Origin of the sequence: Pseudoalteromonas sp. ND6B, assembly GCF_000764215.1 — a bacterium.
Taxonomy (GTDB): Bacteria; Pseudomonadota; Gammaproteobacteria; order Enterobacterales; family Alteromonadaceae; genus Pseudoalteromonas; species Pseudoalteromonas tetraodonis.
In genome coordinates, this window is the sequence record NZ_JQFL01000001.1 from 1 (window position 1) to 57671 (window position 57671).

The window sequence follows — 57671 nt, forward strand, 5'->3', positions numbered from 1 at the left end:
TGAATCGCCCCGAGTTCATCGGAGACCAGTTTGTTTAAGTCAGGCCACTTTACCTGACTCGTTTAAATTATCATAGTAGTCTGTTTCATATTGAGCTGGTGAAATATACCCAATTGAAGATAATAAGCGTTGATTATTAAACCAATTGACCCACTCTAACGTTGCGTATTCAACAGCATCAACATTCTTCCACGGGCCATTTCTGCGAATAATCTCTGTTTTAAATAATCCATTTATTGTTTCAGCCAATGCATTGTCATAAGAGTCACCCACACTGCCTACAGACGCTTGAATTCCAGCTTCAGCAAGTCGCTCAGTGTATCGTATAGACAAATATTGGCTGCCTCTGTCGCTGTGGTGAATTAACCCTTCGGGGTTGCCACGATGCCAAATAGCTTGCTCTAACGCATCAAGAATAAGCTCTGTGTGCATTGTCGTTGATACACGCCAACCTACAATGTATCGTGAAAAAACATCTATCACGAAAGCGACATAAACAAACCCACTCCATGTGGCAACATAGGTGATGTCAGCTACCCAAAGTTGATTTGGCTGCTCAGCAGTAAATTGACGATTAACTAAATCAAGTGGCTTATCTTGTTGCTCGTCAGGTATCGTTGTCTTATGTGCTTTACCCCGACGAACACCTTGAATTCCCATAACTCGCATCAATCGTTCGACTGTACAGCGGGCGACTTGATGGTCGTCAAGCTGTAGCTGCTTCCATATTTTTCTTGCACCATAAACTGACATATTATCCTCCCACACTTCGCGAATGAGTATTATCAGCTCAGCATCACGCTTTTTGCGGTTAGACAGTCGCTCAGGCTCTCTTTGTATCTGTTTATGAGAATAATACGTTGATGGTGCAATCGGCAATTCCTTGCAAATTGACTCGACACCGTAATGCTCTCTGCAAGCATCAATAAAATCCACTATTACTTCTGTTTGCGGTCGAGCTCCGCTTGGGCGAAAAAAGCGGCAGCTTGCCTCAGGATATCATTCGTTCGCTTGAGCTCTTTATTCTCGCGCTCTAAGACGGCAAGGCGTTCTTCAGTTGATTGCGTATTAGAAGAGGGTTTAGACGGTTGAGCTTGAGATTTCTTGACCCATGCTCTAAGTGTTTCTGGGGTACATCCCAGTTTATCTGAAATCGATACTAGCGCAGCCCAAAGAGAAGGGTATTCATGCTGTTGTGTGGTAACAAGCCTAATTGCACGTTCACGAAATTCTGATGTATAGCGATTTGATTTTTTCATAGTTCCAGTTTCTCAAGTTATTGAGTCTCTGGCAAACACGGGGCGATTCAATTTGTGGAACCTGATAAAAATGGAGTAATTAAGAAGCCAATTCCACAAATTATTTTAAAGAATAGTTCATTGCTCAAGTACATAGATCCATCAAAAGAATATATATTTTTCGGGCGCTGGAAGCCTCGTGAAAGAAAACGTAGTGGTCGCAATGATAACTCAAAGACGCAATGGGTATTTGAGAATATAGAGATGTACATAGATAACAATGATCACTTCATCGAGTGCTAGTTTATTACAAACTGTTTAAGACAGATTCGCATCGTTCGGCATTCTCAGCTCTAGTCGAGTTTTGGTGTTTACAGTGCAATAATTAAGGTTAGGTGTGTAGTGGTAGCGTGACCAACTACTTAACGCAGAGTTATCTAATAAATACTCTAACGTGTTTCTGTCCAAAAATGAGTTTACCTGACCGTCTGCTTCTCGCTCATAACTGCCTGTCAGATGAACTCTTAACTTATTAGTTGGAACTGTCAGATCAGATATGAGCTACTTATGGCTTTATAATAAAGCTTATAAATTAAACGAGCGGTTACACCACGCCTTGTTCAATCATTGCATCGGCTACACGTCTAAAACCAGCGATGTTAGCGCCAAGTAATAGATTACCGGGCTGATCAAATTCTTTTGCGGTATCGCTTGCTGTTGTGAAAATATCTTTCATTATTTGCTTGAGCTTTTCATCAACTTCTTCAAACGTCCAGCTTTGCATACTGGCATTTTGCGCCATTTCTAGTTGGCTGGTTGCCACGCCACCGGCATTTGCCGCTTTACCCGGGCCATAAGCTATTTTTGCTTCAATGAAGCAATCAATCGCTTCTTTGGTTGAGGGCATATTGGCTCCTTCACATACTAATTTACAGCCATTATCAAGTAGCGCTTTTGCATCCGCTTCGGTCAATTCATTTTGCGTGGCGCAAGGGAATGCCGCATCCGCACTGTAGCGCCATACCGTATGACCATCCTCAGGGTAATCATCGCGAGGCGTATACTTGGCTTGAGGATGAGTGTCTAAGTAGTCACTTAAACACCCTCTTGATTGCTCTTTGAGCTGTTTTATCAGCTTTAAATCAATACCATTCTCATCGTATAAAGTGCCTTTAGAGTCACTACAGGTAATTGGCGTTGCATTAAGTTGATATAACTTTTCCATGGCATAAATAGCCACATTACCAGAGCCTGAAATTAAACAGCGCTTACCCGATAAGCTATCGTTACGCTCTTCAAGCATATTATTAGCAAAATAGGCAGCGCCATAGCCTGTAGCCTCTTTACGGGCAAGCGATCCACCCCAAAGTAAACTCTTACCCGTTAGCACCCCTTCATAACGCCCTGTTAAGCGTTTGTATTGACCAAACATATAGCCAATCTCTCTGGCACCTACGCCAATATCGCCGGCAGGTACATCGGTGGTGGGGCCAATATGGCGGTATAGCTCGTTCATAAAGGATTGGCAAAAACGCATAATTTCGCCATCAGAGCGTCCTTTAGGATCAAAGTTCGCACCGCCTTTTCCCCCACCAATAGGTAAGCCCGTTAATGCATTTTTAAAAATTTGTTCAAAGCCTAAAAACTTTATAATGCTGGCATTTACACTCGGGTGAAAACGTAAGCCGCCTTTGTAAGGCCCTAACGCCGAATTAAATTCAATACGGTAGCCTTTATTCACTTGAATATTGCCCTCATCGTCAACCCAAGGCACACGAAACATTAGTTGACGTTCTGGCTCTACCATTCTTTGAATAATTGCTTGTTGTTGGTAATGACTTGTTTGCGCAAATACAGGTTCAAGTGAGTCAAGCACTTCTTCCACTGCTTGATAAAACTCACATTGCGCAGGGCTCGTTTGTTTTAACTGCGCAATGGTTGTGTGTATATAATTCATATTTATTCTTCCATGTAGGTATTTTTTAATTTGAAATAGGAAAAATGATCAATGCTATTGTTAGTGAAGAAATTAATTATCCGATCATTATTTTCACACTTTAACATCATAGATAAACTGGATGCACGTGTTTGATGTTGAATTAAATTGTTGTTTCTTTTGTATAAAAAATCATTAAAAAAGAATTTATATGCTAAAAACACCCATTTGAATGAATAACACGTTAAAAGTATTAAAAAAATAGTAAAACAAAATACGACTCTACATTTTTACGAGAGCGACAAAATAAACTGCTTTATGAGACTGAAGTTGTAGAAGGATAGACTGATAATTGAGTAAATGTGGAGAGGTCAAAATGGAGGTTGTATTCAACCTCCATAAAATGCATTAAGCTTTTTCGCCATCTGGGCGAAAAGTACGCTGTACACCGGTTAAAAATAAACGCAATATTTGATCGTTACACACACGGTAATGCTTGTTTTCAACTTTACGTGAAAATGCGCTTAGCTCATGTTTACTTAAATCAAAATCAACCAACGCCAAGGTCGCGATCACGTCTTCTGCTTTCATATTTAAAGCAATACGTAGCTTCATAAAAATAATATTGTTGTTCAATTTACTTTCAGGCTCTGGCTGCTCACCTTCACGCTTGCCGCGCTTGGTATTTATAAAACCATTTAAAAATACCGCAAATTCAGTGTCACTTATTGGGGTATACCCAGGCTCGCCCTCTTTAGTTAACCATGCAATCACCTGCTCAGTGCTTACGCTCTGCGCTGCTGCGGCGAAAACATCAACCATAGCTGAATCAGTTAAATCAAAGGTGTAGCGAATACGGCGTAAAATATCGTTATTTGTCAAAGTAAATCCCAAGGTAAATAAGCGCTCAGCAAACAAAAGCTGTTTAGTAGCGGCGAAGTTTATCAGAGTTACACTAAGCACCCTATTAAATACTGTGTTTAATTACCCAATACCTTTGCCGGATCTACGCGTGTTGCTTGCCATGCTGGATATAGCGTCGCCAATATCGCAAGCACAAAGGTGGCTATAACGGTCAACACAATATCTTGCCAAACTAATTTACTGGGCAAAAATTCGATAAAGTACACACCTTCTAGCGGGTTTTCACCCAGTAACAAGCTCAGCCAAGTAAATAGCTCACTAATATTAACTGCTAAAATCACGCCAACAATTGAGCCTAAAAGTACACCCACAAATGCTTGGGTTAAGCCTTGCATGACAAAAGTAGCCAATATGGTACTGTCTTTGGCACCCATGGTTTTTAAAATAGCAATATTGCCTTCTTTTTCACGCACTTCCATTACCAGTGAAGACACAATATTGAAACTCGCCACCGCGATAATTAAAAACACCACAATATAAACAATCGTGCGCACCATTTGAATATCTTGATACAAGCTACCTTGCGTTCTAAGCCAACTCGAAATATACACATAATCGGTAATAGTCTGGCCAACACGAAGCGCTATTTGATGCGCCGAAAACACATCATCAACACGCAAGCGTAACCCTGTTACTTGGCTTTGATCATAGCCTAAGGTTTGTTGTGCTTTGTTAAGATGAATAAAAGCAGCGCTGCTGTCGATTGGTCCGCCCATTTCTATAATGCCCGCAAGCGTGAGGGTAACACGTTTTGGGGCGAGTAATGACTGGCCTTTTTCACTAATTTGCGGGATTAACAAGGTCACATTATCACCTAATGCGATATTAAGTTGCTTAACAATTTGCTTGCCTAAAATAACATCATCACCTGTTAACTGGCTGACTAATTTACCTTGTGTAAATTGGTTAATGGCTGACACATCACCTTCCAACGAAGGCTCAACACCTCGGATCTCAACCGCTTTTAATTGGCTTTTAAATTGCGCCATACCATTAACGGCAATAAATGGGGCTGCGCCTGTTACGTGTGGTTGCTGTTTTAACTTTTCGACTTTAGTGGGCCAATCGGCAATTGGCCTACTTGGGGCAACATATTCAACTTGCGGCACCACACTCAATAAGCGATGCACTAATTGCTGCTCAAACCCATTAATCACCGATAACGCCACAATTAACACTGCAACACCAAGTAAAATACCGATAGTGGATGCTTTGGCTATAAAACTTACAAAGGCATTTTTTTCATCTTTATGGCCTGAGTATGCTCTAAAGCGTTTACTAATAAAGGCACTAAGCAACATGGCTAGACTCTTTTATTGATAGTTTACCGTCATCTAAATAAGCTATTTTACCCAGCTTATCAGCCAGTTCTAAATCATGAGTCACCACCACAAAGCTGGTGTTTAAACTTTTATTTAGCTCATTAATTAAATCGTAAATTTTAATCGCATTTTGCTTATCTAAATTACCCGTTGGCTCATCGGCAAGCACCAGCGCAGGCTCTGTCACTAAAGCGCGAGCAATGGCAACACGCTGACGCTCACCACCAGAAAGAGCCGAAGGCTTATGGCTACTTCTGTGTGCAAGGCCTACCTTATCTAGCATGTTAAGCGCTTTCTTATTGGCTTCTTTTGCGCTTAACCCTTTAATAAGTAATGGCATGGCAACGTTTTCAACCGCACTAAATTCCATTAATAAATGGTGGAACTGATAAATAAACCCTAAGTTTTTATTTCTAAAAGCCGCTTGCTGCGAGCGAGATAACTTAGCAACGTCTTGGTTTTTTATTTTTGCACTACCCGCACTGGCCGTGTCTAAGGTGCCTAAAATATGTAACAAGGTGCTTTTACCTGAACCTGAGCTGCCAACAATTGCCAGCATTTCACCTTGCGTTAGGGCTAAATCAACCCCTTTTAATACCTCAACCTGATTTTGCCCGTCTTGGTACACTTTACTTATTTTTTCACAACTAATTACTAAATCATTCATAACGTAATACCTCTGCTGGGTTTACTTTAGCGGCTTGGCGCGCTGGATATAAAGTCGCTAAAAAGCTCATTGCTAAGCTTAAAACAGCAATAACACTTAAACTAACCACATCAAATTTGACGGGGAGTGAAATTCCCGATAGTAAATTTAAACCAACCAAAGCCAGCAGTTCATTTATATATAAGCTTAATAAAATACCTAAAAAAGCACCCACGGCCGTGCCAATTACTCCGTTATAGAGCCCTTGTACCATAAATACGGTTTGCACTTGGCTTGGTGTGAGTCCTAATGTTTGCAAAATTGCTACTTCGCTTTGTTTTTCACTGACCATCATGGTCAGTGCCGATACAATATTAAATACCGCCACCAGCACAATTAAGCCAAGGAGCATAGACATGATGCGTTTTTCCATCGCAACGGCGGCAAATAAAGTGCCTTGACTGCTTCGCCAGTCGGTGAGTTTAAAGTCATTGAGTATGTGTTGGCTGTCTTGCATAAATTGGTCAAGTGCAAACGGCTCATGCAGTGACACGCTTAAATTAGGTACCGTATTATTGCTAAGTTTTAAAACCCGTTGTAGTGATACGCCACTGGTAAATGCCAGTCCCATGTCTATTTCGGAGCCAGTTTCATAGATAGCAGCAATTTTAAATAAACGTTGGCTTGGCATGCGCCCAAGTGGGGTGTACGTAGATGCGTTAGGCATAATTACACGTAACTTATCACCTAAGCCAACGCCAAGTTTGCGGCTTAAATAACGACTTATTGCAATATTATAATTATTATTTAGTACGCTTTGCCAATTGCCTTGCACTATTTTGTCGGTGATTGTATACAGCGAGCCGTTATTGTCGTAAAGCCCTTGTAATAACACCCCGTGAAGATCTTTATTGGTTTGCAATATGGCTTCACCGTGGCGGTACAAACTAACATGATCAACATACGGTGATTGCTCAAGCGCAGATTTTAACGAATTCATTTGCGCTTTGGAGTGATCTTTGGCTTGTACTTCAACGTGTGGAATAAGCCCCAACATATTAGATTTTAAACTACTCTCAAAGCCGTTCATTACACTACTGACCGTAAAAAGCGCCATTAAACCAATCGCTATACCTGCAATAGAAAAAAACGAAATGAACGAAATAAACGCATTGCCTTTAGAGGAGCGGCTATATCTGAGTCCGATAAATAGGCTAACAGGTTGAAACATATTAATTAAAACATTAATGCCAAAAGTGTGGCGTTATAGTAGCACGAACTCAGCGCAATTGAATATCACCATAAATGTAAGAAATAATTTATAAATCTGATACTTGGCTATATTTTAAACAAGCCAGTAAATCCTGCTAAACTTTCAGCCCTGTTACTAAGTAATCAAGTAATACCCGCACATTAGTAGCCACAAATTGCCGTGGCGGATATAGACCCCACACGCCTTCTTGTTGTGGTTGGTATGCAGTTAATATAGGCACTAACTGACCGGATTTAATTTCATTTTCAATATAGTAATCAGGCAACTGAACAATACCTAAACCCTTTATAGCGCCGTCAACGAGTGCCCAGCCGCTATTACAATGCAATCGCCCTGCGACCTTAATATGTTTATCACGATTATTTTCATTTACTCGCCAATAACTACTATTGCCAATTAAACATTGATGATTATTAAGCTCCCCCAAAGTGTGAGGCTCACCAAAACGCGCTAAATATGCAGGTGAAGCACACATAATAAATCGTCGCGAGCTCAAGCGCCGCGCTTTTAAGCTTGAATCTTTTAAATGGCCTAGTCGAATGGCTAAATCAAAGCCCCCCTCTAATAAGTTTTCTTGCTCGTTAGAGAGCGTTGCGATTACTTCTACCTCAGGGTGATCATGCATAAATGAATGCACAATGGGCATAATAAAACTTTCACCATACATAACCGGTGCTGTTAATTTAATTTTACCTTTAGGTGAGGTTTGTACCGATGCTAGGCCTTGAGTGGCCTCGTCCATTGCGTGCTGTAAATGTTTAACTTGGTGTAAAAACTGCTCGCCCTCTTTGGTTAACACAACCTTTCGAGTGGTACGTGTTAATAATTGCGTATTTAACCGTTGTTCTAGCTTTGTAACATGGCGGCTAATATGAGCAACCGATAAACCTAACGTCTGTGCAGCTTGGGTAAAACTTCCCTCTTCGCCAACAGCAATAAACTCATCAATACCTTCCCAACGCATAATTATTACCATACTGTAAAAGTGTTTTATTAAATTAAAGATTATCATTATCTGAGAAACAAATACAATAACCTCATCACCCAAACAGTATGGGTCTACAATTCATATTCGAACCACTACAAAGGATATACACATGTCTGAATTTATAAAATCAAAAGCAGCGATTGCCTGGGGCCCTAATCAGCCTTTAAGCGTTGAAGAAGTTGATGTGATGATGCCTAAAAAAGGCGAAGTAATGGTAAAAATCACTGCCACTGGTGTATGCCATACAGACGCTTTTACTTTATCAGGTGAAGATCCTGAAGGTATTTTCCCCGCTATTTTAGGTCATGAAGGCGCTGGGGTGGTTTACGCTGTGGGCGAAGGCGTTACGAGTGTAGAAGTTGGCGATCACGTTATTCCTTTATACACCGCAGAATGTGGTGAATGTAAAATGTGTACTTCAGGTAAAACAAACTTGTGTTCAGCAGTTCGCGAAACGCAAGGTAAAGGCTTAATGCCAGATGGCACCACTCGCTTTTTCAAAGATGGCGAGCCTATTTACCACTATATGGGTACATCTACATTTTCTGAATACACAGTATTGCCAGAAATCTCATTGGCTAAAGTAAATAAAGAAGCGTCGTTAGAAGAAATTTGTTTATTAGGCTGTGGTGTTACTACCGGTATGGGCGCTGTAACAAATACGGCTAAAGTAAAAGCCGGCGATACGGTGGCTATTTTTGGTTTAGGCGGTATTGGTTTATCTGCCATTATTGGCGCTAAAATGGCTGGTGCTAGCCGTATTATTGGTATTGATATTAATACCTCTAAATTTGACTTGGCGACCAAACTAGGTGCTACCGACTTAATTAATCCAAAAGACTTTGACAAGCCAATTCAAGAAGTCATTGTTGAAATGACCGATGGTGGTGTTGATTACTCATTTGAATGTATTGGTAATGTTGATGTAATGCGCTCTGCGCTTGAGTGTTGTCATAAGGGTTGGGGAGAGTCGGTGATTATTGGTGTAGCCGGTGCTGGCCAAGAAATTTCAACTCGTCCGTTCCAACTTGTTACTGGCCGTGTATGGCGTGGTAGCGCATTTGGTGGTGTTAAAGGCCGCTCACAACTTCCTGAAATTGTAGAGCGTTACATGGCGGGTGAATTTGCGCTAAACGACTTTATCACTCATACCATGAGTCTAGAAGAAATTAACGATGCCTTTGATTTAATGCATGAAGGTAAAAGTATTCGTACTGTAATTCATTACTAATACGCTCATTTCACTTAATTACCATCACAAGCCGTTGCTATTAAGTAACGGCTTTTAAGGATTGTTATGTTAGAAAATATTTCAACAGCGAAAGTGGCTGGCGGATGGCATAAGCAATACAGCCATAGCGCTTCAAGCACTCGTTGCACTATGCGTTTTGCAGTTTTTTTACCGCCAGGCGCCAGTCAAACCAATAAGGTGCCGGTACTGTACTGGTTATCAGGTTTAACCTGTACCGATGAAAACTTTATGCAAAAAGCAGGCGCATTTAAAAAAGCAGCGGAGCTGGGTATCGCCATTGTAGCGCCAGATACGAGCCCACGTGGTGATAACGTGCCAAACGAAGACAGCTATGATTTTGCACAAGGTGCTGGGTTTTACCTTAATGCCACAAAAGCGCCCTACAACACCCATTTTAATATGTATGATTACGTTGTTAATGAGTTACCGGCACTAATTGAGCAACACTTTCCTGTTACAGATAAAAAAGCAATTAGTGGTCATTCAATGGGCGGGCACGGCGCATTGATGATTGCACTTAAAAACCCACAATCGTTCACCAGCGCTTCGGCATTTAGTCCTATTGTTAATCCTATGGCGTGTCCGTGGGGTGTAAAAGCATTTACAGGCTACTTAGGCGACGACAAAACAACGTGGGCACACTACGATACTTGCGAATTAATGCAACAAGCCGAGCAAGCTAACTATTTACCTATGCTGGTAAGCCAAGGTGATGCTGATAACTTTTTAGAAGAGCAGCTTAAGCCGCAAAATTTGGTCGATATCGCTAATAAAAAAGCGTATCCGCTGCAGCTCGAAATGCACGCTGGCTACGATCATAGTTACTTTTTTATTAGTAGCTTTATAGACCAACACTTATTATTTCATCATCAGTTTTTATCGGCTTAGATTCATTACTGTGTAGAGTAGATTTATCTACTTCTACACATTCTTTTAAGACCTTAGTAACCTGCCTACATTTTTTAATCACACCGTCATCTCCTTTTATAAATTCAATTATGGCTTTATCAGTTTCGTAACCAAGTTTGCTAAAACTAAAACCATCTTTATCCTTTACATAACTATTAGTGCTATTGATGTTTGAATTGGATCTCGCCTTTTCATCCAAAAATATACCCATTACTGTGCAACCACTTAATACATTTAAAAAGATAATAATTAATAAAATGCGCATGTAAACTCTCGTTGCAAATAAGCCAAATTATATACGACTTAAAAAAGGAGTGTTGTAAAAATATGTAAGCCCCACAATTTTACATAATAGAGTTTGCTTGTGTAGTACGCAGCTGAAATTCATTGCTGGGTAAAAACGTACTTTATTGTGTAAATATTGCTAACGCCACTCATCCCCCTCGATAAAACAAAGGTAACACAATGATTTTATTTAAATTAATACCTTGGTTCAATTTTTGCTCTTATTTAAAATTTATCCGTGGAAATAGCAATGGAAATTGATCTACAGTGGAGAGACATTATTGATAACTTGATTCATCTTGGCATGGCGTATTTACTTGCCCTGCCAATGGCATATGATAGAGAGCATAGCCATAATGGTGCAGGTCTCAGAACGTTTCCTTTAGTTGCCGTCGCATCATGTGGTTATGCACTGATTGCTATGTCAGTTTTGGAGGGCGCAGAGGCGCAATCTAAAATGTTACAAGGTATTATTACAGGTATTGGTTTTATTGGTGGCGGCGCTATTTTAAAAAATAACCAGTCTACATCTGGAACAGCAACAGCTGCGAGTATTTGGAATATGGGTTTAATTGGTATCGCTATTGCGTACAGCCGCTATGAAATAGCTATTTTGTTGGCAGTAATAAACTTCATAACGCTTAGGTATGTTAAAAAATTTAAATAATGAAAATTATAATTAATTGCTTAGCGCTGACGCGATCACCCTGTTAAATTCAATCTTCAAACTCGCCTTTTGATATAATATAACATATAATCAAGTTCATTTTTTTCATTCTTGTTAATTGTATTTTATGTCATTATCTTTATCGCAAAGTCGCTTGCATCATATTGATCTATTACGCGGCATTATCATCATATTTATGGTGATAGATCACGGCATGTATTATTGTCTAAATTATTCAGTAACTGATCCCATGACCATACCCGGAACAGATGCGCTTACTTTTTTCACACGCTTTATATCGCATTTCTGTGCGCCATTATTTGTATTTTTAGCAGGCCTCTCTGCCGCTATTACAGAGCATAAATACGCGTGTACTCGTCAGTTTGCTAACGCTTTAATAGTTCGAGGCTTAGTGCTTATTTTATTTGAGTTTACAATTGTGTCATGGTCATGGAGTTTTAATCCTCTTTTCCCGATGTTATATGCTCAAGTAATTTGGGCGATTGGCTGGGGCTTTGTGGTGCTTGGCTTGCTTCGCTTAATAGGTATATACCCTGTATTTATAGCTGGGTTATTACTGGTATTTGGTCATAACTTATTAGATGGTATTACCTTTGAAAGTAACACCATCGCGCATACACTGTGGTCTATCGTTCATCAAAAAAATGTATTAGCACTGCCGTTTGATTTTTCTATTAGAACGACCTACCCCGTTGCGCCTATTGTTGGACTCATGTGTTTGGCTTATTGTGCAGGTGTATATTATAAATCTCAGCATTATAGTAAAAAAGTGATGAATTATGCTTTTATTATGGGTATGAGCTGCCTAGCACTTTATTCAATACTACGCGGCTTTAATTTATACGGTGATATGTCACAGTTTTCTACACATACAGCTCCACTGCTGACTATTATGTCGTTTTTAAATCCGACTAAATATCCGTTGTCGTTACAATTTATGTTACTTACTGTAGGGCTTGGTTTAATTGCGCTAAAACTGTTGAGCCACTTAAAGGCTAGTTTTTCGCAAAATTTTCTGCAAGTACTAGGTAAAACCAGCATGTTTTCCTACCTCACTCACTTGTATTTGCTGCATGCTATCAGTTGGCTTTTAATACCTGCTCTTGGATTTAACTTTAGTGATATGACCTATGGTGAAACCCTTGTTGGCTTACCATCAGGGTATGGTATGAGTTATATTGCGACCATGGCGATGATTGCTGTAGTGGTTGTGCTTACCGCCCTACTCGCTAAGCGCTACTTAAACTGGAAATATCGTAATAAAAACAGCCTGATTGCTAAATATATTTAGTTATTACGCTGTTGTTTTTAGTCATTAAAAAAGGCGCTTAAAAAGCGCCTTGCTAACAAGTATGTGTGCTTAGAACATATCTTGATAGGAATTTGTTGTATTGAATATAATTGCTTTTTCAAAGCCTGGCAGCTGAATGCTGTGCTCATCAATAACAATGTCATTTTCATCAATCAGCCCATCACCAAAACGATAAACTAGCGCGTATTGACCTAAATCTGCTTGTTGTTGATAGTGCTGTTGTGCTTCTTTTACCGCTGCATGTTTGCTGGTATAGAGCCCCATCATTTCATCGCCATGACGCTTAGCAAGCATCTGCATCGTTACTTTTGCTGAAAGCACTGTGGCTGTTGCATTATTACCACCAAACCCTTTAGAATTTATAAATGCAATATCCATATCACCACAATCATAGTGACTGTTACGAATATCTAAATGATCTGCATAAACATCATCAGCCACTTTATCTATAGTGGTAATACCCGGCATAATATTATGACTAAATACACCTAAGGCAATGGCAAGCTGATCGCCACTGGCAGGTGCTATAGTATGGCCAACATACGCTTTAGGGGCGGTTACTTTCCAATTATCTATTGCAAATGTTTGCGCTACTTTATGATAAATTAACGACTCAGTTACGCGGTTTTGTGGTGTGCTTGAACCATGGGCTAAAATAAAGCTACGTTGCTGTAATGCCTCTTTACCTAGTAAGCTACTGGCAAGTGCAGCCGATTTTGCCATGGTAATGTAGTTACCAGGCCCAGGTGAAGTAATTGATTTTTTTACTCCATCGGCGTTAACAAATACATCAGGCACACAGCCCATAATGTCTGCACCTAGTTCAAGTGCCAGCGCATCATCCATTAATATAGCCACTTGTGCGCCTTCACCTAAAGTAAAGCCACAGTTTTCGCCAAATGGGCGGCTGCTTCTACGATAATCAGGTTCATCGTCATTACTTAAATCATCTAAGCGGCGCAAACCTTCAATATTAGCCAGCGCACTCATATTGCCAAAGCCTTCAACCACTTCAGGGGTAATTGCACATTCTACACTTGCCACAATTGCAACACGTGTGCGCCCTGCTTGTATATCATTTACTGCTGCGCGCAAGTTGTATAAAAAAGTAGCACACGCACCCGATGTAGAAAAAGTAGTCCCTACATTGCCCGTAACATAGGCATTGATAAAATCGGTCGACATTGTATTTAAACCCAGTGCTAGCTGCTTAGTGCTGACGCGATCACCCTGCTGGCGCGCTTTGACTAACCCACCTAAGCCTTTATCGTCCATTTGGCCAATAACCGATGCTGAATAGGTACCAATTTTATCAGGCTCAACACTATTCATAATGTATTGCCAATCAAGTCCGGTTGATTTTATTGCATCGGTGGCAGCAAAAATAGTGGCTTGTAAACCACGAGGTTGGTAGCGGCTATTGTACATAATTGACGGATCAAACCCTGTGGGTAGTTGCCCAGCAGATTTAATTGGGTTATCACGAGTAGAATCATGTTTAATATCAAATTGAGCCGCAATAGTTACTTTCACTTTTTTATTTTCAAGCTCTTCTACGTGCCAACTTTCAGGAACTGGCGAAGGTAAATCACGACGGCGTGTTTCAAACACAATCGCGTTTTCATCCGATGCGGTTAACGTCATTTTTTGCTGCCACGGCGTGGCATCTACATCAAAATGTTGTTTTTCAATTTTGCGAATTAATGTACCTGCAATAATTTGCTCACCAAAACGTGCTTCTATGTCGCTTTGCTCAACATTATTGCCTTGCATGTCTTGTAGTTGTCCATTCACAACACTCACTAAATTCATTAATGTGGCGAGGCCTAAAAATGTTTCTTGGCGAGCTTGAGACTCTAAGCTATCTAACACGATACGACGATAACCTTGATGAAAAGAAGTACGGCCAGCGGCATTAATGCCTCCCATGCCGACAATGACGGGTAATGCGGTCATAATTTACCTTTAAAAAAACGTGTTATAAGAATATTGAGTTAGTTTAAATGGATTACGCACACACCTTTGTGCTTTAATAGCCAAATATCAAGCACAAAAGGCCAAAAACAACTGGTCGGAGCATTTAAATGAGCAATAATCCAACAAATTCACCATTAAATATAGCCATTGCTGTTTACTCGCACCTACTGGTAACTAGTTTAACCCTGCCAATTGAAATGCTCCGAGCAGGTGAAGCGTTTGCCAAGGGGCACACTAGTAAGCAACACTTTAGAGCGCTGAATATTCATTTAATTGCTAAAAATATGGCTCCTATTGCAACCAGAACAGGTTTAGCCATCGTGCCTGATTGCAGCAGTGATAACGCCCCCTATTGCGATTTAATCATTGTTCCGGGTATTTGGCGTAATCCGCGGCCGGTTGTTAAAACGAATCAACCAATAGTTAATTGGCTCAATGAGAGTTTTACGATGGGAAGCCATATTATTGGTGTTGGTACCGGCAATTGTTTGCTCGCAGAAGCCGGTTTACTTGATGGTCACCCTGCAACCACTCACTGGCATTATGCCAAGCAATTTTCTCAAGATTATCCAAACGTTAGCTTAAAACCTGATTTTTTTATTACCCAATCAGAGCGCATGTATACGGTAGCCAGTTTAAATGCCTTAGCTGACGTTATTGTTCATATTATTAGCCAATACTATGGTAAAGAAGCGGCGCAGCATGTTGAGCGGAACTTTTCACATGAAATACGTAAACCCTACGAAGATCAACGCTATTTAGAAGGCGCCGTTAACCGACATGCTGATGAACTTATTGCACAAATACAATTTTGGTTAAAAACTAATTTATCTAGTGAGTTAGATTTACAAGAAGTCGCGGCACAATTTAGCTTAAGCTACCGCACGTTTACACGCAGGTTTCGACTTGCTACAAATCAAAGCCCTATAGAGTACTGGCAGCAGCTACGTGTTGAAGGTGCAAAAGAATTACTGGCCTCATCGAACTTATCAATTCAGGAAGTCGCGTTAGAAGTTGGTTATAACGATCAAGGGCATTTAACCCGTGTGTTTAAAAAGGTATTGAGCCAAACCCCGAGCGAATACAGAAAAGTAGTCAGACGAAAGTTATTTGGTTAATGTTTCTTTGCCCTTGTTTGATATTTTAGTCAGGCCGTTGACAACGCAGTTTCGACCGTTGTTTTTAGCTAAATATAAATAATTATCGGCTAATCTTAAAATTTCACTCAGGTGAGTATGCTCATGTGCATCAATACCGACCAAGCCAATACTGATAGTGATGTTTAACGTGCTCTGCATATAAGTAAATTGATGATTTTGTATGTCAGTTCTTAGCTTATCCATTGTGATTATAGCGACCTCTATGTCGTCATTTACCACCAATGTAAATTCTTCACCGCCAAAACGATAAACATGTTCATCGCCTAAATGTTTTTTAAATAACTGTGTTAATTGTACCAGCACTGCATCACCGGCATCGTGCCCATATTTATCGTTTACTTTTTTAAAAAAATCCAGATCAGCTAAGGCAAAACAATAGGGGTTAGAAAAGTCGATATGGTTATGAAAATGGCTTTTAAAAGCACGCCGGTTATAAGCCTGCGTTAAGCTGTCGCGTAATGCTAAATTAATAATTTCCTCTTGATTAGAAGCTCTCATCGATTCAAAAACATGTGAAACACCCCACACAATAATATACGTCAGAGAAAGATTAATGATGAGCTTAAAATTTATTTCAACTAACCGTTTGTCGATAACATAAAACAGCAGTAACAACGTAATCAAAAAGCTAAAGCTGCTTATAAAGCCATGCTTTTTCCAAACAATAAGTAAACCAATACAGGAAGAGTACACACCCAATGCGATATGCCAGTCTCTAAGTTAATTGCGGTGATAGCAAGCAACACAACTGCAAAGTAAGTATAAATAACAGCATAGCGATGCCATAATTTAGAGCGATTTGTTCTCGTTTGGTGATACGTATAAATACAAAAAAAAGCTAATGCAAGTTCAATAAAGCCCAAAACATAATTTTTACTCATAAACACATTAACGTAAGTGACAACTAAAGCAACTAATGTAATTATTAAGCTTATATTTTTGAATACGGTTAATCTGACTGATTCTGTTTTATCAAATGAATGCTGATGCATTAATATCCCTTTAAATAATTACCTCCCATAAACTTCAAGCATATCAGCCTAGGATTAAAAAATAGATAATAACTACAACATATATGTAAGCCTACTTACTATAACAGCTAAAATTAGCCTAAATTTAAATATGCGTGAACAAAGATTGATAGGCCTTGATTAGATCTTTTTATATATATAAATTATAGTATTACTCATTAGGTGTAGTGGTATTAACATAGGGAGATAGCCGATGGATGAATTAACCAATTTGCTTGTCGAACAACACAACAATGCATCCATTAAGGCTAAACTAGCTAACTTACTCACTTTGGTTCGTAAACATTTAGATATGGATGTTGCTTTTATATCTGAATTTATTAACGATGAGCGTGTTTTTAAAGTGGTCGATAACCCCTCTGAAAACCAAATTGTTAAAGTGGGTAATGCCGATCCGATTAATGAAACGTATTGCCAACAAATCACCGACAACAAGCTTAGCCCTATTATTACTAATACCAAAGCAAACCCAATAACCAAAGCGATGCCGGTTACAAAAAAATTAGGTATAGGGGCATATATAGGTGTACCTATCAACCTGTCGAACGGGAAATTATATGGTACGTTTTGTTGTTATAAATCACACCATGATGAGAGCTTAAATGAGCGCGATTTATCTTTTTTAAATATTATTTCAGAAATAGCGACCGGATTAATTGAAAAGAGTTTAGATAAAAGCGTATCGTACAACCACACAAAATCAACTATTGAGCAAATTATTAGCGATAATGATATTAGTATCTATTTTCAGCCTATTTATAGTCAACTAAATAATAAAGTTGTAGGTTTTGAATCGCTTGCACGTTTTTTTACCACCCCTTATAAAACCCCTGATATCTGGTTTAAAGAAGCGAGTAAGGTGGGTTTAAATGAAGCATTAGAAATGCTGGCCATTAAAAATGCAGTAGCCAATATGGCAAAGTTTAATAATACAACTTACATTGCCATTAATTGCTCGCCTTCGCACATTCTTAGCGGCGCACTTGAACGAACATTACAACAGATTGACTGCACTAGGGTGGTATTAGAAATTACTGAACATTCGCCAATTTCTAATTACGAAAAAATGCGAGCTGCACTTAGGCCTCTCAGAAACAAAGGTCTGCGCTTGGCCATTGACGATGTAGGCGCTGGCTTTTCCTCATTTCAGCACATACTAGAGCTTGAGGCCGATATTATAAAATTAGATATTAGCCTGACTCAAAATATAAACACAGACGATCGTAAATTTTTACTGGCAAAAGCACTGTGTGGATTTGCAAAAGCAATCGACTGCACCATTGTTGCCGAAGGGATCGAAACCGCAGAAGAACTAAACTCGTTAAGAATACTCAATGTAGACAGTGTACAAGGTTATTTTATTGGCCGCCCCGCACCAATTGAAGATGCGCTTAGCTTCCAAAACAAAGCACTACCCGCATAAAAACGCCACTAATTAGTGGCGCTCGGTATCAATACTGTCTTTTCGATAATAGCGTTTATGATAACTTTTCACTTTAGCATGCACGCCTTTACTTAAGCTTTTAAACTTAGCTTCTAGCACGTCAACGCCGTATAAAATACCCACCACAAGCACCGAGAGCTTAATAGCAGCCCCGAGGTTTTCGGTTGCTATCATCACGCCAATGGAGGCCAGTACCCAAATGGTGGCAGCAGAGGTAACCCCGACTACCGCACCGTCTTTTGCGAGCATTACGCCTGCGCCTAAAAAGCCGATGCCGGTAATTATTTGCCCGACTACGCGAGAATGATCAATCACATCCCCTTGTAAATTAAACGCAGTCGATAAAAACAAGTAAGTACCTAAGGTGATCAGTGCAGAAGTACGGATCCCTACAGGTTTGCCACGCAATTGCCGTTCTATACCAATAATAGCCCCACAAAAAGCCGCCGTACCAATAGCTGCCCACGAGTATGGGGCTACATCGATAAAATCTAAAAATGTCACTTAAAATCCTAATCTATTATTTTTTACCAATAGCAACTGCCGTTCTAAGCCTTTGACTACCAAAAGCCGACATTTTACTAAAATCGCTGCGTGCAATTGGCACATATTGACAGTCAATCGCTAATTGATTGTCGTTACCTGGTTCGCAAAACGGGTCATGTACGTACACACAGTGCGCATCTAAATGAGTAACACATACCCAATGCGGTGATTTTTTTCCATCAAACCGATAAGTGCTTATTAACAGTAACACACTAAAACCTTGGTTTAACCACGTTTCTATATCAGTTAGTTCAACATCTTTATAGGTAACAGGAATATTAGCCGAGGCTATGCCTTCAACAAATTGCTGATGTACTGTCGCCAGCACCGTTTTTTTATTATCACTGCGTACCCCATCTAAAAATAATGGCTCTGAGGTATTAACAATGACCTCACTTTTAAATCCCCGTTTATTTGCAGCCAGTGCCAAACCAAACGGATGACAACCGCCATGTCCCGAGGTCATAAAAATGGTGGTGCCTTCACGCCATAAAGCTAATTCGTGTGACTGACTCAGCTCTGTGCTGTTATCAAGCGAGCCCATTGCCATTAATAATGCCGCAGGCCCACAGGTAAACTCGGTAGTTTGCTGATACCATGGCGTTAAACGCTCAACTTGCAACTCGCTGGTTTGACGGATGTTTTTTTGCATGCGCAAGGCATCACTGTGATCATCGTAATAATCACTGTACTGACCAAAAACACGATACCCTACACTTTTATAAAGCCCTATGGCGCTGTCGTTATTTACTGCCACTTCTAAACGCAAATAAATACGCCCACGCTCACTAGTGGCTTTTTCAAGAGCTTTAAGCAGCGTTTTAGCGATTCCTTTGCCCTGCATCGTCGGTAATACGGCTAACGAATACAAACGCGCTAACCGCGTGCCTTTATGGCACCACACCAAACCGTAACCACATAATTGCGCATTGTGCTCGGCAACTAATAAAATCCCATGTTTAGCACTAAGCCAACGCTTTAAACTTCGCGCACTAAGCTTATCGTTACTAAAGCAGGCATTTTCAAGCGCCACTAAGGCGTTTAAATCACTCGCGCTTCCAGGGCGAATACTAATATCCGCCCCTGCAAAAATCGTTATATCAGACAATGCGTTAAGCATTAGCCGCGACCTCGTGCTTCAAGACGCTGTTTAAACTCATCCATAATGATCATGTATAACTCATCACCTAAGTAACCATCTTCTACTTTGTGATCAATACTTGGGTTATCGTTTACTTCCAACACATACGCACGGCCTTGATGCTCTTTTACATCCACACCGTATAAACCCTTACCCACGGTTTTACATGCTTTTAAAGCAGCATCCAGTACAGCTTTAGGTAATTCAAACGTCGGTAATGTTTCAAAGCCACCCGAGAAAAACCGTTTCGCGTCATGGTTATATATTTGCCAATGGTTACGCGCCATTAAATAACGACACGCATAAATAGCACGACCATTAAGTACCCCTACACGCCAATCGTATTCTGTGTACATGTACTCTTGCGCCAGAACTAGCGCACTTAAAGCAAATAATTCACTAAGCTTAGCTTCTAATTCATCACGATTAGCAACTTTATACACGCCTTTTGAAAACGACCCTTCTGGCATTTTTAATACCAGCGGATAAGTAAACGACGCTTCTAGTTGCTCAATTGTGTCTTTTGATTGATCTGCGACCACCACGGTTTTTAAGCTCGGTACTTTTTGATAATTGAATGCATCATGTAAGTACACTTTATTACAGCATCGTAAAATAGACTCCGCATCATCAATCACCACTAAACCTAGGCTTTGCGCTTTACTTGCAAGGCGGTACGTTGGGTGATCAATCGCTGTTGTTTGGCGAATAAACAACGCATCAAATTGGGCAATATTGTCTATTTCCTCAAAGCTAAGTGCTTTTGCGTTAATACCATGTTTCGCTGCTGCTTTTATAAAACGTGTAATTGCATCTTTATCGCTTGGCGGTACTTTTTCGTTATGATCAACCAAAATAGCCATATCCCAACGAAAACGACGTTCAACCTTGCCAATTCGCCACTGTGTTTGCGTAAACTCATTTAGTTTTTCTACAAAATCAGTGTGTTGCTGCTCGCTCAAGGACGCTAATGATCCTTGTTGTAATAGGCCTTGCTCATCAACAAATAAAATAGGCGCTGGGTATTGTTTAAATACCGATTTAGCGGCTTTAGCTTGTTGATCATTTCCCGCGTGACCAAAATAAACAGCACCATCAATATGGCCAATATTTTGTAATGACGCTTGATTGCTTCGAAGCGCGTTAATTGTTTTTACACTCGGTAATACTTGGTGCTTGCGCGCCTCAGCAAGTAACGAACAGTAATAGCCTTTACTTAAATACTGGCTAGCATCACATAGATTTATTATGCGGGTTTTTGGTTCGTTGCGTTTTGGGTAGTCACGCAAATAGGTGTTAAAGGTAATGACATTTTCAAATGAAAGAGCAAGCGTTTGCTCATTGTTATCAACCACAATTAAGGTTTTAAACACGACTTTTCCTAGTTAAGTCAAAATATACAAAGCAGCCTTGCTAATCAGTTAGCTCAGCGAATAAAACAGCAAATAGAAACACCTATCGCACTAAGTGCAGCATTTAGCAAATCACTTAATACGATAGGTGCTTTAACGAATATCTACTATAAACGTTAGCGCTTAAATTGCTTAAGCGACAGGTGATTTATATGCCCTTTTTTAGATGCGCACAAACGAGATATTTTTAGCGTAAAGATAAAAATTTTTGATGAACTTTTTAATTGCTAATTTGTGTTTTAAAATAGCCAAAATTTAATACTAAAAGTGATCATCATGTCTCTTCCCGCTTGTCCTAAATGCCAATGTGAATACGTTTACGAAGACCAGCAGCTGCTTATTTGTCCAGAATGTGCCTATGAGTGGAACCCGAATGTTACTAATGACGAAGACGCTATTTTAGTGAAAGACGCAAACGGCACTTTACTTGCTGATGGCGACAAAGTAACCGTAGCTAAAGATTTAAAAATTAAAGGTAGCTCACAAGTGATTAAAATTGGCACCAAGGCCTTAGTAAGACGTGTACTTGATAAAAAAGATCATGAGCTTGACTGTAAAGTAGATGGCATAGGTGAAATGATGGTGACGGCTAAATTTGTTAAAAAAGCCTAAACCCATTGAGATAAACAATTAAATACAGCAATAACCTGCGTAATCTTGGCGCTTTATTGCATTAACAAACTGACATACACTTTAACTAATTGATTTTCAGCGCCTTTTAAAAATTGAAAATCTAAATTCAGTTCTCAAAGTGGTGTGTTAGTTGTCTAGTATTACTACTTCTGCTTTGCGAAAGTGTGTTTTTGCGCTTTGCAAAACATCGGCAGTAAACTTTGAGTTTGGCACTGGTATATCAATAACATTGCCACTTTTACAAAATAAAGTAACGGTATTTGACGCTAGCTGTATTTTAATTATCGCCCCTTTAGGAATAAGCTGCATTCTACTTTTATTATTATTGAACCAGTGAGGTTTTTTGCAAAGTAGAACGTTTTCTCCAATATCAGAAAAAACACGCTCAGGCCTAAACGTTAAGTACTTTATAATTAAAGCCGTGAGTAAAACACCCGTAATTGTGACGGTAAAAATCCCTATCTCCATAATATTCCTTTAAATTTATGCCCTTTATTTAACTGCTTATCCGTTAATGATTATCAGACTCAAGCAAATCTTATAAGTTCACGCTATAAATGCCTTAGTTGTGATTGAGTGAAACCGGCTAACATCGAGTTATAAACACTCCTTAACTAGTTTATTATATTAGCTTATTAGATAACACAGTTAATGTTTCATCGTAAGCGCGTTGATTAAAGTTACTTGAGTGTGGGTTCATAAAACCATGTAAGTAATTAACATGCTTTACATTAACATTAGCCTTTGTTGCCAGCTCAACGTGCAGTGATTTAACATCAAAGTGCGGTTCATAATGCGCAAGTATAAGTTCAATCTCAAACTGTGGTTGTAAGTCTGTATGGTGCCTAATTTGCGAGCTGTAAAAACAAATGCCCTTAGTTATCGTTTTAATCGCCGGATGTGAAGACATTGACCAAATTGCCGATGCGCCAACACTAAAACCAATCAATATGATGTTACCAGCGAGTGGTTTAATCGCTTTTTGTAAAATAGCGACATACTCATCAAGGCCAATATGTGACTAAAATACTCATAGGCCTGCTGTTCACTGTTAAATGCCATATCCACCCCGCCATAGGGATCGACAATAGACTGAGCGTTTAGTTCTTCAGCTAATGCTTTTAAAGCCGCTGTTTTACCAAATATATCACTAACCAAAACTAAGTTCATAAACGGCTCATCTTTAATTTTATTCTTTAAGTTTCAGGCAATTATTTAACAAAGAGGCCTACGAGATGCTGCGTCTCAGCGTAAGAGACAAATAAATACTACATTCAAAGCACTTTAACCACATCGTAACTATGTTTTACATCACCGAGTGTTAAACTAACTTCATCATCGACTTGTTTACCTAATAACTGTTGGCCTAATGGTGCACCAGAGGTAAGTACTTGAATAGTTGTGCCTTTAATATCAACGGTTAATCCACCAGCTGCTGGGCCTAAATAAAACCATTTTTGTGTGCCTACATCATCTTCTAAACACACCAATGAACTGACTGCTATTGTGCCTGTAACGACGTCGTTGTAGATGGCTTCAAATAGTTGTATTTCTTTATAACACTCATTCACCCGATCAGCGTGACCTTGCGCTAAATACGCAGCTTCAAGCCCGAGCGTATCATATTGAGTTTCTGCAATGCTTTCTTCGTGAGTCGCGGTATCGTGGGCTGTTTTAGCTGCAATTTTCGCAGTATTGAGCTGCTCTTCTAAGGCAAAACGCAGGTGCTCTGTAACATGGGCTTTATTCATTTGGAAATTCACTAAATACGGTAAAAATAATTTTGCCATTTTAGCATTGTTGCTACACCTAACACTATCTCTTTGCTGTGTAACAACAATGCTGATTTAAGCCTATGGCATATCCATTAATGCCTGCGTTTGCTGATCCACTTGCTTATCGTAGTTTTTAGCACTTAACCCAAGTAGCTCGGGTAATGTTGCAGCAATACAAATGGACGATAACGTGCCTACGACTATTCCTGCAAACAGAGCAATTGCAAATCCCTGCAGCGGCGCCCCTGCTAACAGCCAAACACTGGCCACCGTTGCGAGCGTAGTCCCGGAGGTAATAAGCGTACGAGTTAAGGTGCTTTTAATAGCACTGTTGATAATACTGCTTGGTTTGAGTGTGATGTTTGTTGGTATGCGCAACAGCTCGCGCACCCTATCTCCAACTATTATTGAGTCATTTAGTGAGTAGCCAATAATCGCCAACAAACTGGCTAAAACAGTTAGGTTAAACTCTATTTGTAACCATGAGAATAAGCCAACCACCAGCACTAAGTCATGAAATAAAGCCACCACAGAGCCTAATGCCAAACGCCATTCAAAACGAACAGCTAAATAAATCATTACCGCGACCATCGCAGCAAATAATGCTAAGCAGCCTTGTTCAAATAGTTCATCACCCACTTGAGAGCCAATATAAGCCGATGATAAAACCTCAGCATTTATAGTTGGGTTTTGGCTAATAGCCGTTTTCCAGTCATCGTTATTGCTTGTATTATTGGGGCCTTGTGTTAGTTGAAAATGATTATTGCCCTGTGCTGTTAGCTCAAATTCACCCTGATGATTTTTTGCAATAAATTGCTCAAGCTGTTTTAGTTCAACACCTTGGCTGGTGGTAAACTCTGTTAAGTATCCACCCGTAAAATCAAGGCCAAAGTTTAGCCCTTTTTGTGCAATGGTGAATACCGACAACAACACAAATATGGCGCTGATCAGCATGCCTGTATAACGTATACGAGACCCTGCCTCACATTTTAAAAAAGAATTAAGCATGCGCGTTTACTCCTGCTTTTTTACCCAGCTTTAAATATAAGCTTTGGCTTAAATATTTCGATACATACACACCAGTAAATACCGATGTGATAAGTCCCAGCGCCAGCGTTATAGCAAAGCCTTTTACAGGGCCATAACCTATGCCATATAAAATAATCGCGGTGATCATCGTGGTAATATTGGCATCTAAAATCGTATTCGCAGCTTGTTTATAGCCCTCTTGTATCGCTTGATATGGAGGACGTCCTTTGCGGCGCTCTTCTTTAATGCGTTCAAATATAATCACGTTAGTATCAACTGCCATTCCTATGGTTAGCACCAAACCTGCAATACCAGGAAGTGTTAAAACCACCCCAGGTAATAATGACATTAACCCCACTAAAGACGTTAAATTTAAAACTAACGCAACATTTGCAATAAGCCCTAAACGACGATACCACAGCGCCATAAAGGCAAGCGTTAACCCCATGCCTAACATTAACGCCGCCAACCCATTGTTAATGTTGTCTTGGCCAAGGCTTGGACCAATAGTTTGTTCATGTACTATGGTCACTGGCGCAGTAAGCGATCCTGCACGGAGTAATAGCGCTAAATCGGCAGCCGCTTGCTGGCTTTGCATATTGGTTATACTAAAGCGTGAGCTTAAATGCTGGGCTATATTCGCCACATTAATGACTTCGCTTTTTTTAACCACTTCACCTTTAGCATTTTGTGAATACTCTGAATAGAGCGTTGCCATCGGCTTGCCTATATTCGCCTTAGAAAACGCCGACATAGCATCGCCACCTTGGCTATCTAGGCTCAGTTGTACTAAAGGTTTACCCCAGTCATCACGGCCAATATTGGCATTATTAATGTGCTCACCAGTAAAAATAGGCACAGGGTCGAGCTTAATAGTCCCACCCGATTGCAAATTAAATGTTTGTCCGCCAATCTCTTTAAGTTGATAAAACCCAAGTGACGCGGTAGCACCAATAATACGTTTTGCCTCGGCTGGATCTTGGACGCCGGGTAGCTCAATGCGAATGCGCTGCTTACCTTGGCGCTGTGTAACCGCCTCGGTAATTCCTAACTCTTCAATGCGTGAGCGAAGCGTAGTGAGTGTTTGGCTCATGACTTGTTTATCAAATGCGCTGCGCCCTTGCTCAGAATAACTCACTTTAACGACCTGTAAGTTGCCATGAGTTGATGTGGTTATAGTTAGATTTTCAAAGCGGCTTTTAAGGTCGCTAATAACTGAGGTTAGCTTTTCAGCTGCATTTTCTAATGCACTTATTTCAAAGCCTTGGTTAGTTTGCTTTGCTTTAACACCATAGGCTTTTTGTTTAACAATAATGGCTTTCGTTTGCTGGTAAGCACTGAGTAATTGCTCATCAATGGCTTTATCTAAATCAACATCAAGTACAAACAATACTCCGCCGTTTAAATCAAGACCCAGCTTTATGGGCGATAGACCAAACTCTTGTAACCAAATAGGGCTGGTTGCATGTTCTACAATTTTAACTTGTGTGTTTGGGTAATTCGATTTTATAGCCGCTTGAGCTTGGGCACTTTGCGTAGGTGTATTTAAAAGCACATTAATTGTTGCTTGGTTTTCTACCCCTTGGCTGACCTCAAACCCTTGGCTATTTAAAAAGCGCACTATGTTTTCAGTACTTGGTATTGCTTGTGTTTTAACCTCAGGTGCGGCACTAATATGCAACCACGATTTATTCGGGTATAAATTAGGTAAAGCGCTTATTGCCAGTAAAACCAATACAACCAACATGGCTACATAGCTTAATTTAAATTTAGCCATAAATGGCTTTTTTTGTTTTTTAAAACTTAACATAGTTGTTCCTTATTACTAGGCATAGCTCAGTAACGTACCTATTAGGCACAATTAAAATTAAGGTCAAAACGCGATGCGTTAAAACCAATTAACGATAATTAAGGAACTTTAAGCGTGGTAGGTGGTTACAGCGGTGTATAACAGATTCGCATCTTTCCAGCCGCTCAAGCGCGACTTTTTACTTTTAAAAACCCAAGTATACCAAGGCTGATTTATGGTGACTGCTTGCGGTCGCAAAAAAATATGCCTACACCCATTTAGCGCAAAAAACTCATGCACTACATCGTATTCAGGATCGCCCTGCGCACTGTGTAAAAATAAAAATGAGTTATTGGCTGTTAGCCTAGGTTGATGCGCAGCAAACTCAGAATGCTTTGAGTTTTTATGCTGTAAATTACCTAGCGATTTTAAAGGTGTGGGAGCGATAGTTAAATTTTCGACATTAACAACATGGCTATAACTGCTTTGGTTACTGTTTAATTCGTGCTTTACGCCCATAGCATGGCTTTGCACACTAAAGAGTGCAGCAAAAAACAAGCATGTAGCTAAAAAAACGCGAAATTTTAACATCTGTCATTTAAAACTAAAATAAAGGATAGCTAGTATATAAGGGCAGCTAATTAAAATACAATAGCCAACATTAAGCTAATTCATTTATATAAAAACAATACTGAGATCCTCGATGCGCTCCAGACAAAGTTCAGTAAAACGCCCCGACGCTATGAATTTAAAACAAAGCATTCAAACTCTTTGGCCTTATATCACTAAATTTAAAGGGCGTGTGCTTATTGCCATATTATCGCTTGTGGGTGCTAAAGGCGCGACACTGCTTATGCCATGGGCTTTAAAAGAAATAATTGATGCGGTTGATAAATCAATTAACCCGCTACTGCTCGTCCCAACCTTATTACTCGTTATGTACGGCGCACTGCGATTTGCCAGCGTGTTTTTAGGTGAAGTACGCGATGCTGTATTTTCTCGAGTCACCGAGCATGCCATGCGTGATATTGGCCTTAAAGTATTTAAACATTTGCACTCGTTAGATTTAGCCTTTCATTTAAACAGGCAAACTGGCGGTATAAGTCGAGACATAGAGCGCGGCACCAGTGGTTTGAGCTTTTTAATGCGCTTTTTAATGTTTAATATTGTGCCCACGTTGTTTGAAATAATGACCGTGGCGATTATTTTTGGCACCTTATTTTCTATTTGGTTTGCGCTGATCACCCTACTTGCTGTGGCTATTTATATCTTTTTTACGGTGACGGTTACCCAATGGCGAAACCGCTTTATTCGCGAGTCAAATGCTGCCGACAACCAAAGTAACACCCGCGCCATCGACAGCTTATTAAATTACGAAACCGTTAAATACTTTAATAACGAAGAGTATGAAGCTAAAACTTACGATACGTTTTTAGCAACCTGGGAACAAGCACGATTAAAAAACAGACTCTCGTTACTGGCGCTAAATTCAGGGCAAGCACTCATAATTGCCTGTGCAATAACCGCATTAATGTGGCTTGGCGCAAGCGAAGTTGTCACGGGCGAGTTAACGATTGGTGAACTGGTGATGATCAATGCGTATATGATTCAACTCTTTTTACCGCTCAACTTTTTAGGGTTTGTGTATCGCGAAATACGCCGTGCCCTCACCGACCTTGAAAACATGCTCGGCCTGCTTAATACACAACCTAAAGTGGCGGATGCTTATGAGGCTAAAGAATTGGTCATTAAACAAGGTGAAATTAACTTTGATAAAGTAAGCTTTCACTACGACAGTAAAAGGCCTATTTTAAAAAGCATTAGCTTTAATGTTGCTGCCGGCTCAAAAGTCGCGATTGTGGGTGCAAGTGGTGCAGGAAAAAGCTCATTAGCCCGATTACTGTATCGCTTTTATGAGCTGTCATCAGGCACTATTAGCATAGATAAACAAGCAATTAATACAGTTACTCTTGCAAGCTTGCGTAAAGCCATTGCGATAGTCCCCCAAGATACTGTGCTGTTTAATAGCACCATCCGTGAGAATATTGCCTATGGCAGACCCTCAGCAACTGAAGATGAAATAAATAAAGCAATTAACATGGCGCACTTAACCGACTTTATAAATAGCTTAGACAAAGGCGATAAAACCCTCGTCGGTGAGCGCGGGTTAAAAGTCTCAGGGGGTGAAAAACAACGGATTGCCATTGCCCGTGCTATTTTAAAGCAATCACCCATCTTAATCTTTGATGAAGCAACCTCTGCGCTCGACTCTCATGCAGAGCAAGCTATTTTAAAAGCAATGCGTGAAGTGGCAAATGATCACACCAGTATTGTTATTGCACACCGACTTTCGACCATAACCGATGCAGACTCAATTATTGTTTTAAAAGCTGGTGAAATTATTGAACAAGGCAAACACCAAGAACTACTAAATCAAAACGGTGAATATGCCCGTATGTGGGCATTACAGCAAAAGCAGTCAAAGGCGCAATAAACTAAGCCGCTCAAGAACGATTGAAGTAGTTGAGTGTTTTTTGCTATTTTCGATAGTATTTTATTCATCTTATCGACCGGTAAGGTTATTCACCTCAAAAGGTTTGTTTGAAGTGAAGTTATCAATACAATCAAATAGCTATTTTTATAACAAAAATATAACGAATTAAATAACGTGAATTCATAGGGGAAAGTAATGAAAAAAAGTTTAATTGCAGCGGCACTCGCCGCTACATTTATTACCGGCTGTTCAGAGCCACAAACTACAAAAACTGAGCAAGTCGCAGCCGTCGCTGAAAAACCACAAGCAACTGAGCAAGCTGAATTAGGCACTTTTGGGGTTGATTTAACTGCCCGCAATGAAGCTGTAAAACCAGGCGATGACTTTTTTATGTATGCCAGCGGTTCATGGTACGACAACTACGAAATGCCAGCAGATAAAACACGCTATGGTGCGTTTTCTGCGTTAGCTGAACGCAGTGAAGAGCGTGTAAAAGAAATTATTGAAGATATTGCAGCACGTGACAATTTAAATGCAGAAGAGCAACTAGTTGCTGATTTTTATAATTCGTACATGGATACCGACACGCTTAATAAGCTTGGTGTGACTCCCATTAAGCCATTGCTTAACGATATTAACGCTGTCGACTCAACTGATGACTTAGCAAAAATCTTTGGTAATTCATGGCTCACTGGTGTTAGCGCCCCAATTGGTGGTGGTATGTGGTTTAACCGCTTAGATCCTAATAAATACGAAATGTCGTTAGGTGCTGGTGGTTTAGGCTTACCTGATCGTTCATATTACCTTGAAGATGCAGAGCGTTTTGTAAAAACTCGTGAAGCCTATGTTGCACATATTGCCGACATGCTTAAATTTGCTGGTGTTGAAAATACCACTGAACGTGCACAAGCAATTTTAGCGCTAGAGACAAAAATTGCAGAAGGTCATTGGCCACGTGAAAAACGCCGTAATCGTGACATAACGTTAAACCAAATAAAACGCGACGAGTTAAGTACCCAGTACCCTGGATTTAATTGGGATTTATACTTTGCGCAAACAGGTTACAAAGTACCGCAGCTAAACGTGTCGCAGCCTGAACCTGTAAAGGCCATGATTGATTTAATCAACAACGAAGATATAAGCGTATGGAAAGACTACCTAACATACCATGCAATTAATGGTAACGCTGGGCTGTTGTCAGAAGACATATTTAACACCAGCTTTGCTTTCTTTGGTAAAGAGTTAAATGGTCAACAAGAGCCTCGTCCGCGCTGGAAACGTGCGATCAGCCAAATGTCAGGCACTAGTTCACTAGGCTTTGCGATTGGTAAAATTTATGTAGATCGTTACTTCCCTGAGTCATCGAAGCAGCAAATGTCTGAGCTGGTTGAAAACTTACGCACAGCCCTTGGCGAGCGTATTGATAACCTAGATTGGATGGGCGCAGAAACAAAAGTAAATGCGCGTGCAAAATTAGCGGCGTTTGTGCCAAAAATTGGTTACCCAGACGAATGGCAATCTTACGAAGGCTTAAGTATTAGCAAAAATGATTTAATGGCTAATGTAAAAAATATGCGTGAGTTTTTCCAAGCCGATAGCGTTGAAAAAGAGCTTAAGAAAACCGACCGCAATCGCTGGGGTATGACACCACAACGTGTAAATGCTTATTACAATAGCTCATTTAATGAAATTGTATTTCCTGCCGCTATTTTACAACCGCCGTTTTTCGATCCAAATGCAGATCCTGCGGTAAACTACGGTGGTATTGGTGCCGTGATTGGCCACGAAATGGGCCATGGCTTTGATGACCAAGGGTCAAAATCAGATGCTAATGGCATACAACGTAACTGGTGGACTGACGAAGACCGTGCTGCTTTTGATGCTAAAGCCGACAAACTGGCGGCTCAGTACAGCAAATATGAGCCAATTCCGGGTAACTTTGTAAATGGCCGCAACAGCTTAGGTGAAAATATTGGTGATGTAGGTGGTTTAGCCATGGCTTATCATGCTTACAAACTAAGCCTAAATGGTAAAGAAGCCCCTGTGATTGATGGTGTAACCGGTGATCAACGTTTCTTCTTAGCGTGGGCACAAGTATGGAAAGAAAAACGTACTGAGCAAAGCATGTTAAACCAATTACGTGGCGGTACGCATGCGCCAGGCCGCTTTAGAGCACAAGCTCCTCGTAACCACGACGCTTGGTACAAAGCATTTGATGTAAAACCAGGTGATGAGTTGTACTTACCAGAAGACGAACGTGTTCGTATTTGGTAATCCCCTGACAACCCTTCATTGATTGTAAGGTATTAAACAACCCGCTTCGGCGGGTTGTTTTATTTTCCATTCATAATAACTGTTCCCCCCGTTACTTAGTAATCAATCTCAATACTTACTAGCCCTGCCCCGCATTTACCTTTAGAATATGGGCTTGCAAATTTTTTCAATTATTTATACATATTAAGGCGAAACGCAGATGGGAAGAGCTTACCAAAACAAAAAAGATTCAATGGCTAAAACTGCGGGTGCTAAAACTAAAGTTTATTCAAAATACGGTAAAGAAATTTATATTTGTGCTAAAAACGGCGGTGTTGATCCAGACGGTAACCTAGCACTGCGTCGTTTAATTGAACGCGCTAAAAAAGATCAAGTACCGGCTCACGTAATTGAACGCGCCATTGATAAAGCCAAAGGCGGCGGCGGTGAAGACTATGCAGCTACGCGCTACGAAGGTTACGGCCCAGGTAATTGCATGATTATTGTTGACTGTTTAACCGACAACAACAAACGTACCTTTGCTGATGTACGTGTATGTTTTACTAAAGCAAACGCTAAAATTGGCGCACAAAACTCGGTATCACACTTATTTGATCACCTTGCTATTTTTGTATTTGACGGTGACGACGATGAAACTGTTCTTGAAGCGCTAATGATGGCTGACGTTGATGTAACCGATGTAGAAGTAGAAAACGGTAAAGTGACCGTATTTGCTCCACACACTGAATACAACAATACGCGTACCGCACTTGAAGAAATGGGTGTGACAGAATTTGACGAAGACTTAATTGCCTTTGTACCCCAAGTAGAAGCCCCTATTGAAGGCGAAGATGTAGAAGTGATGGAACGCTTTTTAGCCATGCTTGAAAATTGTGACGACGTACAAAACGTGTACCACAACGCACAATTTTAAGCGTTAAAGCTTAATCGTGTTTAAAGGCCAACTTAGTTGGCCTTTTTGTTGATTTTAAAATGGATTATTAATTTTGAATACCCTTTCACAACTTCGCAGCGGCCAATTACATGGTGCAAAACACCTACAATTAGTTGAAGCGCTAAGCCACTTTCCAGAGGAAATTTTTACCCTCGCGGATACCCTCGAAGTCTTGGATTTATCTAATAATAACTTATCTGATTTACCTGATGAATTTGCCTGCTTAACAAAATTAAAACGACTGTTTTTATCGTTTAATCAGTTTAAACATATACCTAAAATACTTGCTAAGTGCCCTGCTTTGATCATGGTTGCATTTAAAGGTAATTACATCACTGAATTTGCAGATCACTGCCTACCTAAAGCGATTGAATGGCTTATTCTTACAGATAATAAAATAGCTAAGCTGCCTGCAACATTTGGACAATACACTGCGCTTAAGAAGCTGGCATTGGCAGGTAATCAGCTCAGTGAGCTACCAATAAGCATGGCAAACTGCCATAACCTGGAACTAATTAGGCTCTCTGCAAATCAGTTAACTCAAATTGATGATTGGCTATTTGAACTACCAAAGCTGACTTGGCTTGCATTTGCAGGTAATTGCTTTAATAAATCACAGTGCCTTACCCAATCAAATTTAGCCAATAAACCACTGAGTGACTACTCGCTCAGTAAAGTAATAGGCCAAGGCGCATCAGGGATTATCCATCTTGCTTATTCAACGAATAAAGAGCCGGTTGCTGTTAAGTTATTTAAAGGGACTATTACAAGCGATGGTTACCCGCTGGATGAAGTTAGTTGCTGCTTGCAAGCGCTTGAGCATCCAAACTTAATTAAAGTACTGGCTTACATTGAACAACAGCAACAGCTTGGTTTAGTGATGGAGTTAATTGATACAAGCTTTACGAATCTTGGCTTACCGCCCAGCCTTGATACCTGTACTAGAGATACATTTGAAAGCGATTGCCACTACTCTACCCACGCAATTTATGCCATAGCGCAGCAAATGGTTAGCACTATGGCCCACTTGCACCAGCACAATATAAGCCATGGTGATATATATGCGCACAATACCATGGTTGACCCGCACGCGCGTGTGCTGTTTGGGGATTTTGGCGCGGCCACTGATCTTACTATGCTCAGTGACTATCAACGTCAACAAATGCAGTTAATAGAAGTGCGTGCTTTAGGGTGTTTAATCGAGGATTTACTCACAACCTGCCAAGAGCAAAGCGCTGAAGTCATGCACTTAAAACATATTGCACAGCAATGCATGAGCAAAAATATCGCACAGCGGCCAACACTTAGCGCATTAGCTGACTTTTTATAGTGGTTATGCGGCCATTAATATTATGGCCGCAAGCTAGAATGAACACTATTTTTGTTTTTTAAACGGGTAAATTTGTTGCTTTAGCATACCTACAGGCATGTAATCACCCACAACCCCATATTCTTTAGGCCACTCTGCTTGCCCTTTTACTACAGTCCCAAACAAGTAATCTAAAAACGAAAAATGAGCTGCGTAATTTCTATCAATTGCGGCTTTATCGGATGCGTGATGCCAATGATGAAACTGCGGTGTAACTATAAAATACTTTAACCACCCAAATTTTACATTTACGTTAGCGTGATTAAATACCGCTTGAAAGCCTACAATAATAACGTACAAACTAATAATTTGCTGTGAAAAACCCAGCACAAATATAGGCGTTAACACTAAACTACGGGTAACCAGTATTTCTAAAATGTGCTGACGAGAGCCTGCGAGCCAGTCCATTTCTTTGGCACTGTGGTGCACACCATGAAATCGCCATAAAAAGGGGACTTCGTGATACGCACGATGTGTCCAATACTGCATTAAATCAGCCACCAAAATAATTAAAAATAGCTGCAGTATAAACGGCATTTGCGCTATGTAACCTTGTAATGTGCTCGACACCGCCCAACCAAAACCATAATGAACAAAATGATTAGTAACCAGTAATACAAAGCCCACTATTAGATGATTGACAAAGAAATGGTTTAAATCCCCGCGCCATTCACTACGCAGTATTTTTTGCTCTTTTCGATGCGGAAGTAGTTTTTCAATTAAAATAAAAATTAAGGTTGAGCCTAATAAGTCTAATATAAACCAATCTAAGCCAATATAAGGGGTGTTATCGGCAAAGTCATTCACTTCAACATTCGGGCCGCCAAAGCCAATTGCCAGTACAATAAAAAACCACGCAGTCGCCCCCAAGCGCTTATTGGTATTTCGTACAAAATTAAGTAAACCCAGGCTTCCTGAGATAATAAGGGCAACAAACATAAGTTGACGTAAAAACTCGACGCTATAACTTTTACGCAATTCTGGAGTCGTTAAATATTCAGGGAAGTGGAATGCAAGCACTCCCAAGCAACTTAATATTGCCAAAAAGCAAGCAATATAACCGCTGATATTACCCTCACCAATTTGCAAGTGACTGGTGCGAAATATTTTTTTAGTGACGTGTTTTAGCATTATTTTCCTTAATATAATATGCAGTCCCTATTCTAGTGCGCATATTCTAGCAAATTTTGGGCTAACTAAAACACAAAAAAAGCCACGCAATGCGTGGCTTGGCTGGATAAAGCTAAATTAACTACACGGAAAATTTATAAATAGGCACCCAGCGCTTTAACTTGATCTAACATGCGGTTTGAGAAACCCCATTCGTTGTCGTACCACGCCATTACTTTAACTAATTTACCATCAGCACGTGTTTGCGTTGCATCAAAAATAGATGAAGCTGGGTTATGGTTAAAGTCGATAGAAACAAGCGGCAGCTCGTTGTACTCTAAAATACCTTTCATTGGCCCTTCTGAGGCTGCTTTAACCACTTGGTTAATTTCTTCAATGCTTGTGTCACGTTTAGCAATAAACGTTAAATCAACTAACGACACATTAATTGTAGGTACACGTACCGCCATGCCATCTAATTTACCTGCCAGCTCAGGCAATACTAAACCAACCGCTTTTGCAGCGCCCGTTTTAGTTGGGATCATAGATTGAGTCGCACTACGCGCGCGGTATAAATCTGGGTGGTATACGTCAGATAAATTTTGATCGTTGGTGTAAGCATGAATAGTAGTCATGCTACCTTGTTCAATCCCTACCGTATCGTTTATTGCTTTGGCCACTGGTGCTAAACAGTTAGTTGTACACGACGCGTTTGAGATGATATTGCTATCGGCATTAATTACATCGCTGTTTACACCATGAACTACCGTTGCATCCATATCTGTACCAGGTGCCGATACCACTACTTTTTTAGCACCGGCTTCAATATGCTTATTAGCCGCTTCACGTGACGTAAATAACCCTGTACATTCAAGTACTATGTCAACGTTTAACGCTTTCCACGGTAAATTAGCAGGATCGCGTTCTTGCGTTAAGGTGATCACATCATCGCCAATTAACATGGTGTTGTCTTTAAGCGTTACTTGCTGTGAAAAACGACCATGTACTGAGTCAAACTGAGTCAGATGAGCATTTACATTGGCTGGGGCTAAATCGTTAATAGCCACAATTTTAATTTCATTATTTTGCGCTGATTCATACAGTGCACGTAATACATTACGACCAATTCGGCCGTAGCCATTAATTGCTACATTAATCATTTTTGACTCCTATTAACTTCACATGCTTGGCGAGCAAGCGTTTCAATAGCTTGCCAGTCTTTATTTTCAATAAGTTGCTTATCTAACATCCAGGTACCACCTACACAAATAACATTGTTAAGTGCTAAGTAATCAGGTGCGGTTGCTAAACTAATGCCACCGGTTGGACAAAAAGTAATATCAGGTAATGGGCCGCCAATAGATTTAAGCATAGCAGCACCGCCTGCAGCTTCTGCAGGAAAAAACTTTAAGAATTTGAAACCATGAGCAGCTAAGTTCATCACTTCGCTTGGGGTCGCTGCACCGGGTAAAAATGGAATAGTAGACTCTTTTGCCAGCGCTAATAACTCATCGCTAACACCTGGGCTTACCATAAAGTCAGCACCCGCCTCTACTGATGCGTTAAAGCTTGCTTTATCAACCACAGTACCTGTACCAACATAAGCTTCGGGCACTTCTGCTTTCATTAGCTTTACAGCCTCAGCTGCAATGGGTGTACGCAGTGTAATTTCAAGTGCTTTTAGGCCACCGTTATATAACGCTCTTGCAAGTGGTGCTGCATCTTCTAATTTTTCGATTACCACCACTGGCACTACCGGTGCCGATGCTAAGATTTTTTCAATACTCATTACTTGTTCCTCATTACCCAATATGGCTAATTATTATTCAAGTCCAAAAGCACTTGCACCTAAATCGGCACTGCTTACTATGTTTCTAAATCCAGTAAATAATTCACGACCTGTACCAAACGTTTGGCTTGCTTGGCTAATTTGTAGCTCACGCTGTGCAAGCTCTTCATCGCTAACATGCAGTTTTAAAATACCATTTGGCGCATCTAGAGTAACAATATCGCCTTCATGAATTTTAGCAATAATCCCACCTTCAACCGCTTCAGGTGCTAAATGGATTGCCGCTGGTACTTTGCCTGATGCGCCCGACATACGACCGTCGGTAACAATAGCCACTTTATAGCCCTGATCTTGTAATGTTGCCATTACCGGTGTGAGCTTATGAAGCTCAGGCATGCCTTTGGCTTTTGGCCCTTGCTCTTTAAGTACAGCAATAAAATCTTGGTTAAGTTCGCCACGGCTATAGGCATCCTGTAACTCACCTTGTGAGCTAAATACTTTAGCCGGTGCCGACACCACTTGATGAGACTCTGCAACCGCAGAGACTTTAATAACCGCTTTACCTAAGTTACCCGTTAGTAGCTGTAAACCACCTTGCTTACTAAATGGGTTACTTACTGGGCGAAGTACTTCTTCATCATGTGAGTTTTCTGGACACGCTACCCATTTAACTTTGCTTGGGCCGTTCGCATCACTCATAATTAGGTTGTCGTCTTTATCGAGTAGTGGCTCACACATGTAAGGTGCAAGACCTTCGCCTAAAATAGTGGTTACGTCTGTATGAAGGTAACCAGCGCCTGCTAATTCACGCATTAAGAAGCCCATTCCGCCGGCTGCTTGAAAGTGATTAACATCTGCTGAGCCATTAGGGTAAATACGCGTCAGTAATGGAACAACCGCTGATAAATCAGACATGTCTTTCCATGTAACTTGAATACCGGCCGCTTTAGCAATCGCCACAATATGGATTGCATGATTGGTTGAGCCACCTGTTGATAACAAGCCAACTAAGCCATTAATTATGGTTTTTTCGCTGATCACATCAGCTAAACACGGGCCATCTTTGTTTTCAGTAAGCTGCTTAAGCATGGTTTCAACCGCATTACCGGTTAAGCCATCACGCAGTTCTGTGTATGGGTTTATAAACGAGCTACCTGGTAAGTGTAAGCCCATTATTTCCATCAGCATTTGATTTGAGTTAGCGGTACCATAAAACGTACAGGTACCCGCACTGTGATAAGAAGCGCTTTCAGCTTCTAGTAGCTCTTCACGAGATACCAGTCCTTGTGCAAACTTTTGACGAACACGTGCTTTGTCTTTGTTTGGAATACCTGATTGCATAGGCCCTGCTGGTAAAAAATACACAGGTAAGTGACCAAATGATAAAGCACCAATTAATAGGCCTGGGACAATTTTGTCACATACGCCTAAACAAAACACACCATCAAACACGTCATGCGATAACGAAACCGCAGTAGACATAGCAATAACGTCACGAGAAAAAAGCGATAGCTCCATGCCATCACGCCCTTGCGTAACACCATCACACATCGCAGGTACACCGCCAGCAACTTGCGCGGTGGCGTCAAATTTAGTGGCAATGCTTTTAATTAAATCGGGGTATTCTTTATAAGGCACATGTGCAGATAACATGTCGTTATATGAATTGATAATTGCAAGGTTTGGCACCTCGTCTGCTTTTAAACGCGCTTTGTCATCGCTGCTACACGCAGCCATTACATGAGCAATATTGCCACAGCCTAATCCAGCACGAACTCTTGTTTGTTTTTTTGCGTGCGAAATACGATCTAAATAGGCTTGACGGGTTTGTTTACTGCGCTCAATAACGCGATCTGTGACTTCTTGAATTCGAGGGTGCAACATAATTTTACTCATCTCTATTCGTTAGAGGATAAAGGCTCAGTAACAATTATAGACTCCACGAAAATAACTGTACTGAGCATCTTTGACTTACCCGTTCAAAGGTACGCTACCAGGGAGCCTCTCACAACAACCCTGACACCGGTGTCAGGGTATTAACGCATGACATTGACACCGGTGTCAACCCTGAGTCATAAAAATAGCCAATTTTTTAACATGTACAATAAATAAACGTGAATTTTTAGTGAAATACCAGCAAGCAAATAATGAAAATTAAAAGTACAGACAAAAAAAAGCCCGAGTAAGCGTCACTCATACTCGGGCTACTGTGAAAAAAGGGTTTTATTTTACGGCTGCAGTTGACTCTCGAGTGATTAATTTTGCTTCTAAAATCACTTTATATGGCGACTCTTGCGGCTCAATAATATGGGTGATCAATTGAGTAACGGCTTGTTTTGTCATTTCTTCTACAGGTTGCGCTATGGTGGTCAGCCCAGGCCAAATGTGGCGCGCTATTGGTGCATTATCAAACCCAGCGATAGAAATATCATCAGGTACACGTAAGTTACGCTGCGTGGCTAATTTGAGCACTGCCGCTGCCATGTAGTCATTTGATGCAAATACAGCGGTAGGACGAGGCGATAAATCTAAAATACTACGCGCACTGTCTACCCCTGAATGGTAACTAAAGTTACCCTCTTCAACTAAGCGTTCGTTAAATTCAATGCCATGAGTTGTTAATGCGCGCCTGTAACCTTTAAAACGCTGCTCAGTGGCACTGTGATCTGGGTGACCTTTAATAAACGCGATAGACGTATGTCCTAGGTTTATTAAATGCTCGGTAATTTCAAACGCACCCTGCTCGTCGTTGCTGGTCACAGAAATAGAATCATCATCTAAAATTGCAGAAGCGACTCGAGCATAAGGGATTTTTTTCGACTTTAAAAAATCTACCAACTCGCCAAAATCACAAAATGGCGGGGTTAATACTAAACCGTCAAGGCGTGATGACTGCAATAACTGCTCAATATTGTTAATGAGTGCATCGCCCCTGAGCTCACAAGGATGAATAAGCAAGTTATAGTTGTTCTCTTGGCAGGCAGCCAGTGCGCCTGTTTGCACACGGGTGATATAACTTTTACTGGGGTTATCGTAAATGCAACCAATGATAAAGCTGCGATTTTGTGCAAGGCCGCGTGCAATTGGGTTTGGGGTGTAATCTAGCTCTTTAAATACGGCTAACACTTTTTCGCGTGTAGCTGCACTGACATTAGGCTCATTGTTGAGTACTCGCGATACGGTTTTTTTAGAAACACCTGCATGACTGGCAACGCTGTTTATAGTGACTTTTTTCATCTATTTATTTCCAAACCTATGCAAAGCGATTAATCCTGTTGACTCGTATGTAAACACGCGGCAGCTCCAATTAATGGGATGTTGTCTTGTGTTACTAACGTCACCGGAATTTGACCTGTGTACTGCGACATAATGCCTTTTTGCGAAAAGCGCTCAATAAAGCGACTTTCAAGTAAACGAGCTTGCATGCGTGGTAAAATTCCACCGCCAATATAAAGGCCGCCTAAGGCGCCGTAGGCCAATGCTAAATCGCCCGCAACACTGCCAATCCAGTCACAAAATTGATTAAGCGTTGCATCACACACTTCACATTCACCGCTATTGGCTAAGCTACTAATTTGTGCGGCATCTAGATTTTTTGCCGCCACCCCTTTAACCGCAGCCATGGCTTTATACAAATGAGCAATGCCAGGGCCCGAAAATACCGTTTCTACCGATACATGAGGGTGATCTTTTTTGAGTTCTTGAATAAGTTGAGCGTCGAGTTGGTTAACGGCTGCTAAGGAAATATGCCCGCCTTCTGAACTCATTACCGCGCACGAATGTGCGGTTCTCACTAAGCACGCTGCACCAAAACCAGTGCCTGGGCCCATTACACCTATATTGGCAGACTCATCCGCTTGACCAGGTTTAACAGTGACATTTTGTGAAGGATCTAAATACGGTGCTGCGTAGGCAAAAGCAGCAAAGTCATTTATAACGCTTAATTGAGCAAGGTCAAAGTGGTGTTTAAAATCATTAACGCTAAAGTGCCAACCTAAATTAGTTAAATGAACTTGCCCTGCATTTATAGGGCCTGCTACTGCAAGGCATGCGCGTTTAGGGGTTATATGAGACACTGTTGATAAGTAGTACTCGGTAGCACTTTCGAGCGATCCATAGTTAGCACTGGGAAAAGTATGATTATGCTCAATGGTAAATTGATTACTTGATTCGTCGAACCCAGTGATCAACGCAAAACGAGCATTTGTGCCGCCAATATCGGCAACCAGAATAGGATCAAAGTGTGTGCTAGAGTGTAAACCCATAGTGTTATCTCTTTTGTTTAAGTAATGAGTACTTATTATTTTAATGGGGTATCATTGATACTTATTTACTTTGAGCTATCACCTCAAAGCAGCTATCACTGTAAAAAATGCTACCTTTAATAATAAAGGTAGCTAATACGTTTTGACAACAAAATGATAAAACGCCCGTATTGTGACACCGGTGTCATGAAAAAATCAATAAAAAAATGCCTTTATTGACAAATAAGCTTGAAAAAAATCACTAATAAACGAGAATATCCCCTTATTGTCCTCTTAAGTAAGTAATCGTGATGAAAGGTAAAGCCACCTCGTTTGATATAGCCCACTATGCTGGGGTGTCTCAATCTACAGTTTCCCGTGCTTTACGAAATAGTCCACTGGTAAATGACGAAACACGAAGACGTGTTCACGATATTGCTAAAAAACTTAATTACAAAGTAGACAAAAACGCCAGTAACCTTCGCACTCAACAAAGCAGTACCCTAGCATTGCTGTTGTTTGAAGACCCAACCTCAGATGAATCACAAATCAATCCGTTTTTTTTAGCTATGCTGGGCAGTATTACTCGTGCCTGTGCAAAAGAAGGTTATGATCTACTTGTTTCATTTCAATCAGCCAGCGCTGATTGGCAAGCAGACTACGAAGACAGCCATCGAGCAGATGGAATAATCTTATTAGGCTATGGCGACTACATTGATTTTCAACCAAAATTTAATACCTTGCTTGAACAAAACACTAAATTTGTTTGTTGGGGAGCAAGCGTTGATAACCGCCCTGATTTAACTATAAGTTGCGATAATTATGGCGGTGGTAAACTTGCCGCTGAGCATTTACTGGCGCATAACCGAACTGATTGTGCATTTATTGGCGATGCCTCTGATCACAGCCCTGAGTTTTTTGCCCGTTTTAATGGCTTTAAAGACGAACTACAGCAAAACGGTGTCACCTTAAATGATCGTAAAATTGCCAATGCAATTTCTACCGAAGAATCTGGCTATCACGCCACGCGTTCGTTAATTGCTAATAACATCACCTTTAATGCACTTTTTGCTGCCAGCGACCTTATAGCAATAGGCGCAATACGGGCATTAAAAGAAGCCAATATTAACGTGCCAAAAGATGTAGCCGTAATAGGTTTTGATAATATTTCTATTGCAAGTTACATTAATCCGCCGCTCACAACCATAGAGCAAAACACCACTATAGCGGGGCAAATGTTAGTTGAAAACTTACTCAAATTAATTCGTGGTGAGCAAGTACAAAGCACCCTACTGCCCCCGCGTTTAATTGCGCGCGGCTCAAGTTAACTCATTGCGTGAGGCCATCCTTTAAAAAGTAGCCAAATCCCCCTCCTCTTACCCTTATATTTATTTGGGCTTTATTGGGTTAATTGCGGTCATTTGTCCTTGCTGTTTTTACCAGCAAACCAGAAGTGCTCTTTAGATTAACAGCCTATTCACACCTTGCTATAACATTAGTTTTTTTAATCTGAAAGTGGCTGTTTTTAATGTAATTTTTCACTCGTCAATGCACTATTTTATCTCTACAATCGCACTTTTATTTTTGCTCTTAAAAGTTTAAGTGACTATTTCATGCTACTCACTATTGTTTACATCATCGGAATTACAGCAGAAGCCATGACCGGTGCACTCAGCGCTGGGCGCAGAAACATGGATTGGTTTGGGGTTATGCTAGTAGCTAGTGCCACAGCCATTGGGGGTGGCAGCGTACGCGATATTTTACTTGGCAATTACCCGTTAACGTGGGTTAAACACCCAGAATATTTACTGATCACATGCGTGGCGGGTATTGTTACAACTTGGCTAGCAAAATGGGTGGTTAAATTTAAAGGCATATTTATGCGTTTAGATGCCTTAGGGCTTGCCGCATTTAGTATTATTGGCTCCCAAGTAGGGCTTAATATGGGTTTGCACTATGGTATTTGTGTGGTCGCTGCTATTGTGACCGGCGTATTTGGTGGATTATTGCGTGATTTAATTTGTCGCCAAGCACCACTGGTATTACACCATGAACTCTACGCAAGCGTAGCGCTGATAGTTGCGTGTTTATACTTAGCACTCCATCACTACAACATTGACGACAATATCAGCGTGGTTGCAAGTTTAGTTGTTGGGTATTTTATACGCATGGCATCAGTTCGTTTTAAATGGCGCTTACCGACATTTAATTTATTAGAACCCGCTAACTTAAATAATGAGCAATAAACGCTGAGGTTAACTTTCCTCTGCCCTTGTGCTTTTAAAGAGCTCTATTACTTTGCGGGCTAATAAACTGGCCACAAAAAATAACCCCAAAGCAAAACACAGTATGCTCAAGGGCATAAACAAGCTTTCATGTAGAACACCATTATGATCAACATATTGATACAGACTGTGCTCTATCAGCATAAAACCCGTGCCAAGCAATAAAAAGCAAACACTCAATGTGGCTGTTTTGTTTGTAAAAAAGCGCATAATCTATCCATAACTATTTTATTAAATTGTCGGGATAGCAGTTTGAATGAGCGAATATTAATCTACAGTGACTGAGCAACATTAATTTTTAAAATAAAAGTCACGCTCATTAAACTAAGCTTTTAGACATATAATAAAACCTGTCGTCTTCTTTATCTATGCTGAAACCTGAACGTGTGTAAAGCTTGTGCGCAGGGCTTATTTTAAAAACGCGAAGCCTAAGTTGCATAGCACCTCTGTGCACAGCTAAACGAGAACACTCACTAATTGCTGCAGCACCAATACCCATATTTTGAAACGCAGCATCTACTTGTAAGTCACGTATATAGCAACCCTCATCATCGAAAGCCAAGCGCATTGCACCCACTAAATCGCCATTTAACAAAACATCCCAATTTTCAAGGTCTGAAATTTGCTCACATATTTTAAGTTGCTGCCAATCAACACCATAATACTCATAATATCCACGCATGTTGGTGTAGGTTAACTGTGCAGAAGCCATTAAATCGGCTGTGGGTTGATAACACATATTCATTATTGCCATTCCTTTGTTTAGCGACTTTTACAAAGCATGCTGCGGCTGATGGTTTTTAAAATACTTATTTACTAATAATGACTGCAATAAGCTAGTACTACTTGATGTAGCCCAGTATAAGCCAATTGCAGAAGGAAAATTAACGAGAGTAACCACACAAATAATTGCGGGAATTAGGAACAATAAAGTGCTGGTTTGTTCTGCGCTACCTGGCATCATCATAGATAAATATGTAATAGCCCCCACTAATAACGAAAGCGCAATATCAGGCTTTGCAATACTGGTAATCCAAGCAAATTTACTATTCAATACAATTTGTTGCAGAGCTTGAAAAGTTCCAAGGCCAAATACCCCTTGGCTTGCCATATTAATCACACTTTTTTTATCTATAAATTTAATATTGTGCTTTTTATACAGAGCCATAGTTAATTTTACGATTTCACTGGGCTGGTCTTTATAGTTGCTTTTTATGCTATCTAGCTCAGGTTTTAGGGCGGCAATTGCTTTTTTATTTCTAACCATGTTAACCATAGCAACAAGGTTAATCGGCATTAAAACTAATCGTCCAATAACGGTAAACAAAATAATTGCAACCGCTTGGCTTACGCCCACTTCTTGGGTAAAAAAGGTGATTGATTGCACAATAAAATCAGTAAATAAATTCCAAATTTCCATTTTAGTTTTCCTTTTAATATTATGTATTAAAAGTAACCATCACGACATATTATGTCAATGGTTTATTTTAAACTAAAAATGGGTTGCTATGTTCTAGAGTCAACTTAAACGGGGGGAAAGAGCAAAAATCGACTCTAAACCTTATTAGTAATCTTACCAAATACCACTTAAGTTTGCCGCATTGAAAAACACGCCAATTACTAGTGGTAATGTAAACGAAGCCATTAGGCAACGAACAAATAGCAATTGCCAATTTGTGAGCTGTTTAAGTTGAGATTGTAGGACTAAACTACGTAACCTTAAAATAGAACTTACGATAGTTAAAACTAACACAAACCACCAAAAGCTCTGATTTATTATTTGGGTATTGTAAGCAACTCCGTAAATTCCTACACAACAAGTAAGGGCTAAGAACCACTCTGCAAACCAACTTAACTGATAATAACGACTTCTAACAAACCAAAAAACTCTTAGCCAAAGAGTAAAGAATAAGTAAGTCGTCAAAATCCAAAATACGTACTTGAATACTTCCATGTTCTCTCTTAAAGCTAATGCCACAATAAACAGCAAGTAATAGCTTGCTAAATTAGCAAGGAACGAGCGCGTGCCGAGCTATACGCGTCCTTATTAAAATTGTTTTTTAGGTTTTCGTAAGTACGTATGCTCGGGATATAACTAAAGGAAAAAAATCTTCTTTTAAAAGTACAGCCCATTGTCCATCACCAAAACGTTCAATACGATTCGCATTTGTTAGTACATTACATAAGTTATCAGGGGAAGCATTATCTATATTGGACATGATTTTTTCTACTTCACGTGGGTCATAATCAATTTTAAACCATGGGGGAGCACATAGAGCATTCATAAATTTAGAAATAACTTCAGGATATTTAGGGTAACCACCTAAGTATTCTATATCATGTAACGCCTCCTTAGCCTGCCTATAGTCTTTTTCAAGTTTTTCCACATCACTTTTTGAAAACATACATCCTCTATGAAAATATAACGCCGCCAGCAGGGGCCGAAAACCAAAGCGAAGCGGTCCCTCTGGATGGTCTTGTTAGCCTTTATATCAGGTCATTCATATCAATTTTGTAACCTGACTGCTTCATCTCTTTTGCAAGCTGAAGATGCCAAGCCGAAGCTTCATCAATATTGATGTAGACAACTCCGCTAATATCATTAGGCAACTCAATTGACGCTTCAACTAGAGCTGCAACATTTTCTCTGCCAAGCTTGCCTATAAGGTAGCCATGTTCAAACACAACATTTTGCCGTGCTCTGCCATTTAGTTCTTCTGGCTTGCTTTTGACATTACCAAGGTCGTCGGGCGTGTATAAAACTATGGCAAAACCCACATCAGAATAATGCACGATTTTTTCTATGATAGTTCTTCCAGAACTGGCCTTTTCATGAAGAATGATTGCCTCTAGGCCTAGTTTTTCAACAAACCTTGCTGCCTTTGACTGGGCAGTTTCATCATGACCATGGACAATAAAAACTTTGCTTTTATCTAATGGCTTTTCAACTGTTGCATCAGTTTTAGAGACCAAGTCCTTTTTGTACCCTGGCGGACCTTCGATGAATTCATCTGTAACATCATCAGCTCTACTTACCGCGGTGTGCGTATACGAAGGACCTCCGATGATAGCTACCGATGAATTCATTTTTTCAGCTCGTATGGCTGGAATATAAGACTCTACTGTTCTTTCACTTCGAGAAATTCTAATTCTCTCAATATCTTCAGGTTCGACAGTTTTACCGTTGATCAATATTGCCTTTCCTTGCTCATAGGGTTCAACATATCGAGCTATTAGCTGCTCCCGAGTAAGGTCAGTCTTGTTCTCTCCATATCTCTTATCTGATTTTGGCTTAATTCTTACGTGATAAAACACTTTGTCTCCGATATGTTGTGAGGCTAACAATTTTTTATAGTGCGCGCGTCGCGCACCTTTCTGCCGATGTCACGCTCATGTATTAATAAATCATTTTTAACAAATAACGTAATGTATTGCCAACTATAATTTTTTATTGACGCTAAAGAGATTCTGAAAAAAGAAAGTGCGCTCGTCGCTCATCTTCTTGAATATGGGAGCACAACAACCATTCTGTATATAAATACAGTATAGTTATTGAGTATATAAAAACGCGTTCACCATTTTTAAATTACATCGCAGAATATATGTTGGTACATCAGTATTCATTACGTACCGTGGACACCTACCTGAGGTGGATTGCATCTTATATTCATTTTCATGATAAGTGCCATGACGCCAGAAGAAGTTAAGCGACTTATGATTCATTAAAATGCGCTATAACTTGGGGGTAATGCAATTAAAGCATGTACATAAAAGGGGCTAACGTATGTTAGCCCCTTTTATGTAATTTAATTACAGTGTGTTATTCAGTAACAACAAACCATAGCCAGCGAGTTGCTCGTCATTGAGGTCGTGTTGCCAGCTAGGCGTTAACCCCTGACGTTTTATACCGCTGATGCTTTGCGGGTTAGCGGTTAAGTTAAGTACAAACATACTTTTACTGCCGTTTAACTCGCGGGTTATTTCGACAAGGCCGTTGTTATGCTGTGTTAATTCATAACGACCTTTAATACCCAGTTCTGGGCGCTGTTTTTTTTGTGCGATTAAGTGCTGATATAAACGCCAAATTGAATTAGATTGCGCTTGTTGCGTTTTTACATTGCGATCAGCAGCATTAATTTGCTGTGCTAAAAATTCAGGCCACCACTGGGTGTAGTTGTCACCAAACAGTTCAGCCTGCTCAACCCAACTTGTTTGAGCTTGAGTAAAGCCAGCTTGGTTGCTGTTATCCCACTGCATTGGCGCGCGTTTATACACATCGTGACCTGTGTCACCTTGTGTTAAGCCAATTTCTTCGCCGTAATAAATATACGGTGTACCAGGGGAGCTAAATAACATCGCAGCGGCCAGTTTTGCTTTATCGTCGTGCTCTGCAAGTTGATAAGCGATACGTTCTTGGTCGTGATTAGTTAAAAACGGCGCAAAAAAATCAAGCGGCGCAGTTGAATCAATACGTTGCTGTAAATTTTGTTTGAGCACATTGGCATCAACTGTATTCACTTGTTGATTAGATTGCATAGTGCCAAATTGCGCTTCACCACTGGCGTCGGGTTTTAATAAGCCCAGTATTTTATAGCCAACTTCAAAATCAAAGCCCTGATCAAGCCCTTTACCCTCGCCGTAGTATTTTGCCGCCACAGGAATATCTGCCCAGGCTTCACCCACCAAATATGCCTCAGGGTTTACACTTTTTACATACTGATTAAAGTGCTGCCAGTAAGCTATGGTTTCGTCTGTGTCGGCCTGTGTATTGCCGCCGCTTTCCATGGCAAAGCGTACAGCGTCTAACCTAAAGCCAGCAACCCCTTTATCAAGCCAAAACTTGGCCATTTTTTCCATTTCGGCAATAACATCTGGGTGGCGTAAATTTAAATCAGGTTGGCTTGCTCCAAACGCACCATAGTAATACTGCTGACGTGTTTCATTCCAATGCCATACTGCGTCGGGTTGGTCGTTATTACTCCATGCGTGGCCCCAACCGCTACCGGCTTTTGGCATATCGTCGCGCCAAATAAAGTAATCAGCATAAGGGGCTTCTTGTTTTGCTGAACGCTGAAACCATTCATGGTTACTTGATATATGGTTTATAACTAAATCAAGTATGACTTTCATGCCTTTATCATCAGCGGCTTTTATAAAGGCTTCAAACTCGGCCATGCTGCCGTAGTCGTTTTCTACTTGGTAAAATTCAGTAAAATCATAGCCATGATACGACGGTGCTTCAAACATCGGGGTTAACCACAGTGCATTTACGCCGAGCTCTTGTAAATACGGGAGCTTTTGGGTCATACCGTTAAAGTCGCCATGACCATCAGTATCGCTGTCGTAAAAACTGCGGGGCCAAATTTGGTAAAATACCGCATTTTGCCACCAAGGCGTTGCGTGTTGTTCAGTATTTAGTAGCGATGTTTCGGTGTTATTCGTGTTGTTATTTAATGATGGTGCGCTTTGGCAGCCTGTTAGCATGATTGCTAATGCTAATGCGCTCAAGGTAAATGTTTTCATTTCAGCCTCGTTATTATTGTAATAAATAACATAGCCGTATTTTACTATGGCTATGTTAATTAACCTGAACTGCGGATAGTTTGTGGTTATTTTAGTGCTTTAGTTACCACCGGATAATGATCCCATACTTGTTTGTCGCTTAGTGAGCGAACTAGCTTCACGTATTCAGCATGCGTCCACGCCAGTGGTGTGGCCGAGTTTGTACCCTCGCCTAACGTATATCCTGCTTTATTTACGCCTACGCCATCCCATACTTGTTCAGGTAGCATCATGCCTTGGTTAGCAAATTGCTCTAGCCCTTTTACATAGCTATTTTTAATAGCCTGTTGTTTTGTTGCATCTAAACTATTATTGGCATTTGCAGCGGCAATTTCGTAATGACCACGTTCACCGGTAAAAAATGGCCAAACTCGCCCACGTTGCCCTGGGCTATTTTTTCCACCTTGCGCATAGTTAGCGCCCGTTACTTCATCTTCACCGTACCCGTCGTTACCATAGCGGCGGTATCCTGCAAATGTGCCGCTGCCATCAGTAAACTCAAAGCTGTATTTAACTTGTAGGTTATCGGTTAGGGTTTCGTCATCATATTCTGGGAGTGTTTTTACTATGCTAGGCGCTAGTGCATCACGTACACCATAGCGAACGAGCTCTAAAAATCCACCATCGAGAATTTGCTTTTTATTAAACCCTTCACGGCCATTATTGGCGTTAATTTTAGTATTTGAATTGGCGTCTTTGTCTTGACCAATACGTATAAAATACTCGCCGTCTGATGCGTTTGATTCTAAATTTCCTGCGGTGGTAAACATCATGCTTTCTATATCGGCGTTGTAACTTTTTGCCGTTGCAAGGTAGCGTTTAGCATTTACCTCATCACCTGCCATTTTTGCAATATCAGCGGCGGTAATTAAACCGGCAATAACAGCAGCGGTGGTTGATGGCGAATACCCTTCTTGCTCTTCCCAACGCTCTTGTTGAGTCGCAGGTGGGGTTATTTGCATGTCGTTCCATAGGATTTTAGCGCGCCCACCGTCTACCAAAAAGTCAGCGGCCGGTTTTAACATGCGGGTATACCAATCAGTTAGCTCAGCATCACTTAACACATCTGCCTGATGAAGCTTCCACGCTAGCATAATAGGCATAGCGGTTTGGTCTAGCTGTACGCCTACCCATTCAAGTTCGCCATCTACGTGTGTTTTTTGTAAAAACCACCCTGTGTCGCCTTTGTTGCCCGGGGTTTTGCTGTTTACTTGTACTTTTTCAAGGTATTCGAATGCGGTTTTGGCTGTTGCGGTATCGCCTAGTGCCATAAATGCCATGGCAACTTGATAAAAGTCGCGCACCCATACCGCTTTGTAACCGGTAGAGCCGGTTTTCGCCGATACGGTTTCACCCCATGGGTTAGATAAAGAGGCAATAAGTGCCCCAGCATGAGTTTTGTCTTCTTGCGCTTTTAACACCATAGCACTGGTATAAAGTAATTTGCCGTTATCAGCGGTTTGTTCGCTCATGTTATTTAGTGGTGCAAGGCTTTGCAGGTAGTCATGCCAACCAAGCGCTTCGCCTTTACCGTTGTAATTATCAAGCACCGCTTGGTAACCTTTGGCTAACGTAGCTTGCCCTTGTTTAAAGCTGGTTTGTTCGCTATTACCAAAGCTTAGGGTTAAATCGAACTGGCTGTTTTCACCAATTTCACCCAGCTCTGCTAATAAACTAACATTCCCCGATTGTTCACCGGTATTTTTATAAACGTGGGTAAGCTGCTGAGTTGTTTTAAGCTGGCTTAAACCATCGCTCACACCTGTAAAACCAACACTTGTTTGTTTAAATGGCTGTGCACCTTGCAATGACAAGTAATTATCGCCCTGCCACGCTACCAACCCTTGCTCGGTGGTTTTTGCAAAGTCATCTAAGCCGTTGTTGTTTATATACGGGTTAACTGTTACATATGCTTTTATACCGTCAAGCTGGGTATTAAAAATACTGCGTACAAATAAGCTTTGACCGTCTGGGTCGGTAAATATATGTTTTTCGAGGCTAAAGCGACCTTGCTTATCTTTGCTTACTACTTTGTATGCTAATGATAACGGGCGGCCTTTATCGTCTTTGTATAAGTAATCAATGGTAACGTCTAAATCGTCAGCTTCAGTGACTGTAAAATCTTTTCCGACTACAACAAATTGCATGTCTTTAATTTGCGCTTGATGAATAAGCCCGAACATGGTTTCGGTGATCATCCCTTTGGCAATCGAAAACCATACTTTTGACACTTTACCTGTAGGTGCTTCGTCACTGTAATGGCCATTTTGGTATTGCTCAAAAGACGTGCCTATCCCAGTTTTGCCTGCGTATGCCCAAAATGGGGCTTCGCCTGGTGCGCCTGGCGCACTCACTGATGTTTGCGTTACTGCACTGGTTTGCGTATTTTTCACGCCACAACCTACAAGGCCTGCGGCCAATATTGTCGCGGTAATTAGGTTATATTTTTTCATTTTAGCCCCTTAAATTAAGACTGTTTAACACGCAGTACGGCAACCGCTGCAAGTACAAAAGACACAGCACCTAGCATCAATGCGTAAATAGGTTGATTTTGGAAAAAGTGACGAAGTATCAGGCCAAGTACACTGGCGGCTAATAATTGTGGGATCACAATAAAAAAGTTAAATATTCCCATATACACACCCATTTTATGACTCGGTACTGAGGTACTTAACATGGCGTAAGGCAACGACAATATAGACGCCCACGCAAAACCAATACCTATCATTGGCCAAATAAGTAAGCTCGGTTCTTGTATAAACATAAAGCTCGCCAAACCTAACGCACCTAAAATAAGGTTAAGTGCATGTGCTAGTTTTAAACCAACACGCTTAACGATGATCGGGATACATAAAGCCGCCAATGCAGCAAAACCGTTGTAAGCCGCAAATAAAATACCCACCCAGTCTGCACCATTGTTATACGCCGCTGAACTTGTGTCGCTGCTACCATAATGAAAACTGGTTACCGCTGAGGTGGTGTAAATCCACATGGCAAATAAGGCAAACCAGCTAAAAAACTGTACCCAAGCAAGTTGTTTCATCGCCTCTGGCATGGTGAATACATCGTTAACGACTTGGTAAAAGCCACCGCTGGTGTGGTTTTTTGCCTGTAGTGCGGCTGCAATAAATTGAATAACGCCAAAACTCACTAAGCCAGCTGCTAATAGGTACAGCTCTTTTTCTAGGTTTAATCCCGTGACTAAACCAAGTACGGCAAGCCCTAGCACGGTAAATACACTGCCGCCTTTACTAAAGTTAATTTGTGCACAAACCGTCTGTTCGACTTGAGCTTGCTCTTGTTGATTAAATGCGGCCAATTCCTCAGGTGAATATTCTTTGGTGGTTATAATTGTCCAGCCCACTGCGACCAGCAATACAACTGCACCAAAGTAAAATGAGTACTTTACTGAATCAGGAATTTGCCCTGCAGCGGCGGTGTTGGCAATATCAAACCAGTTTGTCATCATCCAAGGGAGTGCAGAAGCAACCACGGCGCCTACGCCTATAAAAAAGCTTTGCATTGCATAGCCCGTAGCACGCTGTTTGTTTGGTAGGTTATCGCCTACAAGGGCGCGAAATGGTTCCATGGTGACGTTAATCGATGCATCCATGATCCATAACATGCCCGCTGCAATCCAAAGTGTTGGTGAGTTTGGCATAATAAATAACGATAATGTGGTTAAAATAGCGCCGTATAAAAAAAACGGACGACGGCGACCTAATTTACCCCACGTTTTATCACTCCAGTAACCAATAATTGGCTGTACAATTAAACCGGTAAGTGGTGCTGCTACCCACAAAATAGGAATATCGTCGACATTCGCCCCAAGGGTTTGAAAAATCCGACTTACGTTACCGTTTTGCAGTGCAAAGCCAAATTGAATGCCTAAAAAGCCAAAGCACATGTTCCATATTTGCCAAAAGCTTAAGGTTGGTTTGTTATTATAATTCATGGTCAGCCTTATTTGTTAAAACGGCACTACTGAGTGCATCAAGGGTCAGCGTAAAGGTTGTATTTTGTTTCTCATCGCTCACCAAAATACCGTTATGCGACTCTAATAGATCGTAAAGCGTTGAGTTTGGTTTGAGCATTGTTGCTTGATTGGGCGTGAGCGTAATAGTGACTGTTTGCGCTTGCTGACTAAAGTTACTCAGCACCCATAATGATTGTTGCCCTAAGGTACGCACAAAACCAACCACGCTGTCACTCCCCGTGATCATCAGTTGCGCCATATCACCGGCAACAATCGCTGGTAAGTCGTTAAGTGCCATAATTGAAATGTAATATTGGCGTAATTGCGCTTGTTCAGTTGTTAACTGACCGCCATCAAATTTACCGTTGTTCATCCACGCTTGGTGAGCAGGAACACCAATATAGTCAAAAATACTGGTGCGAGTTGGGCTACCAAACCCCGCGTTTTCTGAGCCATCTTCACCGACATCTTGACCAAAATAAAGCAGGCTTGGCGAGCGACTGATTAGGTGAGAGACCACCATTGCTGGCTTGCCCAATGCGGCATCGCCGGCAAAATCAGGGCTTGCGATACGTTGTTCGTCATGGTTTTCTAAAAAGTGCAGCATATGTTGCTCTATGTCAGCCACTTTTTGCTGAGCATTAAAAATACTACTTGCGGCTTGCTTGCCTTGCATTATGGCTTTTAAGGTGTCGTAAAAGCCTACTTTGTCATACAAGTAATCCATTTTACCTTGGTGAATATAAGTTCGGTACATCAACGGGTTGTACACTTCGGCAAGTAAAAATGCATCGGGTTTATGCATTTTTATCGATGAATTTAAAAAGCTCCAAAATTCAACCGGCACCATTTCAGCCATATCATAGCGAAAGCCATCCACGCCTTTATCTAACCAATAAAGCGCAATATTTCTAAATTTATACCAGCTATTAGGCAACTCTTTATCTTGCCAAAAGGCGTAATGAGCGCGATAGTCTTGGTGTTCTAGCGCCTTAGGTAAAGTTGGAAAATCTAGGCTACCATCGGGTTTAACACCGTAGTTTACTTTTACTGTTTCGTACCAGTCGTTTATATCAGGCTGTGGAGAGCGTGCACCGTTTCCTGTCCATTTAGCCGGTGTTTCATTAAATTTCCCATCAGCTAAGGGATGAGAATTTCCGCCAAGCACTTGATAACTATCGCTCGAAGGCACTTGAAATGACTCACCGGGTACATAATAAAAGTTATTATTAACATCATAGTCTTTGCTGGTATCGTCTTGTTCACCAAAGTCTTTAACGCCATTAGGTTTAGCCGTTGAGTGGTAATCACGTGCAACGTGATTAGGCACAATGTCTATTATCACTTTCATATCATGATCGTGGGTACGTTCAATAAGTGCGCTAAACTCTTCGAGCCTGTTCGTTACATTTACCGCCAAATCAGGATTTACATCGTAATAATCTTTAATTGCATAGGGCGAGCCTGCACGCCCTTTAACCACATCTGGATCATCCTGACTAATACCATATTCGGTGTAATCACCCACTAAGGCATGATGTAAAACGCCGGTATACCACACATGCGTAGTACCCAACTCTTTAATACCTTTAAGCGCAGCATCGTTAAAATCAGCAAACTTACCCACGCCATTTTGCTCTTTAGTACCCCACGGAATATTAGCTGTTTGCGTATTACCAAATAAACGAGTAAACACTTGATAAACAACTGGCTTTACAGGCTCTGTCTTATTTACAACCGTTTTTGCTTGCGTGCTTTCATTATCATCACTGCAGCCTTGCACAACTAATGTGCTTGATAGCAGCAAGGGTATGTAAAATCTTTTTTTCATTGTGTGTGTCATTTTTATTTCAGTGTTGTCATTGGTTTATACTAAAGCTAACTGTAGTTTGGTTACAGTTGCTGCATACGTATTCACAGCTATATTCAGACCCTGTTAACCCAAAAATTAAACTGCCAGCATGAAACTTTTTTGGGGGCTTACTTTGGTTTTAAACTACTTAAAAATACGGTGTGACTTGGCAGTTGCTCTACCGTTGAATTTATTAATGTTTTTAAATTACTAAATAACTCGGCTAATTGCTCATTGGTTAATGAATCTGCTAGTGCACCGTAATCATCGGGTAATAGGCCTTGACCTATCATGACTTGTTGCCACGCCACTTCGGCAAATAACTCATCGTTTTCGCGCACTACTTTGCCCGTTTGTTTAAATAAATCCATTTTATGCGCTAACGATTGCGGAATTTCCATTTGCTTACATTGACGCCAAAATGGAGTATCTTCCCGCTCACTTAGCTTATAGTGCAAAATAATGAAGTCACGAATATGCTCGATTTCACTGATGCTTTGCTTATTAAATTCTGTTACTAACGCATCACTAACCCCATGGTGAGGAAATAACTTAATTAAACGCGTCACAGCACTTTGTATTAGGTGAATACTGGTTGATTCAAGTGGCTCTAAAAACCCACTCGATAAGCCAATGGCAACGACGTTTTTATGCCACTGTTTTAAACGACGACCCGTTTTAAACTTAATTAATCGGGGTTCAGTAATAGGCTCTGCAGGAAGATTATTGAGTAATAATTGTTTTGCATCGTCATCAGATATATAGCGGCTACAATATACTAAGCCATTCCCCATTCTGTGCTGTAATGGAATTTGCCACTGCCAACCGGCACTGTGCGCAATTGAACGTGTATAAGGTTTTAATTCATCATTTGATGCTGTTTGTACTGCAATGGCGCTATCGCAGGGTAAGTAGTGCGACCAATCTACAAACCCAGTATTGAGTGTTTGCTCAATCAATAAGGCACGCAAGCCCGTACAATCTAAAAATAAATCGCCACTGATACTGCTGCCATCATCAAGGGTTAGGCTCTGAATATTGCCACTGGTTGGGCACTGAATGACCTCATTAATTTTAGCATCTAGATGTTTTACTCCCCGCTCTGTGGCTAAGTGCTTTAAAAACTCAGCATACAAACTGGCGTCAAAATGATACGCGTAGCTTAATCCTGGCAACGACGTGTTAGAAATGGTATTCAGTGGAGCAAATTTATTGTTTTTCGCAGCCTGATAATTTAATGAAAAATCCCAAAAATCATCTTTGTTGCCTTGCGTTTGGCCTTTAAGCCAAAAATTATAAAAGTCACAAAAAGGGAAGTTTTTACCCAAAGTGCCAAACGCATGCATATAACTGTGTGCTGAGCTTTTCCAGTTTTCAAACTCAATACCAAGCTTAATCGTCGCGTTAGTGGCATTTATAAAGTGTTGTTCATTGATACCCAATGCATTATTTAGCTGCATTATAGGGGGTATAGTGGCTTCCCCTACGCCCACTGTGCCAATGTGAGTTGATTCTATTAGGGTAATATTAATTACTTTACCTAATACTTTATTTAACAGTGCAGCAGCTATCCATCCAGCTGTACCACCGCCTGCAATGACGACGTGTTTTATTGGTTTCATATGTTTGTCCACGTTTTGCTGTGTATTAAAGCCGCTTAAATAATTTATTAGGTAAAGTCACTATAAAAAAGCCCCTGTAAAACAAATCACAAGGGCTTTTAAAAACAACTTAAATTATAGCTTGTAACTTACACCGAGTAAGTAAGTACGGCCATAATCTTGGTAGTCACGCACTTGCAGCGCATTATCGCCTTGCAATGAAGTAAACGCTTCTTCGGTAATGTTTTGAATTTGGAATGTCATCGACAAGTTTTCAAAACCAGCAATGCCAGAATCAGCAAAATCATAGCCTACTTGCGCATCCCAAATAGTCTCACCAAGTATATCGACTTGTTGTGTTGCAAAACCTGAACCGTAGATATCACCTTTAAAGTCACTACGCTTACGCATGCTAGTACGTGCTTGGAAACCATTGCGTTCGAAGTACACAGTTAAACTATCAATTTTGTCTGACAAACCTGGTAGTTCGTAATCGTTTCCGTTTTGATCTTGCAAGTCTTGCTCAACGCTGGTGTGGCTGGCAATTAAACCAAAACCTTCTAACGATTCATGTAATACGCTGAAAGGGAATGATAATGAAAGCTCATAGCCCCATAAATTACCATCACCACCGTTGACTTTACTTGAGCGAGTTGCTGTATTTCTATCCGCAGGTGGGACTTCACCCGTTGCTGGATCTTCTTTACCAGTTACATCTACATCGTAACGCTCATCAAAAATCCATTGGTCAATGTCTTTATAAAATAACGCTGCTGAAAAGTACCCTTCTGCATCAAAGTAGTTTTCGTATGTTAAGTCAAAGCCTGTTGCTTCTTTTGGTTCAAGCTCTGCATTACCACCAGAAATCGACCAGTAGTTACCATTTTCGTCTGGCTTTTCGCTGTTATAACTTGTTTCAATCGATGCATGCATTTCATCAAGGCGAGCACGAGAAATTGTTTTAGCCGCACCAAAACGAATTGTTTGCTCTTGGTCGATTGCAAAAGATAAGTTCAAGCTTGGCAATACATTTGAATAGTCGTGGCTAATGTCGGTAGGTGATGCTACCACTAAACCATTAATATTTGATGCTTCAAAGCCTTGCGAAGATTGCTCAGTGCGTACATAGCGTATACCCACATTACCTGTTACCGGTATGCCACCAATCTCTGCATTAATATCTGCTTGAATAAATGCAGCGGTAACTTCTTCTTGTACCGTCCACGAACGGGTTAAATGTTTTTGATCCGTTAAGCTTTCTTGTAGTAGATCATAATAACCATCATTTACTAGGCCATTAGTGTCATAAGCAATCATATCCCCCATGCCAATAAAGTCTAAACTTGCTGAGCCTAAACGGTATTGCTCTGGTACTGATACCATACCTGGGTTATCTAACGAGAAATCTTTTAAAGTCATGAAGTAACCTTCAGACTGTTTTACTTTCTCACGGTCGCGGTAAGATAAACCA

The 57671-nt window shown here is 40.6% G+C and carries 51 protein-coding genes, 1 pseudogene and 1 other annotated feature (1 of these 53 running past the window's edge); of the genes and pseudogenes, 14 read left to right on the forward strand and 38 right to left on the reverse strand.

The features are described 5' to 3' along the window. Positions 1–39: 39 nt before the first annotated feature. The 7 genes from ND6B_RS18890 to ND6B_RS18855 form a co-directional block, all read right to left on the reverse strand. A protein-coding gene (locus ND6B_RS18890) for an IS3 family transposase (protein ID WP_223230517.1) occupies positions 40–1259 on the reverse strand; the annotation gives its coding sequence in 2 pieces (ribosomal slippage) (positions 40–971 and positions 971–1259; 1221 coding nt in all). Further along, positions 865–981: a sequence feature (AL1L pseudoknot), on the reverse strand. It overlaps the preceding gene by 117 nt. Positions 1260–1842: 583 nt before the next feature. Then, positions 1843–3195, reverse strand: coding sequence for an NADP-specific glutamate dehydrogenase (gene gdhA / locus ND6B_RS18880; protein ID WP_033102478.1), 1353 nt, complete (start codon positions 3193–3195; stop codon positions 1843–1845). A gap of 387 nt (positions 3196–3582) precedes the next feature. Continuing rightward, positions 3583–4056, reverse strand: a complete 474-nt coding sequence (locus tag ND6B_RS18875) for a DUF1456 family protein (protein WP_024601041.1) — start codon at positions 4054–4056, stop codon at positions 3583–3585. Between the two features lie 98 nt (positions 4057–4154). Then, the gene (locus tag ND6B_RS18870; protein WP_028835296.1) at positions 4155–5399 is read right to left on the reverse strand and encodes a lipoprotein-releasing ABC transporter permease subunit; all 1245 of its coding nucleotides are present in this window, start codon (positions 5397–5399) and stop codon (positions 4155–4157) included. Continuing rightward, positions 5389–6087, reverse strand: coding sequence for a lipoprotein-releasing ABC transporter ATP-binding protein LolD (gene lolD, locus ND6B_RS18865; RefSeq protein WP_008110493.1), 699 nt, complete (start codon positions 6085–6087; stop codon positions 5389–5391). The genes ND6B_RS18870 and lolD overlap by 11 nt, the downstream gene beginning before the upstream one ends. After that, a complete protein-coding gene (locus ND6B_RS18860) occupies positions 6080–7297 on the reverse strand; it encodes a lipoprotein-releasing ABC transporter permease subunit (protein ID WP_033102479.1) in 1218 nt (405 codons plus the stop codon). Before ND6B_RS18860 ends, lolD begins: the two co-directional genes overlap by 8 nt. A gap of 136 nt (positions 7298–7433) precedes the next feature. Then, on the reverse strand, positions 7434–8306 hold the full coding sequence (locus tag ND6B_RS18855) for a LysR family transcriptional regulator (RefSeq protein ID WP_029609976.1): 873 nt from the start codon (positions 8304–8306) through the stop codon (positions 7434–7436). A 130-nt stretch (positions 8307–8436) separates the two neighbouring features. Between ND6B_RS18855 and ND6B_RS18850 the strand changes: the two genes are divergently transcribed. Then, the gene (locus ND6B_RS18850) at positions 8437–9558 is read left to right on the forward strand and encodes an S-(hydroxymethyl)glutathione dehydrogenase/class III alcohol dehydrogenase (protein WP_008110499.1); all 1122 of its coding nucleotides are present in this window, start codon (positions 8437–8439) and stop codon (positions 9556–9558) included. A 66-nt stretch (positions 9559–9624) separates the two neighbouring features. Then, complete coding sequence (gene fghA / locus ND6B_RS18845; protein WP_033102480.1) at positions 9625–10467, forward strand: S-formylglutathione hydrolase; 843 nt, start codon at positions 9625–9627, stop codon at positions 10465–10467. Here the strand turns inward: fghA and ND6B_RS18840 are convergent. After that, positions 10421–10753 carry a hypothetical protein gene (locus ND6B_RS18840; RefSeq protein ID WP_033102481.1) on the reverse strand — a complete coding sequence of 111 codons (333 nt, stop codon included), beginning with the start codon at positions 10751–10753 and terminating at the stop codon, positions 10421–10423. The two genes, fghA and ND6B_RS18840, sit on opposite strands and share 47 nt — an antisense overlap. Before the next feature lie 270 nt (positions 10754–11023). Between ND6B_RS18840 and ND6B_RS18835 the strand changes: the two genes are divergently transcribed. Beyond that, positions 11024–11440, forward strand: coding sequence for an MgtC/SapB family protein (locus ND6B_RS18835; RefSeq protein ID WP_013464847.1), 417 nt, complete (start codon positions 11024–11026; stop codon positions 11438–11440). A 127-nt stretch (positions 11441–11567) separates the two neighbouring features. Continuing rightward, on the forward strand, positions 11568–12752 hold the full coding sequence (locus ND6B_RS18830; RefSeq protein ID WP_033102482.1) for a DUF1624 domain-containing protein: 1185 nt from the start codon (positions 11568–11570) through the stop codon (positions 12750–12752). 69 nt (positions 12753–12821) lie between these two features. Here ND6B_RS18830 and ND6B_RS18825 read toward each other — a convergent pair whose 3' ends face one another. Continuing rightward, positions 12822–14729 carry a beta-ketoacyl synthase gene (locus ND6B_RS18825; protein WP_033102483.1) on the reverse strand — a complete coding sequence of 636 codons (1908 nt, stop codon included), beginning with the start codon at positions 14727–14729 and terminating at the stop codon, positions 12822–12824. A gap of 128 nt (positions 14730–14857) precedes the next feature. Here ND6B_RS18825 and ND6B_RS18820 point away from each other — a divergent pair, with 128 nt between their 5' ends. Continuing rightward, on the forward strand, positions 14858–15868 hold the full coding sequence (locus ND6B_RS18820) for a GlxA family transcriptional regulator (protein WP_033102484.1): 1011 nt from the start codon (positions 14858–14860) through the stop codon (positions 15866–15868). Here the strand turns inward: ND6B_RS18820 and ND6B_RS19795 are convergent. Both ND6B_RS19795 and ND6B_RS18815 read right to left on the reverse strand, forming a co-directional pair. After that, positions 15857–16408, reverse strand: a complete 552-nt coding sequence (locus ND6B_RS19795) for a GGDEF domain-containing protein (RefSeq protein ID WP_081485450.1) — start codon at positions 16406–16408, stop codon at positions 15857–15859. The two genes, ND6B_RS18820 and ND6B_RS19795, sit on opposite strands and share 12 nt — an antisense overlap. 39 nt (positions 16409–16447) lie before the next feature. Further along, positions 16448–16902 (reverse strand): annotated as a pseudogene (locus ND6B_RS18815) (GGDEF domain-containing protein); the annotation flags it as partial. 232 nt (positions 16903–17134) lie between these two features. Between ND6B_RS18815 and ND6B_RS18810 the strand changes: the two are divergent. Then, a complete protein-coding gene (locus tag ND6B_RS18810) occupies positions 17135–18364 on the forward strand; it encodes a sensor domain-containing phosphodiesterase (RefSeq protein WP_016899957.1) in 1230 nt (409 codons plus the stop codon). Positions 18365–18376: 12 nt separating this feature from the next. Here the strand turns inward: ND6B_RS18810 and ND6B_RS18805 are convergent, their stop codons facing one another. The 3 genes from ND6B_RS18805 to ND6B_RS18795 are packed head-to-tail and all read right to left on the reverse strand — an operon-like array spanning position 18377 to position 21445. Then, positions 18377–18889, reverse strand: coding sequence for an MgtC/SapB family protein (locus ND6B_RS18805; RefSeq protein WP_013464839.1), 513 nt, complete (start codon positions 18887–18889; stop codon positions 18377–18379). Between the two features lie 16 nt (positions 18890–18905). Continuing rightward, entirely contained in the window at positions 18906–20051 is a 1146-nt protein-coding gene (locus ND6B_RS18800; RefSeq protein ID WP_033102485.1) for a GNAT family N-acetyltransferase/peptidase C39 family protein, read from the reverse strand. After that, positions 20051–21445 (reverse strand): RimK family protein, encoded by a 1395-nt coding sequence (locus tag ND6B_RS18795; RefSeq protein ID WP_016899958.1) that lies wholly within the window; start codon positions 21443–21445, stop codon positions 20051–20053. Before ND6B_RS18795 ends, ND6B_RS18800 begins: the two co-directional genes overlap by 1 nt. Before the next feature lie 315 nt (positions 21446–21760). Here ND6B_RS18795 and ND6B_RS18790 point away from each other — a divergent pair, with 315 nt between their 5' ends. Continuing rightward, positions 21761–22096 carry a zinc ribbon domain-containing protein YjdM gene (locus ND6B_RS18790; protein WP_013464836.1) on the forward strand — a complete coding sequence of 112 codons (336 nt, stop codon included), beginning with the start codon at positions 21761–21763 and terminating at the stop codon, positions 22094–22096. A gap of 147 nt (positions 22097–22243) precedes the next feature. On the opposite strand, the gene ND6B_RS20320 is transcribed toward ND6B_RS18790, so the two are convergent. From ND6B_RS20320 to ND6B_RS18770, 7 genes are all read right to left on the reverse strand, one after another. Further along, positions 22244–22585, reverse strand: a complete 342-nt coding sequence (locus ND6B_RS20320) for a hypothetical protein (protein ID WP_016899959.1) — start codon at positions 22583–22585, stop codon at positions 22244–22246. 154 nt (positions 22586–22739) lie between these two features. Next, complete coding sequence (locus ND6B_RS20325; protein ID WP_235420420.1) at positions 22740–23027, reverse strand: hypothetical protein; 288 nt, start codon at positions 23025–23027, stop codon at positions 22740–22742. 35 nt (positions 23028–23062) lie between these two features. After that, positions 23063–23287: a hypothetical protein gene (locus tag ND6B_RS20330; RefSeq protein WP_235420421.1), complete on the reverse strand. Its 225-nt coding sequence runs from the start codon at positions 23285–23287 to the stop codon at positions 23063–23065. Positions 23288–23391: 104 nt separating this feature from the next. Next, on the reverse strand, positions 23392–23868 hold the full coding sequence (locus tag ND6B_RS18785; protein ID WP_029609980.1) for a GreA/GreB family elongation factor: 477 nt from the start codon (positions 23866–23868) through the stop codon (positions 23392–23394). Between the two features lie 102 nt (positions 23869–23970). Beyond that, a complete protein-coding gene (gene secF, locus ND6B_RS18780) occupies positions 23971–24900 on the reverse strand; it encodes a protein translocase subunit SecF (RefSeq protein ID WP_016899961.1) in 930 nt (309 codons plus the stop codon). Then, a complete protein-coding gene (secD, locus tag ND6B_RS18775) occupies positions 24893–26731 on the reverse strand; it encodes a protein translocase subunit SecD (RefSeq protein ID WP_016899962.1) in 1839 nt (612 codons plus the stop codon). Before secD ends, secF begins: the two co-directional genes overlap by 8 nt. A 108-nt stretch (positions 26732–26839) precedes the next feature. Next, the gene (locus ND6B_RS18770) at positions 26840–27301 is read right to left on the reverse strand and encodes a hypothetical protein (protein WP_016899963.1); all 462 of its coding nucleotides are present in this window, start codon (positions 27299–27301) and stop codon (positions 26840–26842) included. Positions 27302–27413: 112 nt separating this feature from the next. On the opposite strand from ND6B_RS18770, the gene ND6B_RS18765 reads away from it, so the two are divergent. The 4 genes from ND6B_RS18765 (at position 27414) to ND6B_RS18750 (ending at position 33742) form a co-directional block, all read left to right on the forward strand. Further along, positions 27414–29204: an ABCB family ABC transporter ATP-binding protein/permease gene (locus tag ND6B_RS18765; RefSeq protein WP_016899964.1), complete on the forward strand. Its 1791-nt coding sequence runs from the start codon at positions 27414–27416 to the stop codon at positions 29202–29204. A gap of 195 nt (positions 29205–29399) precedes the next feature. Beyond that, complete coding sequence (locus ND6B_RS18760; RefSeq protein ID WP_013464828.1) at positions 29400–31478, forward strand: M13 family metallopeptidase; 2079 nt, start codon at positions 29400–29402, stop codon at positions 31476–31478. Between the two features lie 199 nt (positions 31479–31677). Further along, positions 31678–32391: a YebC/PmpR family DNA-binding transcriptional regulator gene (locus ND6B_RS18755; protein WP_016899965.1), complete on the forward strand. Its 714-nt coding sequence runs from the start codon at positions 31678–31680 to the stop codon at positions 32389–32391. A 73-nt stretch (positions 32392–32464) separates the two neighbouring features. Then, a complete protein-coding gene (locus ND6B_RS18750) occupies positions 32465–33742 on the forward strand; it encodes a protein kinase (RefSeq protein ID WP_016899966.1) in 1278 nt (425 codons plus the stop codon). Positions 33743–33787: 45 nt separating this feature from the next. Here the strand turns inward: ND6B_RS18750 and ND6B_RS18745 are convergent, their stop codons facing one another. The 6 genes from ND6B_RS18745 to glk all read right to left on the reverse strand — a co-directional run bounded on the left by ND6B_RS18745 (position 33788) and on the right by glk (position 40945). Beyond that, complete coding sequence (locus ND6B_RS18745) at positions 33788–34912, reverse strand: sterol desaturase family protein (RefSeq protein WP_016899967.1); 1125 nt, start codon at positions 34910–34912, stop codon at positions 33788–33790. A 134-nt stretch (positions 34913–35046) separates the two neighbouring features. Then, complete coding sequence (gap, locus tag ND6B_RS18740) at positions 35047–36051, reverse strand: type I glyceraldehyde-3-phosphate dehydrogenase (RefSeq protein ID WP_013464824.1); 1005 nt, start codon at positions 36049–36051, stop codon at positions 35047–35049. Next, positions 36048–36680: a bifunctional 4-hydroxy-2-oxoglutarate aldolase/2-dehydro-3-deoxy-phosphogluconate aldolase gene (eda, locus tag ND6B_RS18735; RefSeq protein WP_013464823.1), complete on the reverse strand. Its 633-nt coding sequence runs from the start codon at positions 36678–36680 to the stop codon at positions 36048–36050. Before eda ends, gap begins: the two co-directional genes overlap by 4 nt. Before the next feature lie 33 nt (positions 36681–36713). Next, a complete protein-coding gene (gene edd / locus ND6B_RS18730; protein WP_029609981.1) occupies positions 36714–38564 on the reverse strand; it encodes a phosphogluconate dehydratase in 1851 nt (616 codons plus the stop codon). Positions 38565–38903: 339 nt separating this feature from the next. Beyond that, positions 38904–39917: a LacI family DNA-binding transcriptional regulator gene (locus tag ND6B_RS18725; protein ID WP_008110549.1), complete on the reverse strand. Its 1014-nt coding sequence runs from the start codon at positions 39915–39917 to the stop codon at positions 38904–38906. Positions 39918–39946: 29 nt separating this feature from the next. Then, positions 39947–40945, reverse strand: a complete 999-nt coding sequence (gene glk / locus ND6B_RS18720) for a glucokinase (protein ID WP_016899969.1) — start codon at positions 40943–40945, stop codon at positions 39947–39949. 290 nt (positions 40946–41235) lie between these two features. Here glk and ND6B_RS18715 point away from each other — a divergent pair, with 290 nt between their 5' ends. Together ND6B_RS18715 and ND6B_RS18710 are read left to right on the forward strand one after the other, a co-directional pair. Then, the gene (locus tag ND6B_RS18715) at positions 41236–42252 is read left to right on the forward strand and encodes a LacI family DNA-binding transcriptional regulator (RefSeq protein WP_013464820.1); all 1017 of its coding nucleotides are present in this window, start codon (positions 41236–41238) and stop codon (positions 42250–42252) included. Between the two features lie 285 nt (positions 42253–42537). Further along, complete coding sequence (locus ND6B_RS18710) at positions 42538–43170, forward strand: trimeric intracellular cation channel family protein (protein WP_016899970.1); 633 nt, start codon at positions 42538–42540, stop codon at positions 43168–43170. Between the two features lie 9 nt (positions 43171–43179). Here ND6B_RS18710 and ND6B_RS18705 read toward each other — a convergent pair whose 3' ends face one another. From ND6B_RS18705 to ND6B_RS18680, 5 genes are all read right to left on the reverse strand, one after another. Beyond that, positions 43180–43419, reverse strand: a complete 240-nt coding sequence (locus tag ND6B_RS18705) for a DUF3955 domain-containing protein (RefSeq protein WP_033102486.1) — start codon at positions 43417–43419, stop codon at positions 43180–43182. Between the two features lie 109 nt (positions 43420–43528). Further along, positions 43529–43954, reverse strand: a complete 426-nt coding sequence (locus tag ND6B_RS18700) for a GNAT family N-acetyltransferase (RefSeq protein ID WP_033102487.1) — start codon at positions 43952–43954, stop codon at positions 43529–43531. Between the two features lie 27 nt (positions 43955–43981). Then, positions 43982–44629 carry a membrane protein insertase YidC gene (yidC, locus tag ND6B_RS18695; RefSeq protein ID WP_033102488.1) on the reverse strand — a complete coding sequence of 216 codons (648 nt, stop codon included), beginning with the start codon at positions 44627–44629 and terminating at the stop codon, positions 43982–43984. A gap of 640 nt (positions 44630–45269) precedes the next feature. Then, a complete protein-coding gene (locus ND6B_RS18685) occupies positions 45270–45614 on the reverse strand; it encodes a DUF6508 domain-containing protein (RefSeq protein WP_033102490.1) in 345 nt (114 codons plus the stop codon). Between the two features lie 82 nt (positions 45615–45696). Next, positions 45697–46524, reverse strand: coding sequence for a TIR domain-containing protein (locus ND6B_RS18680; RefSeq protein WP_033102491.1), 828 nt, complete (start codon positions 46522–46524; stop codon positions 45697–45699). 275 nt (positions 46525–46799) lie between these two features. Here ND6B_RS18680 and ND6B_RS20520 point away from each other — a divergent pair, with 275 nt between their 5' ends. Then, positions 46800–46916 (forward strand): phage integrase N-terminal SAM-like domain-containing protein, encoded by a 117-nt coding sequence (locus tag ND6B_RS20520; RefSeq protein ID WP_327077507.1) that lies wholly within the window; start codon positions 46800–46802, stop codon positions 46914–46916. A 103-nt stretch (positions 46917–47019) separates the two neighbouring features. Here the strand turns inward: ND6B_RS20520 and ND6B_RS18675 are convergent, their stop codons facing one another. From ND6B_RS18675 to ND6B_RS18650, 6 genes are all read right to left on the reverse strand, one after another. Next, positions 47020–48732, reverse strand: a complete 1713-nt coding sequence (locus ND6B_RS18675; RefSeq protein WP_033102492.1) for an alpha-amylase family glycosyl hydrolase — start codon at positions 48730–48732, stop codon at positions 47020–47022. A gap of 86 nt (positions 48733–48818) precedes the next feature. Next, positions 48819–51224: a glycoside hydrolase family 15 protein gene (locus ND6B_RS18670; protein WP_033102493.1), complete on the reverse strand. Its 2406-nt coding sequence runs from the start codon at positions 51222–51224 to the stop codon at positions 48819–48821. 14 nt (positions 51225–51238) lie between these two features. Next, the gene (locus ND6B_RS18665; RefSeq protein WP_033102494.1) at positions 51239–52726 is read right to left on the reverse strand and encodes an MFS transporter; all 1488 of its coding nucleotides are present in this window, start codon (positions 52724–52726) and stop codon (positions 51239–51241) included. Further along, complete coding sequence (locus ND6B_RS18660) at positions 52716–54578, reverse strand: alpha-amylase family protein (protein WP_033102532.1); 1863 nt, start codon at positions 54576–54578, stop codon at positions 52716–52718. The genes ND6B_RS18665 and ND6B_RS18660 overlap by 11 nt, the downstream gene beginning before the upstream one ends. A 149-nt stretch (positions 54579–54727) precedes the next feature. Continuing rightward, positions 54728–56221 (reverse strand): tryptophan halogenase family protein, encoded by a 1494-nt coding sequence (locus ND6B_RS18655; protein ID WP_033102495.1) that lies wholly within the window; start codon positions 56219–56221, stop codon positions 54728–54730. A gap of 114 nt (positions 56222–56335) precedes the next feature. Beyond that, positions 56336–57671: the final stretch of a TonB-dependent receptor gene (locus tag ND6B_RS18650; RefSeq protein WP_024601766.1), read on the reverse strand. It continues 1460 nt past the right edge of the window; 1336 of the gene's 2796 nt are visible here — the last part of the coding sequence; its start codon lies off the right edge, out of view; its stop codon occupies positions 56336–56338.

Coding starts and splice junctions, on each gene's coding strand:
- ND6B_RS18765 (WP_016899964.1), top strand. CDS start 27,414: ATGCGCTCCAGACAAAGTTCAGTAAAACGCCCCGACGCTATGAATTTA.
- gap (WP_013464824.1), bottom strand. CDS start 36,051: ATGATTAATGTAGCAATTAATGGCTACGGCCGAATTGGTCGTAATGTA.
- eda (WP_013464823.1), bottom strand. CDS start 36,680: ATGAGTATTGAAAAAATCTTAGCATCGGCACCGGTAGTGCCAGTGGTG.
- ND6B_RS18785 (WP_029609980.1), bottom strand. CDS start 23,868: ATGAATAAAGCCCATGTTACAGAGCACCTGCGTTTTGCCTTAGAAGAG.
- ND6B_RS20320 (WP_016899959.1), bottom strand. CDS start 22,585: ATGGAGATAGGGATTTTTACCGTCACAATTACGGGTGTTTTACTCACG.
- yidC (WP_033102488.1), bottom strand. CDS start 44,629: ATGGAAATTTGGAATTTATTTACTGATTTTATTGTGCAATCAATCACC.
- ND6B_RS18705 (WP_033102486.1), bottom strand. CDS start 43,419: ATGCGCTTTTTTACAAACAAAACAGCCACATTGAGTGTTTGCTTTTTA.
- ND6B_RS18850 (WP_008110499.1), top strand. CDS start 8,437: ATGTCTGAATTTATAAAATCAAAAGCAGCGATTGCCTGGGGCCCTAAT.
- ND6B_RS18755 (WP_016899965.1), top strand. CDS start 31,678: ATGGGAAGAGCTTACCAAAACAAAAAAGATTCAATGGCTAAAACTGCG.
- ND6B_RS18675 (WP_033102492.1), bottom strand. CDS start 48,732: ATGAAAACATTTACCTTGAGCGCATTAGCATTAGCAATCATGCTAACA.
- ND6B_RS18830 (WP_033102482.1), top strand. CDS start 11,568: ATGTCATTATCTTTATCGCAAAGTCGCTTGCATCATATTGATCTATTA.
- gdhA (WP_033102478.1), bottom strand. CDS start 3,195: ATGAATTATATACACACAACCATTGCGCAGTTAAAACAAACGAGCCCT.
- ND6B_RS18660 (WP_033102532.1), bottom strand. CDS start 54,578: ATGAAAAAAAGATTTTACATACCCTTGCTGCTATCAAGCACATTAGTT.
- ND6B_RS18790 (WP_013464836.1), top strand. CDS start 21,761: ATGTCTCTTCCCGCTTGTCCTAAATGCCAATGTGAATACGTTTACGAA.
- ND6B_RS20325 (WP_235420420.1), bottom strand. CDS start 23,027: ATGTCTTCACATCCGGCGATTAAAACGATAACTAAGGGCATTTGTTTT.
- ND6B_RS18835 (WP_013464847.1), top strand. CDS start 11,024: ATGGAAATTGATCTACAGTGGAGAGACATTATTGATAACTTGATTCAT.
- ND6B_RS18770 (WP_016899963.1), bottom strand. CDS start 27,301: ATGTTAAAATTTCGCGTTTTTTTAGCTACATGCTTGTTTTTTGCTGCA.
- ND6B_RS18860 (WP_033102479.1), bottom strand. CDS start 7,297: ATGTTTCAACCTGTTAGCCTATTTATCGGACTCAGATATAGCCGCTCC.
- ND6B_RS20330 (WP_235420421.1), bottom strand. CDS start 23,287: ATGAACTTAGTTTTGGTTAGTGATATATTTGGTAAAACAGCGGCTTTA.
- ND6B_RS18710 (WP_016899970.1), top strand. CDS start 42,538: ATGCTACTCACTATTGTTTACATCATCGGAATTACAGCAGAAGCCATG.
- ND6B_RS18655 (WP_033102495.1), bottom strand. CDS start 56,221: ATGAAACCAATAAAACACGTCGTCATTGCAGGCGGTGGTACAGCTGGA.
- ND6B_RS18725 (WP_008110549.1), bottom strand. CDS start 39,917: ATGAAAAAAGTCACTATAAACAGCGTTGCCAGTCATGCAGGTGTTTCT.
- ND6B_RS18810 (WP_016899957.1), top strand. CDS start 17,135: ATGGATGAATTAACCAATTTGCTTGTCGAACAACACAACAATGCATCC.
- fghA (WP_033102480.1), top strand. CDS start 9,625: ATGTTAGAAAATATTTCAACAGCGAAAGTGGCTGGCGGATGGCATAAG.
- ND6B_RS18825 (WP_033102483.1), bottom strand. CDS start 14,729: ATGACCGCATTACCCGTCATTGTCGGCATGGGAGGCATTAATGCCGCT.
- lolD (WP_008110493.1), bottom strand. CDS start 6,087: ATGAATGATTTAGTAATTAGTTGTGAAAAAATAAGTAAAGTGTACCAA.
- ND6B_RS18745 (WP_016899967.1), bottom strand. CDS start 34,912: ATGCTAAAACACGTCACTAAAAAAATATTTCGCACCAGTCACTTGCAA.
- edd (WP_029609981.1), bottom strand. CDS start 38,564: ATGTTGCACCCTCGAATTCAAGAAGTCACAGATCGCGTTATTGAGCGC.
- ND6B_RS18820 (WP_033102484.1), top strand. CDS start 14,858: ATGAGCAATAATCCAACAAATTCACCATTAAATATAGCCATTGCTGTT.
- secD (WP_016899962.1), bottom strand. CDS start 26,731: ATGTTAAGTTTTAAAAAACAAAAAAAGCCATTTATGGCTAAATTTAAA.
- ND6B_RS18715 (WP_013464820.1), top strand. CDS start 41,236: ATGAAAGGTAAAGCCACCTCGTTTGATATAGCCCACTATGCTGGGGTG.
- glk (WP_016899969.1), bottom strand. CDS start 40,945: ATGGGTTTACACTCTAGCACACACTTTGATCCTATTCTGGTTGCCGAT.
- ND6B_RS18700 (WP_033102487.1), bottom strand. CDS start 43,954: ATGAATATGTGTTATCAACCCACAGCCGATTTAATGGCTTCTGCACAG.
- ND6B_RS18870 (WP_028835296.1), bottom strand. CDS start 5,399: ATGTTGCTTAGTGCCTTTATTAGTAAACGCTTTAGAGCATACTCAGGC.
- secF (WP_016899961.1), bottom strand. CDS start 24,900: ATGCTTAATTCTTTTTTAAAATGTGAGGCAGGGTCTCGTATACGTTAT.
- ND6B_RS19795 (WP_081485450.1), bottom strand. CDS start 16,408: ATGAGAGCTTCTAATCAAGAGGAAATTATTAATTTAGCATTACGCGAC.
- ND6B_RS18685 (WP_033102490.1), bottom strand. CDS start 45,614: ATGTTTTCAAAAAGTGATGTGGAAAAACTTGAAAAAGACTATAGGCAG.
- ND6B_RS18800 (WP_033102485.1), bottom strand. CDS start 20,051: ATGCTTAACGCATTGTCTGATATAACGATTTTTGCAGGGGCGGATATT.
- ND6B_RS18670 (WP_033102493.1), bottom strand. CDS start 51,224: ATGAAAAAATATAACCTAATTACCGCGACAATATTGGCCGCAGGCCTT.
- ND6B_RS18665 (WP_033102494.1), bottom strand. CDS start 52,726: ATGAATTATAATAACAAACCAACCTTAAGCTTTTGGCAAATATGGAAC.
- ND6B_RS18760 (WP_013464828.1), top strand. CDS start 29,400: ATGAAAAAAAGTTTAATTGCAGCGGCACTCGCCGCTACATTTATTACC.
- ND6B_RS18840 (WP_033102481.1), bottom strand. CDS start 10,753: ATGCGCATTTTATTAATTATTATCTTTTTAAATGTATTAAGTGGTTGC.